General features: G+C 71.6%; 52 protein-coding genes and 1 pseudogene (1 of these 53 running past the window's edge). 47 read left to right on the top strand and 6 right to left on the bottom strand.

The genetic code is table 11. From position 1 onward, the window contains the following. The 5 genes from ABZ876_RS23445 to ABZ876_RS23425 all read left to right on the top strand — a co-directional run. On the top strand, nt 1-1,321 hold the 3' portion of the coding sequence (locus ABZ876_RS23445; protein ID WP_361784422.1) for an FAD-binding oxidoreductase. The gene continues 275 nt to the left of window position 1, outside the view; only the last 1,321 of its 1,596 coding nucleotides appear in the window; its start codon lies off the left edge, out of view; it ends in the stop codon at nt 1,319-1,321. Between the two features lie 100 nt (nt 1,322-1,421). Next, nucleotides 1,422-2,300 (top strand): YegS/Rv2252/BmrU family lipid kinase, encoded by an 879-nt coding sequence (locus ABZ876_RS23440; RefSeq protein ID WP_361784419.1) that lies wholly within the window; start codon nt 1,422-1,424, stop codon nt 2,298-2,300. 90 nt (nt 2,301-2,390) lie between these two features. Beyond that, nucleotides 2,391-3,218: a restriction endonuclease gene (locus ABZ876_RS23435; RefSeq protein WP_361784416.1), complete on the top strand. Its 828-nt coding sequence runs from the start codon at nt 2,391-2,393 to the stop codon at nt 3,216-3,218. Between the two features lie 226 nt (nt 3,219-3,444). Further along, nucleotides 3,445-4,005 carry a hypothetical protein gene (locus tag ABZ876_RS23430; RefSeq protein ID WP_361784413.1) on the top strand — a complete coding sequence of 187 codons (561 nt, stop codon included), beginning with the start codon at nt 3,445-3,447 and terminating at the stop codon, nt 4,003-4,005. 82 nt (nt 4,006-4,087) lie between these two features. Then, nucleotides 4,088-4,582 carry a PaaI family thioesterase gene (locus tag ABZ876_RS23425; protein WP_361784410.1) on the top strand — a complete coding sequence of 165 codons (495 nt, stop codon included), beginning with the start codon at nt 4,088-4,090 and terminating at the stop codon, nt 4,580-4,582. Nucleotides 4,583-4,649: 67 nt separating this feature from the next. Here ABZ876_RS23425 and ABZ876_RS23420 read toward each other — a convergent pair whose 3' ends face one another. Then, entirely contained in the window at nt 4,650-4,952 is a 303-nt protein-coding gene (locus ABZ876_RS23420; protein WP_361784407.1) for a hypothetical protein, read from the bottom strand. A 319-nt stretch (nt 4,953-5,271) separates the two neighbouring features. Between ABZ876_RS23420 and ABZ876_RS23415 the strand changes: the two genes are divergently transcribed. From ABZ876_RS23415 to ABZ876_RS23405, 3 genes are all read left to right on the top strand, one after another. Then, nucleotides 5,272-6,066, top strand: a complete 795-nt coding sequence (locus ABZ876_RS23415; RefSeq protein WP_361784811.1) for an SDR family oxidoreductase — start codon at nt 5,272-5,274, stop codon at nt 6,064-6,066. A gap of 138 nt (nt 6,067-6,204) precedes the next feature. Beyond that, nucleotides 6,205-6,747 (top strand): hypothetical protein, encoded by a 543-nt coding sequence (locus tag ABZ876_RS23410; RefSeq protein WP_361784404.1) that lies wholly within the window; start codon nt 6,205-6,207, stop codon nt 6,745-6,747. An 89-nt stretch (nt 6,748-6,836) separates the two neighbouring features. Beyond that, nucleotides 6,837-7,565 carry a DUF3566 domain-containing protein gene (locus ABZ876_RS23405; protein WP_361784401.1) on the top strand — a complete coding sequence of 243 codons (729 nt, stop codon included), beginning with the start codon at nt 6,837-6,839 and terminating at the stop codon, nt 7,563-7,565. Nucleotides 7,566-7,668: 103 nt separating this feature from the next. Here ABZ876_RS23405 and ABZ876_RS23400 read toward each other — a convergent pair whose 3' ends face one another. Beyond that, entirely contained in the window at nt 7,669-9,462 is a 1,794-nt protein-coding gene (locus ABZ876_RS23400) for an AMP-dependent synthetase/ligase (protein WP_361784398.1), read from the bottom strand. Between the two features lie 679 nt (nt 9,463-10,141). On the opposite strand from ABZ876_RS23400, the gene ABZ876_RS23395 reads away from it, so the two are divergent. The 29 genes from ABZ876_RS23395 (at nt 10,142) to ABZ876_RS23255 (ending at nt 43,304) form a co-directional block, all read left to right on the top strand. Then, a complete protein-coding gene (locus tag ABZ876_RS23395) occupies nt 10,142-11,560 on the top strand; it encodes a transcriptional regulator (RefSeq protein ID WP_361784395.1) in 1,419 nt (472 codons plus the stop codon). 600 nt (nt 11,561-12,160) lie between these two features. Then, a complete protein-coding gene (gene fabG, locus ABZ876_RS23390; protein WP_361784392.1) occupies nt 12,161-12,865 on the top strand; it encodes a 3-oxoacyl-ACP reductase FabG in 705 nt (234 codons plus the stop codon). A gap of 192 nt (nt 12,866-13,057) precedes the next feature. Further along, the gene (locus ABZ876_RS23385) at nt 13,058-14,206 is read left to right on the top strand and encodes a beta-ketoacyl-[acyl-carrier-protein] synthase family protein (RefSeq protein ID WP_361784389.1); all 1,149 of its coding nucleotides are present in this window, start codon (nt 13,058-13,060) and stop codon (nt 14,204-14,206) included. Next, on the top strand, nt 14,203-14,748 hold the full coding sequence (locus ABZ876_RS23380; protein ID WP_361784386.1) for a beta-ketoacyl synthase chain length factor: 546 nt from the start codon (nt 14,203-14,205) through the stop codon (nt 14,746-14,748). The genes ABZ876_RS23385 and ABZ876_RS23380 overlap by 4 nt, the downstream gene beginning before the upstream one ends. Next, nucleotides 14,745-15,248 (top strand): hypothetical protein, encoded by a 504-nt coding sequence (locus ABZ876_RS23375; RefSeq protein WP_361784383.1) that lies wholly within the window; start codon nt 14,745-14,747, stop codon nt 15,246-15,248. Before ABZ876_RS23380 ends, ABZ876_RS23375 begins: the two co-directional genes overlap by 4 nt. Nucleotides 15,249-15,340: 92 nt before the next feature. After that, nucleotides 15,341-15,976 (top strand): non-oxidative hydroxyarylic acid decarboxylases subunit B, encoded by a 636-nt coding sequence (locus ABZ876_RS23370; protein WP_361784380.1) that lies wholly within the window; start codon nt 15,341-15,343, stop codon nt 15,974-15,976. Then, a complete protein-coding gene (locus ABZ876_RS23365; RefSeq protein WP_361784377.1) occupies nt 15,973-17,445 on the top strand; it encodes a UbiD family decarboxylase in 1,473 nt (490 codons plus the stop codon). The genes ABZ876_RS23370 and ABZ876_RS23365 overlap by 4 nt, the downstream gene beginning before the upstream one ends. 275 nt (nt 17,446-17,720) lie before the next feature. Beyond that, nucleotides 17,721-18,209 (top strand): MaoC family dehydratase N-terminal domain-containing protein, encoded by a 489-nt coding sequence (locus tag ABZ876_RS23360; protein WP_361784375.1) that lies wholly within the window; start codon nt 17,721-17,723, stop codon nt 18,207-18,209. Further along, nucleotides 18,181-18,621 (top strand): MaoC family dehydratase, encoded by a 441-nt coding sequence (locus ABZ876_RS23355; RefSeq protein WP_361784372.1) that lies wholly within the window; start codon nt 18,181-18,183, stop codon nt 18,619-18,621. The genes ABZ876_RS23360 and ABZ876_RS23355 overlap by 29 nt, the downstream gene beginning before the upstream one ends. A 151-nt stretch (nt 18,622-18,772) precedes the next feature. Next, complete coding sequence (locus ABZ876_RS23350) at nt 18,773-19,696, top strand: 3-oxoacyl-ACP synthase (RefSeq protein ID WP_361784369.1); 924 nt, start codon at nt 18,773-18,775, stop codon at nt 19,694-19,696. 112 nt (nt 19,697-19,808) lie between these two features. Beyond that, a complete protein-coding gene (locus ABZ876_RS23345; RefSeq protein ID WP_361784366.1) occupies nt 19,809-20,888 on the top strand; it encodes a C45 family peptidase in 1,080 nt (359 codons plus the stop codon). Beyond that, a complete protein-coding gene (locus tag ABZ876_RS23340) occupies nt 20,885-21,721 on the top strand; it encodes a 4'-phosphopantetheinyl transferase superfamily protein (protein WP_361784363.1) in 837 nt (278 codons plus the stop codon). The genes ABZ876_RS23345 and ABZ876_RS23340 overlap by 4 nt, the downstream gene beginning before the upstream one ends. A 1-nt stretch (nt 21,722) precedes the next feature. Next, complete coding sequence (locus ABZ876_RS23335; RefSeq protein ID WP_361784360.1) at nt 21,723-23,216, top strand: lyase family protein; 1,494 nt, start codon at nt 21,723-21,725, stop codon at nt 23,214-23,216. 11 nt (nt 23,217-23,227) lie between these two features. Beyond that, nucleotides 23,228-24,898, top strand: coding sequence for an AMP-binding protein (locus tag ABZ876_RS23330; RefSeq protein ID WP_361784357.1), 1,671 nt, complete (start codon nt 23,228-23,230; stop codon nt 24,896-24,898). A 90-nt stretch (nt 24,899-24,988) separates the two neighbouring features. Continuing rightward, on the top strand, nt 24,989-26,485 hold the full coding sequence (locus ABZ876_RS23325; protein WP_361784354.1) for an NAD(P)/FAD-dependent oxidoreductase: 1,497 nt from the start codon (nt 24,989-24,991) through the stop codon (nt 26,483-26,485). A gap of 23 nt (nt 26,486-26,508) precedes the next feature. Continuing rightward, complete coding sequence (locus ABZ876_RS23320) at nt 26,509-27,669, top strand: FAD-binding oxidoreductase (RefSeq protein WP_361784351.1); 1,161 nt, start codon at nt 26,509-26,511, stop codon at nt 27,667-27,669. Between the two features lie 303 nt (nt 27,670-27,972). Continuing rightward, nucleotides 27,973-28,176: an acyl carrier protein gene (locus ABZ876_RS23315; protein WP_361784348.1), complete on the top strand. Its 204-nt coding sequence runs from the start codon at nt 27,973-27,975 to the stop codon at nt 28,174-28,176. 63 nt (nt 28,177-28,239) lie between these two features. Further along, on the top strand, nt 28,240-30,096 hold the full coding sequence (locus ABZ876_RS23310) for an FAD/NAD(P)-binding protein (protein WP_361784345.1): 1,857 nt from the start codon (nt 28,240-28,242) through the stop codon (nt 30,094-30,096). Nucleotides 30,097-30,227: 131 nt separating this feature from the next. Further along, nucleotides 30,228-31,427, top strand: coding sequence for an acyl-CoA dehydrogenase family protein (locus tag ABZ876_RS23305; RefSeq protein WP_361784342.1), 1,200 nt, complete (start codon nt 30,228-30,230; stop codon nt 31,425-31,427). 138 nt (nt 31,428-31,565) lie between these two features. Continuing rightward, nucleotides 31,566-32,693, top strand: a complete 1,128-nt coding sequence (locus ABZ876_RS23300; protein WP_361784339.1) for a saccharopine dehydrogenase — start codon at nt 31,566-31,568, stop codon at nt 32,691-32,693. After that, a complete protein-coding gene (locus ABZ876_RS23295) occupies nt 32,683-33,870 on the top strand; it encodes a saccharopine dehydrogenase family protein (protein WP_361784336.1) in 1,188 nt (395 codons plus the stop codon). Before ABZ876_RS23300 ends, ABZ876_RS23295 begins: the two co-directional genes overlap by 11 nt. Before the next feature lie 159 nt (nt 33,871-34,029). After that, nucleotides 34,030-35,349, top strand: a complete 1,320-nt coding sequence (locus tag ABZ876_RS23290) for a SidA/IucD/PvdA family monooxygenase (RefSeq protein WP_361784333.1) — start codon at nt 34,030-34,032, stop codon at nt 35,347-35,349. Continuing rightward, nucleotides 35,346-36,404, top strand: a complete 1,059-nt coding sequence (locus ABZ876_RS23285) for an FAD-dependent oxidoreductase (RefSeq protein WP_361784331.1) — start codon at nt 35,346-35,348, stop codon at nt 36,402-36,404. The genes ABZ876_RS23290 and ABZ876_RS23285 overlap by 4 nt, the downstream gene beginning before the upstream one ends. A 102-nt stretch (nt 36,405-36,506) precedes the next feature. Next, complete coding sequence (locus ABZ876_RS23280) at nt 36,507-38,540, top strand: class I tRNA ligase family protein (protein ID WP_361784328.1); 2,034 nt, start codon at nt 36,507-36,509, stop codon at nt 38,538-38,540. Beyond that, a complete protein-coding gene (locus tag ABZ876_RS23275) occupies nt 38,537-40,060 on the top strand; it encodes an AMP-binding protein (protein WP_361784325.1) in 1,524 nt (507 codons plus the stop codon). Before ABZ876_RS23280 ends, ABZ876_RS23275 begins: the two co-directional genes overlap by 4 nt. Then, nucleotides 40,050-40,328 (top strand): acyl carrier protein, encoded by a 279-nt coding sequence (locus ABZ876_RS23270; RefSeq protein ID WP_361784322.1) that lies wholly within the window; start codon nt 40,050-40,052, stop codon nt 40,326-40,328. Before ABZ876_RS23275 ends, ABZ876_RS23270 begins: the two co-directional genes overlap by 11 nt. Nucleotides 40,329-40,331: 3 nt before the next feature. Then, a complete protein-coding gene (locus tag ABZ876_RS23265) occupies nt 40,332-40,922 on the top strand; it encodes a GNAT family N-acetyltransferase (RefSeq protein WP_361784319.1) in 591 nt (196 codons plus the stop codon). An 18-nt stretch (nt 40,923-40,940) separates the two neighbouring features. Continuing rightward, complete coding sequence (locus tag ABZ876_RS23260; RefSeq protein WP_361784316.1) at nt 40,941-41,435, top strand: beta-carotene isomerase domain-containing protein; 495 nt, start codon at nt 40,941-40,943, stop codon at nt 41,433-41,435. 114 nt (nt 41,436-41,549) lie between these two features. Then, nucleotides 41,550-43,304 carry an NlpC/P60 family protein gene (locus ABZ876_RS23255; RefSeq protein WP_361784313.1) on the top strand — a complete coding sequence of 585 codons (1,755 nt, stop codon included), beginning with the start codon at nt 41,550-41,552 and terminating at the stop codon, nt 43,302-43,304. A gap of 61 nt (nt 43,305-43,365) precedes the next feature. Here the strand turns inward: ABZ876_RS23255 and ABZ876_RS23250 are convergent, their stop codons facing one another. Then, entirely contained in the window at nt 43,366-43,773 is a 408-nt protein-coding gene (locus tag ABZ876_RS23250) for a DUF4232 domain-containing protein (RefSeq protein WP_361784808.1), read from the bottom strand. Between ABZ876_RS23250 and ABZ876_RS23245 the strand changes: the two genes are divergently transcribed. The 6 genes from ABZ876_RS23245 (at nt 43,712) to ABZ876_RS23220 (ending at nt 51,045) form a co-directional block, all read left to right on the top strand. Further along, the gene (locus tag ABZ876_RS23245; RefSeq protein ID WP_361784839.1) at nt 43,712-44,230 is read left to right on the top strand and encodes a hypothetical protein; all 519 of its coding nucleotides are present in this window, start codon (nt 43,712-43,714) and stop codon (nt 44,228-44,230) included. The two genes, ABZ876_RS23250 and ABZ876_RS23245, sit on opposite strands and share 62 nt — an antisense overlap. A 165-nt stretch (nt 44,231-44,395) precedes the next feature. Continuing rightward, a complete protein-coding gene (locus tag ABZ876_RS23240; RefSeq protein ID WP_361784310.1) occupies nt 44,396-45,112 on the top strand; it encodes an FCD domain-containing protein in 717 nt (238 codons plus the stop codon). Beyond that, nucleotides 45,109-46,503, top strand: coding sequence for a hypothetical protein (locus ABZ876_RS23235; protein ID WP_361784307.1), 1,395 nt, complete (start codon nt 45,109-45,111; stop codon nt 46,501-46,503). Before ABZ876_RS23240 ends, ABZ876_RS23235 begins: the two co-directional genes overlap by 4 nt. Further along, on the top strand, nt 46,500-48,359 hold the full coding sequence (locus ABZ876_RS23230; RefSeq protein ID WP_361784304.1) for a GMC family oxidoreductase: 1,860 nt from the start codon (nt 46,500-46,502) through the stop codon (nt 48,357-48,359). The genes ABZ876_RS23235 and ABZ876_RS23230 overlap by 4 nt, the downstream gene beginning before the upstream one ends. Nucleotides 48,360-48,499: 140 nt before the next feature. After that, on the top strand, nt 48,500-50,569 hold the full coding sequence (locus ABZ876_RS23225) for a SpoIIE family protein phosphatase (protein ID WP_361784301.1): 2,070 nt from the start codon (nt 48,500-48,502) through the stop codon (nt 50,567-50,569). A gap of 47 nt (nt 50,570-50,616) precedes the next feature. Continuing rightward, the gene (locus tag ABZ876_RS23220; RefSeq protein ID WP_361784298.1) at nt 50,617-51,045 is read left to right on the top strand and encodes a hypothetical protein; all 429 of its coding nucleotides are present in this window, start codon (nt 50,617-50,619) and stop codon (nt 51,043-51,045) included. Nucleotides 51,046-51,448: 403 nt separating this feature from the next. On the opposite strand, the gene mgrA is transcribed toward ABZ876_RS23220, so the two are convergent. After that, entirely contained in the window at nt 51,449-52,492 is a 1,044-nt protein-coding gene (mgrA, locus tag ABZ876_RS23215; RefSeq protein ID WP_361784295.1) for an L-glyceraldehyde 3-phosphate reductase, read from the bottom strand. Between the two features lie 297 nt (nt 52,493-52,789). Here mgrA and ABZ876_RS23210 point away from each other — a divergent pair, with 297 nt between their 5' ends. Continuing rightward, nucleotides 52,790-53,194, top strand: coding sequence for an ATP-binding protein (locus tag ABZ876_RS23210; RefSeq protein WP_361784805.1), 405 nt, complete (start codon nt 52,790-52,792; stop codon nt 53,192-53,194). 129 nt (nt 53,195-53,323) lie between these two features. On the opposite strand, the gene ABZ876_RS23205 is transcribed toward ABZ876_RS23210, so the two are convergent. Next, entirely contained in the window at nt 53,324-53,734 is a 411-nt protein-coding gene (locus ABZ876_RS23205; RefSeq protein WP_361784292.1) for an MFS transporter, read from the bottom strand. A 41-nt stretch (nt 53,735-53,775) separates the two neighbouring features. On the opposite strand from ABZ876_RS23205, the pseudogene ABZ876_RS23200 reads away from it, so the two are divergent. From ABZ876_RS23200 to ABZ876_RS23190, 3 genes and pseudogenes are all read left to right on the top strand, one after another. Further along, a pseudogene (locus ABZ876_RS23200) lies at nt 53,776-54,264 on the top strand (LLM class flavin-dependent oxidoreductase); the annotation flags it as partial. Between the two features lie 346 nt (nt 54,265-54,610). Then, complete coding sequence (locus ABZ876_RS23195; protein WP_361784802.1) at nt 54,611-54,823, top strand: hypothetical protein; 213 nt, start codon at nt 54,611-54,613, stop codon at nt 54,821-54,823. Nucleotides 54,824-54,933: 110 nt separating this feature from the next. Beyond that, nucleotides 54,934-55,674 carry a hypothetical protein gene (locus ABZ876_RS23190; protein WP_361784289.1) on the top strand — a complete coding sequence of 247 codons (741 nt, stop codon included), beginning with the start codon at nt 54,934-54,936 and terminating at the stop codon, nt 55,672-55,674. 50 nt (nt 55,675-55,724) lie between these two features. Here the strand turns inward: ABZ876_RS23190 and ABZ876_RS23185 are convergent, their stop codons facing one another. Further along, nucleotides 55,725-56,717 carry a class F sortase gene (locus ABZ876_RS23185; RefSeq protein WP_361784286.1) on the bottom strand — a complete coding sequence of 331 codons (993 nt, stop codon included), beginning with the start codon at nt 56,715-56,717 and terminating at the stop codon, nt 55,725-55,727. Between the last annotated feature and the right edge of the window lie 150 nt (nt 56,718-56,867).

Here is a 56,867-nt window from a genome sequence, read left to right as displayed (position 1 = left end):
CAACGGCGACGTGGGCGACCTCCCCGCGGCCGTGGCGCTCCCGGCGGGCCACGACGAGGTCCTCGCGGTGCTGAAGGTCTGCGCCGACCACGAGCTGGCCGTCGTCCCGTTCGGCGGCGGCACCTCCGTCGTGGGCGGCCTCGCCCCCGAACGGCGGCGCCCCTTCGTAGCCCTGGACCTGCGCCGCATGGACGGCCTGCTCGACATCGATCCGGTCTCCCGCACCGCCACCTTGCAACCCGGCCTGCGGGCCCCGCAGGCCGAGGCGCTCCTGGCCGGACACGGCTTCACCCTCGGCCACTTCCCCCAGTCCTACGAGTGGGCCACCATCGGCGGATTCGCCGCCGCGCGTTCCAGCGGACAGGCGTCCGCCGGCTACGGCCGCTTCGACGAGATGGTGCTCGGCCTCACCCTCGCCACCCCCGCCGGGACCCTCGAAGTGGGCCGCGCCCCGCGCTCGGCCGCCGGACCCGACCTGCGCCAGCTCGTCCTCGGCTCCGAGGGTGCGTTCGGCGTCATCACCTCGGTGACGGTACGGATCCGGCCCGTCCCGCACACCTGCGTCTACGAAGGGTGGCGTTTCGACTCCTTCGAGGAGGGCGCCGCCGCACTGCGGCGCCTGGCCCAGGACGGGCCGCGCCCGACCGTACTGCGCCTGTCGGACGAGACCGAGACGCTCATCGGCCTGGCCCAGCCCGACGCCATCGGGGCCTCCGGCCTGCCGCAGGCCGCCGGATGCCTGGCGATCGTCGGATACGAGGGCACCGAGGAGGACACCACACACCGACGGGAACGGGCCGCGGCCGTGCTGCGCGACTGCGGTGGCACGCAACTGGGCCAGGAGCCGGGGGAGCGGTGGGCCCACGGCCGCTACTCGGCTCCCTACCTCCGGGACGCGCTGCTGGACGCCGGAGCGTTCGCCGAGACGCTGGAGACCGCCGCCTTCTGGTCGCGACTGCCGGGACTGCACGCCTCCGTCCGCGAAGCGCTCACCACGACGCTCACCGACGCGGGCACACCGCCCCTGGTGATGTGCCACATCTCGCACGTCTACGAGAACGGCGCCTCGCTGTACTTCACCGTGGTCTCCGCGCAGGGTGACGATCCCGTGGCGCACTGGGCGCCGGCCAAACAGGCCGCCAACGAGGCGATCATGGCGGCGGGCGGCACGATCAGCCATCACCACGGCGTGGGCACCGACCACCGCGACTGGTACGTCCGTGAGGCCGGGCCTCTCGGCATCGGCGCCCTCCAGGCCGTCAAGCGCCGACTGGACCCCACCGGTCTGCTCAACCCCGGCGTCCTTCTGCCCACCGACTGATCCCCGCCCGCACCCCGCGTACTCTCCTCCCACACACCCCTCCCTCCCGCACACCACCCGCATGGTCCACGACCGTCAGGCGCCCCCCGGAGGCACACCGATGCGACAGTTCACCGCGATCGTCAACCCCGCCGCCGGCGGATCCGCCGGGGTCGCGGCACTGCTCCGGGTGGCGCGAGCGCTGCGGGAGGCCGGCGTGGAACTGGAGACCGAGTACAGCCGCAGCCTGCCGCATGCCCAGGAGCTCGCCCGGGAGGCCGGACGACGGCAGCGGGTCGTCCTGGCCGTCGGCGGCGACGGCATCGTCGGCGGCATCGGTGGCGCCCTCAGCGGCACGGACACGCTCTTCGGCCTGATCCCGGCCGGCCGCGGCAACGACTTCGCCCGCGCGCTCGGCCTGCCCACCGAGCCGGACGCACTGGCCCGGGTACTGCTCCACCACGCTCCCCGTTCCGTCGACACCATCGAAGTGGAGTCCGCCCACGGCCGCAGCGTCGCCCTCGGCAGCGTGTACGCGGGCGTCGACGCGCTCGCCAACCGCCATGCCAACCGCTCCACCCTTCTGAAGGGCGCCGCGTCCTACTACGCGGGCGGACTGCGAGCCGTCGCCGCCTGGCGGCCGGCCGGCTACCGGGTCACCGTCGACGGCGAGGAACTGACGCACCGCGGCTACACCGTCGTCGCCGCGAACTCCGCCTACTACGGCTCCGGCCGCATCATCGCCCCCGACGCCCGTGTCGACGACGGGCTGCTCGACGTGGTGATGATCCGTGAGGCGCCGCGCCGGCTCTTCTTCGCCCTGATGAACGAGCTCAAGTCCGGGGCCCACGTCCACCGGCCTCAGGTGCGGATCGTGCGCGGCACGGAGGTCCGCATCGAGGCCGACCGGGATGTCCCCTTCGGCACCGACGGGGAGGTCGACGCCGTCCTCCCCGTCACCGCCAGAGTGCTGCCCGGAGCGCTCTCCGTACTGTGCTGACGGCGCACGGCGCACGGTGGTGAAGTGCGCGATCCCGGGAAGACGGCCGAAGTGATCTTCGAGTCGTACCCGTGAGGGGGAGTGCACCACGTGGCAACGCCCGTCCGCCGTACCCGACCGATGAACCGGCGCTCCTTCGACCTCCGCTCCACCGCCGTGTTCTTCGGCCTTCTCGGCGCCGTGATCGCCCTGCTGGGCCTGGCGGCCCGTACGGCGATCAGCGTCGTCGAGGCCCGGCCCGTCTGGGCCGTCGTCCTGGGAGTCCTCACCGTCGCGGCCGCTCCGGCTCTTCGACGGCGCCCACGGAACCGGATCTCCGCGGCCCGGACGGTTCGCGAAGCGACCGCCGCGCTCGACGAGGCGACCCGAACGGCGATCGACGCGCTGGACGACCCGCTCCTTCCCGGCCCGGAGCCGGCCGTTTCGCCCACGGCGGTGGCTCCGCCCCTTGCGCCGGACGAGCGGACCGGGGCCGACGAGCCGGCTGCCGATCACCCGCGCGCCGGGGCCGTCGACTACGACGCCTTGGACCCCGACGAGTTCGAGCAGGCGATAGCCGCTCTGTGCGAGCGCGACGGATGTGCGCGGGTGGAGGTCGTCGGCGGAGCCGGGGACCTCGGTGCCGATGTCGTGGCCACGGCCCCGGACGGAAGCCGTCTCGTCATCCAGTGCAAGCGCTACGGAGAGGGCAACCGGGTCGGCTCCCAGGATCTTCAGCGCTTCGGTGGCACCTGCTTCACCGTCCACGAGGCGGACATCGCCGTCGTCGTCACCACCAGCGGCTTCACCGCCCCGGCAAGGGACTACGCCGAGCAGTGCGGGATCGTGTGCTGGGACCGGGAGGACCTGGAGGCCTGGGGCGGCCGAACGGGGCCGGAGCCGTGGCGGGCTCCTACGGGCGACGGGGAGACGGGGTGACCCCGCGCAGGCGACGCGAGCGGATGCACACGAGCCTCCACCGGCCATTCGCTCGGCTCGTGCACCCCATAAGGCACGCCCATCACCGCCGTGGCCCGACGTTCTTCCCGTGGTGCGATGGGCGCATGGAGTTGCGGGAGCTGCACGCCTTTGCCGCGGTGGTGGAAGAGGGTGCTTTCTCGGCGGCGGCCCGCCTGCTGCACGTCAGCTCAGGCAGAAGCCGCTGGTGCGCAGCAACACCGGCGTGCGCCCCACCGACGCGGGTGCGGCGCTGCTCGGGGAGGCGCGTGTCCTGGCGCGGCACGATCAGGCGCTGCGCACGATGACCCGGTACACCGGAGGGGGAGGCGGCATCGTGCGGATCGGCATTCCCCTGGAGCTCCCGTCGCGTCTGCTGAGCCCCGCGCTCGCGGGGCCGGCCGGGGCCGAGGGCATCGCGCTGGATGCGTCGGCCGGTCTCCAGTGGGCGGCCTTCCCCCGCTCGGACAGCCCCGCCTGGTACGACGAGCTGACCGCGATCCTGCGCAGCCACGGTCTCGATCCGGGGGCGGTGGCTCCCGAGGGGCAGCGGCTGATCGGTGAGACGAGACTGGCGGCCGTCAGCGCCGGCCGGGCCTTCGCGCCGGCGCCAGCGGACTGGTCGCAGCCCATTCCCGAGGGTGTGGCCTGGTCGCCGCTGATCGGCCACCCGCTCATCCGCCGCACATGGGCCGTGTGGCCGGCCGGCTCACGGCGGCAGGACCTGGGACGCCTCATCGCCGCCTTCGAACAGCCGGCCGACGACTGATCACCGCTGACTTTCGTCATTGACAGTCAGCCTGGGGGCAGTTAGCGTCGCCTGGCGAAGTCGGAAGAGGAGGCCCCGGAACATGGGGAGATCACGTACATACGTGTGGGACGACCCCGCGGTCACGGCGGAGGCCGCGGGCCGCACGTCCGGTCTCGAGGTCCTGCGCGAGATACTCGCCGGGCGTCTGCCGGCCGCGCCCCTCGCCGCGACCCTGGGCATGGCGCTGCTGGAGGTGGAGCGGGGTCGTGCGGTGTTCTCGCTGGTCCCGGGTGAGGAGCACTACAACCCGATCGGCAGCGTGCACGGCGGCGTCTACGCGACCCTCCTCGATTCCGCGGCCGGATGCGCCGTCCACTCCACCTTGCCCGAGGGCATGGGCTACACCTCGCTGGATCTGACGGTGAAGTTCCTGCGCCCGGTCACCGTCGACACGGGTGAGGTACGGGCCGTGGGCACCGTGCTCAGCAGCGGCCGTCGCACCGCCCTTGCCCAGGCCCAGCTGTTCGACGGAGCGGACCGTCTGCTCGCCCACGCCACCAGCACCTGCGTCCTGTTCCCGACGTCCGGGTCCTGAGCGGCCGCCGCGGTTCGCTCGCCCACCCATCCGTCCCCTCACCGGCGAGGCGCGGCGGATGCCCCGCTCAGTACCCGGGGAAGAGCGAGCGCAGATCCGGCAGCCTGGCTGCGCCGGTCAGGTGACGTCGTCCGCCTCGGGCCGGTTGCGGCCGTAGACCAGGCGCAGCACCGCCTCCGCGGGGACCCGAGAGGGTGCCGGTCGGCTCGGCGGGCTCGCACGGGTAGATGTGCGGTTCGGCCCCCAGGAGCAGGCACAGTTCCTGGCAGGACAGGTCCTCGACCGCAGCGGCCAGGCGCCCGGAACCGGCGCGCAGCGCCGACAGCCAGGAGTCGGGGCAGGCCGTGGCGGGGGTGACGGCTTGTGTCATGGCTCCCCCTTCGCCCCGGTCGGCCGGGTTCGTGCTGCCCCGTCCGACGCCCTGGAAGCCGGACCGGTCGCATTCGCCGCCCGGCGCTACCTGACCATGTATCAGATTCATGGCTGCCGCGTCCCTCCCTGGGTTCCACGGGCTCGGGGCCGTTCCGGCCGCGGGGGAGGCGTCCGGCCCCGCGGGCGGGGTCACCCCGTCCCCCGGGGGCCGCGAGGACGGAGCGGCCATCCGGGGGCCATGGTCGCGTAAGTCCCATGTCGACACGACCGCGCGGGTACTCAAGACCAGGGCACGCACACGAAAGGGCTGGGACGAGATGCAGATCGATCTGAAGGGCCGTACCGCACTGGTCACCGGCTCCACTCAGGGCATCGGTGCGGCGATCGCCACCGGACTGGCCCGCGCCGGGGCCAGAGTGGGTGTCAACGGCCGTTCCGCCGAGCGCGTGGCGGACAGCATCGCCCGGCTGATGCGCGAGGTGCCCGGAGCCGATGCGGTGCCCGTCGCCGCGGACGTCACCTCCGAGGAGGGCGCGCGCCAGGCGGTGGAAGCACTGCCGCACGTCGACATCCTTGTCAACAACCTCGGTATCTTCGGCGCCAAGGACCCCCTGGAGATCACCGATGAGGAATGGCGACGCTACTTCGAGGTGAACGTACTGGCCGCGGTGCGGCTGACCCGTCTGTATCTGCCGGGCATGAGCGAACGCGGCTGGGGACGCGTCCAGTACATCGCCAGTGACTCGGCCGTCGTCATCCCGGCCGAGATGATCCACTACGGCATGTCCAAGACGGCGCTGCTCGCGGTCAGCCGGGGGTTCGCCAAACAGGCCGCGGGCACCGGTGTCACGGTGAACTGCGTCATCGCGGGGCCCACGCACACGGGAGGCGTCGAGGACTTCGTCTACGAACTCGTCGACCGGGAACTGCCCTGGGACGAGGCGCAGCGTGCCTTCATGCGCGAGCACCGGCCGCAGTCGCTGTTGCAGCGACTGATCGAACCGGAGGAGATCGCCCACATGGTCGTCTACCTCAGCTCCGAACAGGCCTCGGCCACCACCGGGGGCGCACTGCGTGCCGACGGCGGATACGTCGACTCCATCCTGCCGTGAACCGGTACCGCTCCGCAGTGCGCTGAGATGCGGAACCACGGGTGTGCACATAGCGTCTGAACCGCACCTCAGTGGGGGACGGCACCGGGCGCCGCGTCGTCGTGCGCGGTGCCCGTTCGGCGCGGGAGGCCGTAGACCATGCGCACCACAACAACCCCCCGCCGTGGACCGGCCCGGACGCCGCTCGTACGGCGGTGGCGGCAGGCAGCGGACCGGCATCTCAATCCGGTGCAGCGATCCCTGCTGGTGACATGGGTGTCCTTCGGGCTCACCTTCGGCGCCGTGCGGGTCATCACACACGGCATCCGCGGGGGATGGCTGCCCTTGGGAAACGTCTCCGCGGGCGGAGAGCACCTGCACCACTACAACTTCGGGATCGCCACGCTCGCCGGTCTCGGCCTGATCGCGGTGCGTGGGGACGAGCGGGCCGTCGGACACCCCGCGGTGGCGGCCGCCTACGGCTGCGGGACCGCGCTGATCTGCGACGAATTCGCGCTGCTCCTCGACCTTCAGGACGTCTACTGGGCCAAGCAGGGCCGGATCAGCGTCGATCTCTCCCTCGGAGTGCTGTCGGTGCTGGGTGCCTACCTGACGGCCAGGCCCTTCTGGCACGAGATCGGCCGCATCACCGGCCGCCATCTCGCCTCGGCGGCCACGGGGGGAGTACGGGCTGCGGCCTGAGGTTCCGACCGCACCGTCGGCGGCGCTCGCCCGACCGGACACATCCGACGATGCCGCGAGCGGCGTTGCGTGAGGCAGGAGGAGGATGGATGAGTCAGGGTGAGCGCCCCGCGGGTTCCGCACGGTGGCAAGCCGCCGGAAGCGGCGCCTTCGGCACGGACGACGGTGCACGGGGCGAACGGCTCCGCCACCCCCACACCGCGCCGGGGACCGGGGAGACGGCCGGGGCCGGCCCCCCGACGGCCAAGGGCAGCGGGGAGGGCCGGCCCGACGACACCACCGTCACACCGCACCCTCCGGAACGGGCGCGCGGGCAGGTTGCCGGCACCGCCGCGGCGAACGGGCCGCCGGAACGCCGGGACGGGCAGCCGCCCGCGGCCCCATGGCGTGACGGCGGCACAGTGTCCGAGGCATTTGCCGACGCCCCTCGACGGCGGCCGGGCACCGGCCGCGTACCACGGTGGCGCAAGGCACGGATGCGGATATCCAAGGCCGACCCCTGGTCGGTGATGATGACGAGCTTCCTGGTGTCGACCGGGCTGGGCCTGTGCGTGATCGTGGCAGTGTCGGCGGTCACGATGATGATGAGCGTGCTGGGCCAGGAACCGGTGCTGTCGCTGGGCTGGGAACTCACCCTCGCCCTCACCGTCGCCGTCGTGGCGGTGGAGGTCGCACTGGCCACCGCCCTCGCGACGCTGGCCGCCTTCCTGTTCAACTGGTCGTCGGGCTTCGCCGGCGGGGTCGAGGTCACGCTGGCCGAGGACCTCCCGCCCCGGCAGGAAACCGGCCCCGACAGCGCACCGGACCAACAGCGGTGAGGCGGCCGTGTCAGTGCTGTGCGGGTGGGCAACACGAAGAAGCCTTCGGCGTGTTGGCCGAAGGCTTCTTCGTATCGGCTGCCGGCGACGGCTGTCGCCTCACTCAGCGGCTGTAGAGGGATTCGACCTCGTCCGCGAAGTCCCGTAGCACCACGTTCCGCTTCAGCTTCAGGGACGGGGTCAGATGGCCCGAGGCCATGGTGAACTGGGCATCCAGGATGCGGAACTTGCGCACTGATTCGGCTTTGGAGACAGCTGCGTTTCCGTCGTCCACCGCGCGCTGTATCTCGGCGAGGAGCTCGGGGTCGTCGCGCAGCTCCGCCGGGGACGCCCCCTTGGGCTTGTTGTTCTGCTCGGCCCAGCGCGGCAGGAACTCCTCGTCGATGGTCACCAGGGCACCGACGAAGGGCTTGCCCTCGCCGACCACCATGCACTCGGCGATCAGCGCATGAGCCCGGATACGGTCCTCGATCACGGCCGGGGCGACGTTCTTGCCTCCCGCGGTGACGATGATCTCCTTCTTCCGGCCGGTGATGCGGAGGTAGCCCTCCTCGTCCAGGGAGCCGATGTCGCCGGTGTGGAACCAGCCGTCGACGAGGGATGCCGCGGTCGCCTCCTGGTTGTTCCAGTAACCCGTGAAGAGGTGCTCGCCGCGCAGCAGAACCTCGCCGTCCTCGGCGATGCGCACCGTGCTGCACGGCAGCGGCAGGCCCACCGTGCCGATCTTCTGCCGGTCCCACGGATTGAGGGTGGTCGCGGCGCAGGATTCCGCAAGACCGTAGCCTTCGAGCACGGTGAAGCCGAGTCCGCGGTAGAAGTGCCCGAGGCGCTCGCCGAGCGGGGCGCCCCCGGAAATGGCGTGCCGGGCGCGCCCGCCGAGAACCGCGCGCAGCCTGCCGTAGACCAGCCGGTCGAAGAGCTTGTGCCGCAGCCGCAGCGGGAAGCCGGGCCCGGACGAGGTCTCCAGGGCCTTGCTGTACTCGATCGCCGTGTCCACGGCCTGGTCGAAGACCTTGCCCTTGCCGCTCGCCCGTGCCTGGGCCCGTGCCGAGTTGTACACCTTCTCGAAGACGCGGGGCACGCCCAGCAGGAAGGTGGGCCTGAAGGAGGCGAGTTCCTCGGTGACGTCCTTGATGTCACTGACGTGCCCGAGTTTCACCGGTGCCATCATGGCTCCGACCTCGACCACCCGGCCCAGGACGTGCGCGAGCGGCAGGAAGAGCAGGACGGAGGAGTCCTCTGCGAAGATCGGCTTCATCCGCGCGATCGTGTTGCCGCACTCCGCCAGGAAGTTGCGATGGGTGAGCAGACAGCCCTTCGGACGACCGGTGGTGCCGGAGGTGTACACGATGGTGGCGAGCGAGTCCGCACCGGCCGTTCCGATACGTTCGTCCACCTGAGCATCCGTCACATCACCGCCCAGCGCGACCAGTTCGTCGACGCCGCCCGCCTCGATCTGCCAGAGGTTCTTCAGCAGGGGGATCCGCTCCCGCACCTGCTCCACGATCGCCTGGTGTGTCCCGGTCTCCACCACGCAGGCAACCGCGCCCGAGTCACCGATGACCCACTCCACCTGCTCGGCGGAGGAGGTCTCGTAGACGGGGACGGAGACCGCCCCGGCACTCCAGATGGCGTAGTCCAGCAGCGTCCACTCGTAGCGGGTCCGGGACATGAGCGCCACCCGCTCCCCGGGCTGGACACCGGAAGCGATGAGCCCCTTGGCGACGGCGCGTACTTCGGAGAGGAAGGCGGCGGCGGTGACATCCCGCCACTGTCCGGACACCTTGCGGGCGAGCACCGCTCGATCGGGGAACTCGACCGCGTTACGGACGACGACCTGCGCGAGGTTGCCGTCGGGGAGAACGTCGTATAAGGCCGGAACGCTGAACTCACGCAAGGCGGTTGCTCCTTGTCGGCGTCGACATCGGTGTCGGCTGCGGCGTGGGGGGCCGCGTCAAGGGCTTGCGTTCGACGGCCCGAACGGTACCAGCCGTGATCGGACCTTACCAGCCGGTAGGTGAAGCCGAAAAGATGTCGGGCGTGCGTACTTCATGAAGGCGTTCCCCGCGTCTTCATCCTCACATGTTCGAGGGCTTGATCAGGAAGGCCCGATTCCTCTGTCATGGAGGGCATGCCCGATCCTAGTCTGTTCGCATGGCCCCACTACCGACCGGTAATGACGAACACAGCTATCTCGTGGGCCAGTTGAGGGGGAGGTATGTGTGCGTGCCGAGAGAGCGAGCGGAGACCCGTTCCGCGGTGTCCGGCTGCCGGGGCCCGCCCGGCGGCGCCGCGTCCCAGCGCCTCGTCCGGTTCCGGTTCAGGCCGGCGTCGGACCGGGGCTCTCTCAGCGGCACGCGGCTGAAACGTGACGGTTCCAAGAAGGCCTCGGTGTGATCCATGCGAGGGAGCGGGTCCCTCGTGACCTCCTCGCGCGCCTCGCGTACGACACCGATTCGCCCTGCGTGATGTCCAGTTCCGCGTCTCGTACCACAGCCGACGACCTTCGATGCGACCGCCCGACCTTCGGGGGCGCCGGCAGAACGAAGAACGTTTCAACCGAGAGGTACCACGCAATGCACAGCCAAACAAGAACTGTAGCTTCGACGAACCGCCACCGCCATCCTCTGGCCGTTCTGCGCTCCAAGGCCGGTTTCACCCACGGCGAGTACGCCCGCCTGATCGCCAGGACACACGCGGAGCTCGGATTCGGCCAGATGGCCGCACGGCGCGAGAAGGTCTCCCGCTGGGAGTCCGGCCGTGCCGTTCCGGAGCGGACCGCCCAGCTCGCCATCGCGCACATCCACGCGGTTCCCTCCGAGGAGGTGCTGAGACTGGACTGGCCGGACTGGCTGCATCTGGCCAACGGGGACGCACGCCAACTGGAATTACCGTGGACCACATCAGCCGTCCCCGAAGCGATACTCGACGCGATCGCCGGGCGCGAGGAGACCCCGCAGGACTACCTCATGGCGACCGGCTGGGCAGCCAGGTCGCTGATGGAGAACTGGCTGGACGCCATGGCCGAGAAGATGGCGACGACGCATCCGGATTCCACCCCTCCTGCCTCAGCTCGGGTGCGGGGGCCCGGTCTGACCGGCGAGACCGAATCCGTGCTGGAGGCCTGCACCCGGCTCCGCACACTCCACCGGTTCGCGGCCAGCTTCACCGCGGGCTGGCTGGTGCCCGCCAGCGAATCCGAACTGCGCCACCTGGCCGACCACTTCCTCGCCGCGCCGGAGGCCCTGCACCACGGCAGGGAGCTGCTGGTCCTGGCGGCCGAGGGGCTGGCGGTGTGCGGCTTCATCGCCCGGCTCCAGGGCCAGCACGTCGCCGCGCAGCGGTACTACGTCGCCGCGCTGCGCTGCGCGACCGCGGCCAACGATCCCGAGACAGCGGCGGCGATCGTCACCCTGCACGCCGGCCAGTATCTGGATCTGCACCTGCACGAGGAGGCCGCCGAACTGCTCGAGGCGGTCAAGAAGCTGTTGCGCCGCAACCAGGTGCAGGTGAAGGACCCGACCCTGCTGGCGCTCTTCCAGACGCAGTCGGCCCGCGTCCATGCACAGCGCGGGGACGACCTGGGCCGCAGAAGGGCGCTGGCCGTGGGGCGTCAAGTGCTGATCACGGGGACCTCGTCGGCCGGCAGCCCGATCCTGCCGCAGCGGCTGCGGTCGGAGGACTGGCTCAGTTGCATGGACGCGGTCTCGCTGCTGGACCTCAGTCAGCCGGACCGTGCCATCAAGCACTTCGAGCCGGTGCTGTCCGAGCATCACCCGAACCTGGATCTGCCGCCGTGCGTCCACGCCATGTACCTGCTGCGCGCGGCCGAGACACAGGTCGCACTGGGAGACGCCACGGGCGGAGCGGAGTCCGCGAGCAGGGCGGCGACCCTGCTCGGCGGTGTGCGGGCTGCCGCCTCCGAGCGCGTACGGCTGGCCCTGCGTGCGTACGCGCATCTGCCGAAGGTCACCAGGTTCCTGGCCTCCGCCTAGGGTCTTTCGTTTGCACCAGACCCCGCGAGCCCGGCGTGATCCAAACGAGAGGCCCTAGCGCTGTCGCTCCCGGGCCGGCGGTCACCGCAGCGCGATGACGCGCGGGCCCAAGACACACAGCACCACTGACCACGAGAAGACGGAGGGACGAGGAGCCGGCTCCCGCGGCGGCACGGAACCCGGCCGCCCGGCACGTACCGGATCGTGCCGGGCGGCCGAGTGCTGTTCGGGACGGGAAGGGTGAGGGGGCGCGGGAGAGGGCTCGGACGAGCGGGGGAGAGCAGGGGAGGGGAGCGGTGGGGGCGCGTGGCCGGTCGCCCGTGAGGCCATCGCGCTCTGTAGCAACGCTTCCGGTGCCGAGTCAATGTGCCTCGGGGGTGCCCCGTGGAGCCGCCCGACCGCGAGGCACGTCCGAAGCACACGGGGGGATGTGGAAAATCCCCGGATGTTGCGATGAGATTTCGGTGCCCGTCCCGCGAAGCCACGCAGACCCCGATGACCGCGTACGCCAAGGACACGAGTATCGCCGTACGGCAGGGATCGGGCAGTGCTCCGGATGCTTTTCGCGACCATCACGACCATCAGGCTGGAGATTTGCCCATGAGCCGTTCTGTCCTGGTTACCGGCGGAAATCGTGGAATCGGTCTGGCCGTGGCACGGCGGCTCAGCGCCGGCGGTGACCGGGTGGCGGTGACCAGCCGTTCGGGCGAGGCGCCCGAGGGACTGTTCGCGGTTCCCTGCGATGTGCTGGATCCCGCCGCCGTGGACGAGGCGTTCGAGAAGGTCGAGGCGGCCCACGGCCCGGTCGAGGTCCTGGTGGCGAATGCGGGCATCACGCGGGACCGCCTGCTGATGCGCATGACCGAGGAGGACTTCACGTCGGTCATCGACACCAACCTCACCGGCACCTACCGGGTGCTCAAGCGCGCCGTGGGACGCCTGGTGCGGGCTCGGGGCGGACGGATCGTCGTCGTCTCCTCGACCGCCGCGCTGAGCGGAGTCGCGGGGCAGGCCAACTATGCGGCGTCGAAAGCCGGCCTGATCGGCATGGCCCGGTCACTCGCCCGTGAACTCGCCCCGCGCGGCGTCACGGTCAACGTGGTCGCGCCCGGCCTCACCGACACCGCGATGAGTGCCGCGCTCAGTGCGGAGCAGCGCAAGGGGATCGTGGGCCAGGTCCCGCTCGGCCGCATGGCGGACCCGGACGAGGTGGCCGCGGCGGTCGAGTTCCTCACCTCACCCGAGGCCGCCTACATCACGGGCGCGGTAATCCCCGTGGACGGCGGCATGGGAATGGGGCACTGATGTGCCCTCGGTCACGTTTGAATCGTGGGGCCGTCGCAGGGGAAGCGGTAAATCCCCAGTGACCGGACGCATTTATTTCCCAAAGGGTCGACAACAAATTCGGCTTCGCCCGGCCGAAAACCGACGAGGCCTTTTCCTCGGACCGACCGACATGACTCACGGGCGAATCGCACCGACGCTGGGAGGCTACAGGTGAACCCGCAGACTGGACCCGGCCGAACCGGCAGGAGGGTCGCCGTCACCGGGATGGCGGTCACCACGGGTTACGGGCATGGTGTCGACGTGCTGCGCGACGGGATCTACTCCGGTGTTCCCGCCTTCGTGCCCGTGACCCGATTCGACACGAGCAGGTACCGGGTCGGCGTCGCCGCGCAGGGCGCGGCCGAACTGGACCTCGACACAGAGCTGAAGACGCTCACCGAGGAGGCCTGCAAACAGGCCGGCCTCTCCCAGGAGGAGCGCCGGGACACGCTCCTGGTCGCGGCACGGCACGCGGATCCCGCCGTCTCCCGCCTGCCCAGGCAGGAACAGGAGTCCCGGCCCATCAGCGAGACCGCGCAGTGGCTGGCGCGCGAGTGCGGCTTCGGCGCCGCCGGACGCACCTACATCAACGCCTGCGTCGCCGCCAGCACCGCCATCGCGGAGGCGGGCGCCCTCATCTCCTCGGGCCGCCATGACCGCGTGGTCGTCGTCGCCGGTCATCTGGTGGATGCCGAGTCCTTCACCACCTTCAACGCCGGCAAGGCGCTGGCCGTCGACGGGCGGCTGAGGCCGTTCAGCTCCGGGCGCAAGGGGCTCCTGCTCGGCGACGGTGCCGGCGCGGTTGTACTGGAAGCGGCGGACGGCCGCGAGGAGATGCGCCCGCTGGCCTACCTGGACGGCTGGGGCATGGCGGGTGACGCGCACCATGTCTGCCAGCCGCACCCGCAAGGCCTCGGAATGGCCCGCTCGATAGAACTCGCCCTCGCCCGGGCCGGATTGGCGCCGCAGGACCTGGACTACGTCAACGCCCACGGCACCGGCACGCCGTACAACGACTCCGCGGAGACGGCGGGACTGCACCGCGCCTTCGGGGAGCACACGGAGCACATCCCCGTCAGCTCCACCAAGTCGATGCACGGACACGCCCTCCAGGCCGCGGGCATGGTCGAGTTCGTCATCTGCGTCCTGGCCCTTCAGTCCGGACTCCTTCCCGTCAACTCCGGCTATCTCGGTCCCGACCCGGACTGCCGGCTCGACCTCGTCCTCGACAGCCCGAGGGAGCGTGCGGCAGAGCATGTCATCAGCCTCAACTCCGCCTTCGGTGGCGCCAACACCGCACTGGTGGTGAGCGCCGCATGACCACGGCATCGAAGACCGCCACCCTGGAGCACGCCGTCTGGCCCACCGAGGGGGACCGCGAACAGCCGCCGAACCTGCCCGGGTTCACCGCCTCGCCGTTCGGCCCGATCATCGCCCACGTCGCGGACCGCTGTCTGAGCCGTCACTGGGGCGAGCCGCCCGCGCCGCCCGAGCGGGCCGGCCGTACCGCGATGGTCATGGTCTCCCGGCTCGGTGACATGGCCACGGAGGCCGCCGTCACCTCGTCGGTGGACTCCGGTACGAAGGCATCGCCGCTGCTCTTCTACCAGTCGGTGCCCAGCGCCGTCCTTGGCGTCGTCTCGGCGCGCTGGGGGCTCGGCGGTCCCGTCATCTGCATCAGCCCGGCCGGCGACCCGCTCGCCGAGGGCCTGGAACTCGCGGAGCTGCTGATCGAGGACGGCAGCGCGGCGGACGTTCTGTTGGTGCTGGTCGAACTGGCCACCCATGAAGGGGAGTCGGACCGGGCGGAGGCGCTCCTCGTGGGAGCCTCCGCACCGCACGGCGAGGAGGAAGGGGCATGACGGACACCAGCCTGGAGTTCCCGCTTTCCACCGAGATCGCGATGCTGCGGCAGTCCTGGTGGCTGCATGACGCCCGCTGGTACCAGGCGGTGAAGAGCCGGTTCGGCCAGGACGTGGCCAACGAACTCAACTCCGAGGTGATGAGGTTCGTCGCCCGGCGCGTCGCCACCCTCTACAGCCGGCGTCACCCCGTGCCCTCGGAGCCCACACCGAAGGAGGTGGCCGAGAGCCTCGAGGCGCTGGCCCGGCTGATGTTCTCCTCGATGGTGCGTCTCGACTCCGCGGAGTTCGACGACGACGGTACGTGGGAGAGCGTCGTCAGTGAGCACTTCGCGCTGAAGATGCTCGCGGCCAGCCGCTCGCTCGAGGGCTATCAGTGTCCGTGTCTGGAACTGCGCGCCGGCTGGTTCGAGGGCCTGAAGGTCAAGGCCGACGACGAGGTCGTCGAGTGCATGCGCGACGGGGCGGCGGCCTGCCGCTTCCGTGCCTGCCTGAAGTAGCCCTGCTACCGGCCGACGGGACGCGCCTGTCCGGGCCCGGACCCGGCCCCGGACAGGTTCGACAGCCACAACGAAGGAGCGAGGTAAAGGCGATGCGACTGGTCGTGGCCATCACCGGTGCCACCGGGGCGGTCCTGGGCGTCCGGCTGCTCGAGGAGCTGCGGCTCCACGAGGAGGTGGAGACGCACCTGGTGATGAGCCGGTGGGCGCGCTCGACCCTGAAGGTCGAGAGCGACTTGACGGCACGTCAGATGAGCGCGCTCGCCGATGTGTCGTACGCCCCCGACGACCAGGGGGCCGCGATCTCGTCGGGCTCCTTCCCGATGGACGGCATGGTCGTCATGCCGTGCAGCATGAAGACCCTGGCCGCCATCAGGACCGGGTACGCCGACGGCCTCGTCGCCCGGGCCGCCGACGTAACCCTCAAGGAACGGCGCAAGCTCGTCCTCGTGCCCCGTGAGACCCCGCTCGGCGACATCCACCTGGACAACCTGCTGGCGCTGTCCCGGATGGGCGCGGTGGTCCTGCCGCCGATGCTGACCTTCTACAACCGTCCGTCCACCGTCGACGACATGGTCGACCACATCGTCGCCCGGGTCCTCGACCAGTTCGGTATCGCCTCGCACCGTGCCCGCCGGTGGCGGGGGCTGCCGGACGCCACCTTGCCCGCGGCCGGCCTCGACCGTCAGCCCGTCATCGCGAACTCCCCCGGAGGGCCGACCCCATGAGCCATATCGTCGATCTGCGTGAGTACACCGACGCACTCGCCGCCCTCGGCGATCTGAAGACCATCAGCCGGCCGGTGAGCGCGGATCTGGAAGCGGCGGCCCACACCCGGCGCTCGTACGAACTACGAGCTCCCGCCCCCCTGTTCACCCACGTCGCCGAGGACCGGATCGGGATGCGGCTGTTCGGCGCGCCCGCCGGTGTGAGCGCCCGGCCGGACATGCCGCTGGCCCGGCTCGCCCTCTCGGTGGGCCTGCCGCCCGAGACCGACGCCGAGGCGCTGGTGGAGCATCTGGTGCGCACCCGCGACGCGGCGCCCGTGCCACCGCGGACAGTGCCGCGCGAGGACGCTCCGTGCAAGCAGAACGTGCTGCTCGGGGACGCGGCGACCCTGGACCACTTCGCCGTGCCCCGCATCCACGAGGAGGACGGCGGACGCTACCTCAACACCTGGGGCGTCATCATCGCCAAGACGCCCGACGGGAAGTGGACCAACTGGTCCATCTCACGGATCATGATGCTCGACGGCAAGCGCATGACCGGGCTGGTGGTGCCCCCGCAGCACCTCGGCCTGGTCTGGCAGGCCTGGGCCGAGCGGGGCGAGCCGATGCCGTACGCCCTGGTGCAGGGCGGCGCCCCGGCCATTCCCTTCGTGGGCGGCATTCCCCTGCCCCGGGGCGTGGACGAGGCCGGCTACATCGGCGCGCTGCACGGCGAGCCGCTCGACGTCGTCCGCTGCGAGACCGTGGACCTGGAAGTCCCGGCGCACGCCGAGGTGGTGATAGAGGGCCACCTCTCGCTCGGCCGGGACAGCCTGGAGGGGCCGTTCGGCGAGTACGCCGGATACGCCTCGACCCAGACCTCGTTGCAGCCGGTGTACTCGGTGGAGGCGATCACCTACCGCGACCGGCCGATCTGGCCGATCGTCGCCGAGGGCCGGCCGGCCGACGAGTACCACACCGTGACCGGTACCGGACGTGCCGCCAACGTGCTGCACGCCCTGCGGCGCGCGGGCCTGCCGGTCACCACGGTGTGGATGCCGTTCCTCGCGGCCATGCACTGGACCGTGGTCACCGTGCCCGAGGACTGGCGTGCCGCCCTCCCGGGCGTCGATTCCGCCGAGTTCGTACGGCGGATCGGCGAGGTCATGCACAACAGCGGAGGGCCCAGCGCGATGATGCCCGTCACCTTCGTGCTCGACGACGACATCGACCCCTCGAACGAGCCCGACCTGTTGTGGGCGCTCGCGACCCGGCTGCATCCGAAGGACCGGCGCGCGGCCTGGGACGGCGTGGTCCTGCCGTTCATGGCCTGCTACTCGGAGGAGGAACGCAAGGCGATGCGCGGCCCGAGCGTGGTCCACGACGGTCTGCTCCCCGCCTGGGGCGAGGGGCGGCTGCACCACAGTTCCTTCGCGCAGGCGTACCCGCCCGACATCCGCCGCAAGGTCATCGACCACTGGGACGACTGACCCTGCCCACCGACCGACTCCGCCCACCGACCGACTCCGCCGACCCACCGGTCACCCGGACCGACCGACCGTGACGGCCGCCCGGCCGCCCCACCCGACTCCCACGCCGGCGGAACCGACCGCGTGCGCAGACCGCGTGGAGCTGCCGGCCCGGTGCGCCGGGAACCGGACGCACTCTCCGGCCACCGCACCTCGCGACGGCCGACGACCGGGCACACAGGCCGCCCGCCGTATTCCGCTCGACACCCTGTTCGACTTCCCACCGATGGAGCGACATGGCGCTGAACCCGAAGTGCGTCGGGACGACGTACCCGCCCGCACAGCCCTACCCCGTGGAGCCGCAGACGATCCGGCGCTTCGCCGAGGCGGTGGGCGACCCCGCTCCCGTGTACACGGACCCGGCGGCGGCCCACAGCCTGGGGCACCCGGATGTGCTGGCGCCGCCCACCTTCCCGTTCGTCGTGGTCGCCCGGGCGATGGAGGAGGTGTTCCGCTACGAGGACATCGGCTTCGACCCGACCTATCTCATCCACGGCAACCAGCGGTTCGACTACACACGGCCGGTCCGGGCGGGCGACCGTCTGGTCACCACCCTGGAGATCACGGGGGCCCAGACGCTGCGCGGCCGGGACGTTCTCGGTCTGCGCGCCGATCTCGCGGACGCCGACGGCTCACACGTCGTCACCACACACATGACCTTCGTATCCCTGAGTGCCGTGGAGGGCGGTGAGCGCGATGACGACCAGCGTGACGATCAGCGCTGAGGACGTGGAGACCGGGACGGAACTCCCCGCCAGGACGGTCACGGTCACCCGCACCGACCTGGTGCGGTACGCGGGCGCCTCCGAGGACTTCAACCCCGTGCACTGGAACCCGAGGGTGGCGCGCGAGGCCGGGCTGCCCGATGTCATCGCCCACGGCATGCTCACCATGGCCGTGGCCGCCCGCACGGTCACCGACTGGGTGGGCGACCCGGGCGCGATCCTCGAGTACCGCACCCGCTTCAGCAAGCCGGTCGTGGTGCCGGACGACGAGGACGGCGCGACGGTCGAGGTCCGCGGCCGGGTCGCCGCGAAACTCGACGACGCCCGTGTCCGCATCGATCTCGTGGTGACCAGCGGCGGCACCAAGGTGCTAAGCGAGGCACGAGCGGTCGTACGGCTTCCCTCGCCGTGAGCACCGCCGCCCGGCCATCGGCGGACACCCGGCCCGTCAGCGGACGACCCCGCCAACGACCCCACGAACGACCCCATGACGAACGGGGACGCGTGCCGAGTGCGGCCGACGATCCCTCCTTCGACCGCCGATCGAACGGAATACAGGACGGATGAGCAGTTCACCGGCTTTCCTCGTCGCGCCCCGCTACGTCCTGGGCGAGAACGAGGAACCCCACACCGCCCTCGAGAACCTCGCAGCCCGTGCGGCCCACTACGGCATCCCCAATGCCCCCCGCACCTGGGGCTGGGGCAGCTACTTCCGCACCGGACGCAGCACGGTCGAGCTCGCCGTCGCCGGCGGCGACGCCACACTGCAGGCGTCCGGCACGGCACGTGCGTCGGTCGACGGGCTGATCGTGTGCACCAGTTCCTTCCCCGGCTCCGTCGACGACCACGCCGGGTTCCTCGGCGCCGTACTGAACGGACTCGCGCTGCCGGGAGTGTCGTTCGCCTGCGGAATGACGCTCAACCGGTGCAACAACCTGCTCGCGGCCCTTCACGTCGCCACGTCGCTCGTACGGGCCGGCAGCCAGCGCCGGATCCTCGTGGTCACCGCGGACCGGATCACCGACGAGGCCGCACGACTGGAGAAGTTCGCGCTGTTCAGCGACGGCGCGGCGAGCTGCCTGGTGAGCGCCGACGAGGGCCCCGACGGCTTCGCGGTCCTGGCGTCGGCCTCGGCGCAGGACGCCGATGTGCTCGGGCTGCGAGACCAGATCGACTCCCGGCTCGCCGTCGCCGTCAACGAGGAACTGGAGCGCGCGACCGGAATACCGCCGGAGAAGATCACCGCGTTGCTTCCCGCCAACCTGGTCCGGCCGCTGGTGACCATGAAGGAACGACAGGCGGGCTTCACCACCGCGCAGTTGCGCACCGGCAACATCGAGCGCCTCGGCCACTGTTTCGCCGCCGACCCCCTGATCAACCTCGTCGACCTCGTCGCCTCGGGCGAGGGGGAGCCCGACGGTCTGTATCTGCTGGCCTCCAGCGTTCCGGGCGCCCGCCACGGCGTCCTGCTCCGCAAGCTCACCTGACGTCGAAAAGAGGTGTCCGAATCATGGTTTGGGTCGGGATGAGGGCCGCCGCGGCCGCCGGGCCGACGCGCCGTACGCCGGCCGCCGGCCGCGCCGTCCGGGGGGTGGCACGGTGACCGCGACCGGTCCGGCCCCCTTCCTCCGGCTGACCGGTGACCCCTTCGAGCTCGGGCGGCAGCACGGCGCGGCCCGCGCCACGGCGCTGCGCGCCTTCCTCGACGACGGTCTCGCCCGGATGAACCACCTTCTGGACACCCCCGTCTCCCTGTCCTCGCTGAGCCCGACCCTCACGGCCTTCCGGAAGGAGATCGAAGCCGCCACGCCGGATCTGGCCGAGGAGATCCGGGGCCTCGCCGCCGGCGCGGGCATCAGCCACCAGGAGGCACTGCTGCTCCAACTGCGCCGGGAGATCACGGGCTACCGCAGCACCCGCCGTCCGAACGGCGACTGCACCACCTACGCCCGGGTGGACGGCGGCGGCCCCCACACCGTCCTGGCCCAGACGGTCGACCTGAACGGGAACCTCGACGACCAGACCTGTGTCCTGTCCCTCAGCAGGTCCGGGGCCCGGCGGGGTGTGCTGATGCTGAGCTTCGGCGGCCTGCTCGGCTACCTCGGGATGAACAGCGACGGCCTGGCGGTCGGCATCAACCTCGTCCTGGGCGGGCAGTGGCGGCCGGGCCTGCCGCCCTACCTCGCCGTCCGCCACGTCCTGGACAGCGCCGGGTCGGTGGAAGAGGCGCTGGACGTGCTCGCGCGGCTGCGGCTCGCCAGCTCCCGTTCGCTGACGCTGTGCGACTCCGGCGGCGCCGCCTGCGCGGAATTCCTGGACGGGCGGATGCATGTGGTGCGGGCCAAGCAGACCGTCCACACGAACCATTTCCTCCACCCCGAGTTCATTCCCTTCGACGAGCTGAACGTCTTCGCCAAGAACTCCTCGCTGCGCCGACTGGACGCCGCCACCGTCCGGTTGAGCGCTCTGCCGGAGTCGGCAGCCCCACGGGACCACCTCGCCCTGCTGACGACACCGCCGATCTTCGTGCCGGACAACGGCGACATCCGCCGCGAGCGCACCGTCGCGGTGGTGGCGATGCGGCCGGTCATCGGCGATCTGCACCTGCTGGGCTCCCGGCCGTCGGCATTGCCCCAGGTCTTCACGGCCGGAGAGATGAGCGGGGCGGCGGGCTCATGACGAACGGACGCACCACGTACGACGACACCGCCACCGGACACCGGACGACGGCGCCCTGTGTCGAAGGCTGGCTCGTCGACCTGCGCGCGGCGGAGCACACCTGGGACGACGAGGCCCGCCGCGGTGAACTGTCGGCGGAGGAGGCGCGGCGGGCGGAGCGGTTCCGCAGCCCCACCGCCGCGGTCACCTACATACGCGCGCGCTCCACCGTGCGCCGGGTGCTCGCCCGTACGCTCGGCGAGCATCCCGCGACGGTACGGCTCTCGGCCGCGCCGGGTGGCAGGCCCGCCCTGCCGGACCACCCGCAGTGGCACGTCAGCTGGTCGACGTCGGCGGGTGTGCTGCTGGTCGCGGTGCGCCGGGGCGAGCCGGTCGGCGTCGACGTCGAGGTGATGCGCACCGTTCCGTCGCCGGCCAGGGTGCTGCGGACCGTCTATCCGCACACGCCCGCGCTGGCGGAACTGGGCGAGCCCGAGGCGTTCTTCTCGGCCTGGACGTTGCTGGAGGCGGCGGTCAAGGCGACCGGGCGCGGCCTTGCGCGAGGCGGGCGGGACGTACGGCTGTACCGACCGCCCGGGGCGCGCCGCTGTGCCCTCGCCGGAATCCGCAACGCCGGAGGTGCGCCGTGGTGCGGCCGCACCGATCAGTACGAGGTGCCGTCGCCCCGTCCCGCCGTCCCCGCCACGCGGGTGATGACGGCAGTGGTGACCCGGGGCCACACCGCCCCGGCCGTCCGCCTGAACGCCTGGCGGCTCCCGCACGCCCGGCGCACGGAGTGCCCGGCGGGGCACTTGGCCGATCCCGTACGCAACGAGCAGAACAGCAGGAGGTGACATGTCCGCCGAGGAACAGACCCTGGCGCCCGGAACCGACTCCGGACTGCTCTCGCCCGTCTGGGCCGGCACACCGGTCGAAGCGGTCACCTCGGACGAGGCCTGGCTGTCGGCGATGGTCGAGTTCGAGGCCGCGCTCGCGACCGCCCAGGCCCGTCTCGGCGCGGTGCCGCAGGGCACGGCGGCGGCCATACGCGAGGCGGGGGCGAGCGGACGGCTCGCTCTGGTGGACCTGGCACGCCGGGGGCGGGAGGCCGCCAACCCGGTCGTGTACTTCGTCAAGAGGCTCACCGAGCTGGTCGCGGACATCTCCCCGGAGGCCGCCGGGCACGTCCACGCCGGCTCCACCAGCCAGGACGTCCTGGACTCGGCGGCCATGCTGGTCGCCACCCGGGCGCTCACACTGCTGCGGGACGACCTGGGCCGGATCCGCGCGGCCCTGGCCGCCCTGGCGCGCGACCACCGCACCACGCCCGCCGCCGCGCGGACGCTGACCCAGCATGCCGTGCCGACCACGTTCGGGCTCAGGGCCGCCACCTGGCTCACCCTGGTCGCCGACGCCCACGACCGGGTCGGCGCGCTGCTCGACCGCCGCCTGCCCGTCTCGCTCGGCGGCGCGGCCGGCACGCTGTCCGCCTACCACGACCACCTGCGAGCCGCCGGTGTTCCGGGGTTCCACCCCGAACTGCGGCTCGTGGAGCTGGTCGCGGACGAGCTGGGGCTGGCGGGGACCGCGCTGCCCTGGCAGGCCGTCCGCACCCCGATCGCCGATCTGGCCGGCGTCCTGGCCTTCGTGGGCGGAGCGCTCGGCAAGTTCGCCGCGGACGTCCTGGTGCTGTCCCGCACGGAGATCGCCGAGGTGGCGGAGCCGGCAGCGGCGGGCCGCGGCCAGTCCTCCGCGATGCCGCAGAAGCGCAACCCGGTTCTCAGCACGCTGGTCGCTGCGGCGGCGCGCCAACTGCCGGTGTACGCGCTGGTCCTCCAGCAGGCGGTGGTCACCGAGGACGAGCGGCCCGCCGGGGCGTGGCACGCCGAGTGGCAGCCGCTGCGTGAGTGCCTGCGGCTGGCCGGCGGCGCGGCGCACACGGCGGCCGAACTCGCCGAGGGCCTGGTCGTCTCCGAGGAGCGGGTCCGCGCCAACCTGGGGCTGACCGGGACCGGTCTGGTCGCCGAGCGGCTGTCCGTCGCGCTCTCCCCGGACCTCGGGCGACGTCAGGCGAAGGAGACCGTCACCCGTGCGGTGCGCTCCACGGAGGCCGGTGTTCCGCTGGCCGAGGCGCTGCGGCTGGCCCTGAAGGACACCGGACACGCGGACGGTCTGTCCACCCCCCTCGAGCAGTTGCTCGCCCCGGAGGACTACCTGGGAGCGGCCCTCCCCCTCACCGACCGCGCCGTGGACCGGGCCACCACCGTGGCCACCGAGGGCCCCGTGCCGGCCACCACGCCCCCGCACCCGTACACCCATCCCACCCCGTCGCACGATCGGGAAGACTAGGAGACTGCCAGATGATGATCAGTGAGGAACTCCGTCAGAAGATTCTCGCGGACAGGGCTCTGGGTGCGGGCAACGTGCTGCACCGGCTCACCGGGTACGGACGGTCCCTGGACGAGCAGGTGCTGTGGACGGACGGCTCCTGGCGCGCGCCCTGTGGCGACCACCCGGAGGTGCTGACGATCGGCGAGCTTCAGGAGGCCGTCGCCACCTACGCAGGCTTCTACCACCAGGCGGGAGTGCGGGCGAAGGACGCGGTCGCCATCGTCTCCACCTCCATCACCGACTTCGCCCTCAATCTGATGGCGCTCACCAGTCTCGGCGCGATCGCGTCCCTGGTGAACGCGAACATGCCGCCCGAGGTACGCCATGAGTACATCCGCCGCCAGCAGGTGGTCGGCGTGATGACCCGGGAGCCGTGGCACAAGGACCTGCTCCAGCACCTCGACGACGACCCCGCGCCGAAGTTCGTGGCGCTCCAGTCGGAGATCACCCCCGAGCACCGGGCGCACCGGCCGGAGAACTACCCGTTCCGCCACACCCCGACCGACCCGATCCTGATCTCCCACTCCTCGGGCACCACGGGCATCCCCAAGTCCGCCTTCCACACCCACGAGACGCTCTTCCACGGCGCGCTCAGCAGGCTGGAGGACGGCCAGGACTGCAGCACCCGCAAGCGGCTGCTCGCGCTGCCCGGCCACCATGTGTCGGCGATGTCGAACACCCTGCTCGGCCTGGTGCTCGGCGCGCCGCTGGTGCACTACACCGACCCCAGCGGCCCCGCCGTTCTGGACGGCATCGAGAAGCACCGCCCCACCATCGTGTTCGGCTTCACCCACACCTTCGCGGAGATGGCGGCCGAGGACCTGGCGGGCCGTGACCTGTCGAGCGTCGAGGCGTACTACGTCTCCGGGGACGCCGCGCACCTGGTGCACATCAAGCGCCTGCTGGAGAAGGGCTCGCACACCGTGACGGGCCGCGACCTGAAGCCCCACACGGCCCCCGGCGCGATCTTCATCGATATGTTCGGCTCCACCGAGATGGGCTATGTGCTGTTCGACTTCGCCCACCGCGCCGGCGGGCAGAACATCGGCCGCTGCATCGGCCGCCCGATGCGCTTCGCGCAGGCGGCAGCGCTCTCCGAGGACGGCACGGTGCTGCCGCCCGGACAGGTCGGACGGCTCGGTGTGCGGTCCCGGTCGCTGACCCCGGGCTTCTGGAACGACAACGTCCGCTGGCACAAGCAGTGGCTCGGCGGCTACTTCCTCACCGGCGACCTCGTCTACCGCGACGGCGCGAACAACTTCTACCACCTGGACCGCACCACCGACGCGATCCGCACCAAGGCGGGCATCGTGTACAGCGCCTACACCGAGGAGGTCCTGCTCGGGGAGTACCCCGAGATCCGCGACTGCACGGTGGTCGGCATGGCCGACGAGGGCGTGAAATTCGGCTGGGAGGACGACGGGGTGGCCGAGACCCATGTGTTCCTCACCCTCGTCGAGGGGACGAAGGCGCCGGAGGATCCGACCTCCTGGGTCAACGCGGCGCTGTCCAAGCTCGGTTTGCCCGAGATGGCGAAGGCGGTCGTCGTCGACGAGGACACCATCCCGGTCGGCATCACCGGCAAGGTCCTCAAGCGCATCGTGCGGGACAAGGCCAAGTCGATGGTCGGCGGGTGCTGACAGGCACCGCGTCCTGACCGGGGAGGCGGCCGGCCCGCCTCCCCGGTCACCGGAGGGTAGACCACCGCGGTCACCGGAGGGAGACATGGAATGAGCGTCGACTACGACGTGATCGTCATCGGCGCGGGCAACGCCGGGCTGAGCGCCGCGGCCACGCTGCAGCGCGGAGGAAAGCGGACGCTGCTGGTGGAGCGCCACAACGTCCCGGGCGGCGCGGCCACCTCGTTCGTCCGGGGCCGCTTCGAGTTCGAGGTGTCCCTGCACCAGCTCGGCGGCATGGGCGGCCCCGGCCCCCTGCGCGAGATACTGGACGAGATGGATGTGACGCGCAGGCTGCGGCTCATCCAGGACGACGAGCTGTACCGGACGGTCGTGCCCGGTGTGCTCGATGTGACACTGCCCGCCGACTGGCAGGGTGCGGTGGACGTGCTCGACAGCCACTACCCCGGCAACCGCGCCGCGCTCACCCGCTTTCTGGAGATCGTGCGTGACGTCGGCCTGTGGCAGCTGACCGCCCGCGCCAACCTGCACCGGCTCAAGGAGCAGGTCGAGTGGCTGTCCGGGCTGTCCGACGTGCGCCGCTACGGCCTGCGGACCTACCGGGAGGTGCTGGACGAGTTCTTCACCGACGAACGCCTGAAGTTCGTGCTGTCGTCGTACTGGAGCTACAACGGCCAGCTGCCGTCCCGTATGTCGTTCATGGACATGGCGCGGCTGCTCGCGCTTTTCATCGAGACCAAGCCGTACCAGATCGTGGGCGGCAGCCAGGCCCTGTCCTCGGCGATGCTGGAGTCCTTCCTGGAAGCCGGCGGCGAGGTCCGGTTCAACACGAGCGTCGAGAAGATCGTCACCCGGGGAGGCAGGGCCGTAGGGGTCCGCCTGGACGACGGAGCGACCGTCTCCTCCCGGCTGGTGGTGTCCAACGCGCCGTCGAGCACCACGTACACCCGGCTGCTCGACCCTGCGGACGTCCCGGCCGGTGTCCTGCGGGATCTGGGCTCCCGGCGCATGGGCCCGTCGGCCACCGCGCTGTATCTGGGCCTGGACGCGCCCGCGGCGGAACTCGGCTTCACCACGGCGACCAACTTCCTCACGACCGGCCTGGACGAGCGCACCGTGGCCCGGGGCATGCGTTCGCTGGAGCCCGCCCCCTTCCTGCTCGCCAGCTGCTACGACGTCCGGCCGACCGGGTTCGCGCCGCCCGGCGCCTCGCAGGTCAACCTGGTCACCATCCAGTACGCCGACCCATGGGAAGCGGTCCCGGTGCGGGACTACCAGCAGGCGAAGTCCGCGTACGCGGCCTCGCTGCTCGATCTGCTCAAGGCCATCGCACCCGGGGTGCGGGATGTGATCGAGGAGGCCGAGATCGCCACCCCGCTCACCTTCAAGCGCTACCTCAGCCAGCCCGGCGGCGCCATCTACGGCTTCGACCAGGACGCCATGGACAGCTGGCTGTTCCACGAGGACGACCTCAAGCCAAACGTTCCGGGACTGGTCCTGGTCAGCAACTGGGTCACGGCCGGCGGTTACAACTCGACCATCGTGACGGCGGCCCGGCTGTGCCGGCGGCTGCTGGCCGTCCTGTGACGCACCATCGAGCGGAGTCAGACATGTCAACGTCCACCAATCCGTTGGCCCACCTGTTCGAGGGGGCGGACGACGTCGTCGCGGAGATCGAGCGGCGCGGCACGGCCGGCGCGGACCATCCGGCCGACGCCCGGGAGGAGATCACGCCGTATCACCCGAAGGTCCTGGATCTGACGGTGGCGGAGGTCGTCGAGGAGACCGTGACGACGAAGACCTTCCGGGTGCGGCGCACCGACGGACGCCCGCTGCCGCCGTTCCTGGCCGGCCAGTACATCAGCCTCCAGGTACGGGTCGGCGACGTCCTGACGAGCCGTGCGTTCTCCATCTCCTCCAGTCCCGCGGTGCTCGACCACTACGACCTGACCGTGCGCCGGCTGCGGGGAGGACGGGTGAGCAACCATCTGATCGACACCGTCAAGGCCGGCGACCGGCTCACCAGTGGCGGGCCGATCGGCACCTTCTACCACGACCCGCTGTTCCACGGCGACGACGTCGTCTTCCTCGCCGGCGGCTCCGGGGTCGCGCCGGCCATGAGCATGATCCGGGACATCGTCGACCACGGCCTGTCCCGTCGTATGACACTCGTCTACGGCTCCCGGCGCGCGGACGACATCATCTTCCACGACGAACTGGACGCCGCCGCACGGGAACACCCTGACATCACCGTCCACCACGTCATCTCCGACCCCGGTCCCGACTGGACGGGGGAGGTCGGGCCGCTCGACGCCGCATTGATCTCCCGGCTGGCCGGCCCGCTGGCCGGGCGGATGACGTATCTGTGCGGGCCACCCGGCAAGTACGCGTATCTCGTACGGCAGTTGGAGTCGCTCGGGCACCCACGCCGCCGGATCCGCCTGGAGGCCAACAGCGTCGCCCTGCCACCACCGGCCGACCCCCGCTGGCCGGCGGAGCTCGACCCGGCGGAGCAGGTCACCGTCACCGTGCGGGGCCGGGGAAGCGTCAGGGTGCCGCGCGGACGGCCGCTGCTCGACGCGCTGGAGGACAACGGCCTGCGCCCGGAGGCCTCGTGCCGCTCGGGGGAGTGTGCCCTGTGCCGCGTACGGGTGTGCTCCGGAAAGGTGTTCCACGCCGAGGAGGCGCGACTGCGCGCCTCCGACCGCCAGTTCGGCTTCGCCCACTGCTGCGTCGCCTATCCGCTCACCGACCTGGAAATCGACTTCTAGCACCCCGCCGTCCTTTTCCGGGCGGCCGCAGACTGTCCGAAAAAATGCTCCACGGCTCTTCATGTTCCGGCTGGAATGTGGTTTGCTGGCATTGCACACCGACCGGCCGGTCTGGCTGGAGGGGTGGAAATTCTTCCCCCTCGTCCTGTGTGCTTCACGAGCTCTTACGGAGCTTCCCGGAGTACATCTCCCTTTGCGCCCGGCGAAATACCGAGGCGTTCCCCGTGGTGTCCACATCCTCGACAGGAGGTTTGCAGAATGTCCTCTGACCTGCGGAAAGTAATGATCGACACGCTCCGGGACATGCACTTCGACACGGAGTCGGTGACCGACGAAACCCCACTGGGTGACGGCGGTCTCGAATTGGAGTCGCTGTCGATAGCGGAACTCGTCATGCAGCTCGACAATCACGGCGTCGAATTCTCCGACGAGGAGATGGAAAAGCTGCCGGCGATGACCTTCGGCGAATTCGCCGAAGAAGCCGCGCGGCGCGCCGCGGCGAAGTAGGAAAAGTCCTCACCGTACCGTGCCCGGCGCTCGTTTCGCTCGGGCGGACCGAAGGAAGGAGATGTGACCTTGCCGCAGCCGACCAGGGCGATCTGCGTCGTGGGCGCCGGTCCGCGAGGCCTCGCGGTCCTTGAGCGGTTATGTGCCAACCACACCGGCGAGCGCCGGCTGTCGGTCCATGTGGTCGACCCCTGCCCGCCCGGGCCGGGGCACACGTGGCGCACTCGGCAGTCCCATCACCTGCTGATGAACACGGTGACCTCGCAGGTCAGCCAGTTCACCGACGACAGCGTGCACTGCGCCGGGCCCGTACGGCCCGGCCCCAGCCTGTACGACTGGCTTCAGCGGGCCGAGTCCGGAACCGGCAAGGGCTGGGCGGGGGCGGAGCAGCTCGGGCCCGACGACTACCCCTCCCGCGCACAGTACGGCCGCTATCTGGAATGGGTGTTCTCCCACCTCGTGGAGACCGCACCCGACACCCTCCGCATCGTCGTCCACCCGGCCACGGCCGTCGCCCTGGACGAGGATGCGACCGGCCAGTGCCTCACCCTGGACGACGGCACCCGCATCACGGGCCTGGACGCCGTCGTGCTGTCCCTCGGGCACGGCCCCAACGAGCCGGCGGCCGAGGAGCGGCGGCTCGCGGCCTTCGCCGCACGCCAGGGGCTGCGCTACCTGCCCGCGGCCAACCCCGCTGACCTCGACCTGGACGGCATCGCCTCCGGCGAGCCGGTCGGCCTGCGCGGCCTCGGACTGGCGTTCTTCGACGTCCTCTCCCTGCTCACCGAGGGCCGGGGCGGGAAGTTCGTCCAGACCCCCGACGGGCTGCAATACCTCCCCTCCGGCCAGGAACCCGCGCTCTACGCGGGATCCCGCCGCGGAGTGCCCTACCAGGCGCGCGGGGAGAACCAGAAAGGGCCGACAGGCAGACACGAACCGCTGTTCCTCACCCTGGACGCGGTCCGCCGGATCCGCGCCACCCCCGAAGCGACCTTCCGCCAGGACGTATGGCCGCTGCTGGACGCGGAGGTGCGCACGGTCTACCACCGGGCGCTCGTGGCCCAGCGCACCGACCGGAGCACAGCCGACCGGTTCCTGGCCGAGTACCTGGCGTCCCCCGCGCCCGGGCGGACCGCCGTGCTGCGCCGTCACGGGGTGACCGCGGCCGACGAGTGGGACTGGGCGCGCGTCGAACGCCCTTACGGCCGACGCGAGTTCGCGGACCGGGCCGACTTCAACCGGTGGCTGCTCGACTACCTGCGCGAGGACGCCGGGCACGCCCGCGGCGGCAACGTGGACAACCCGCTCAAGGCGGCCCTGGACGTCCTGCGCGACCTGCGCAACGAGGTCCGCCTGGCCATCGACCACGCCGGGATCACCGGCTCCTCCTACCGGGACGACGTGGTGGGCTGGTTCACGCCGCTCAACGCCTATCTGTCCATCGGCCCGCCCCTGTCCCGTGTCGAGGAGATGATCGCGCTCGTCGACTGCGGCGTCCTCCAGGCCGTCGGCCCTCGCACCCGGGTGCGGCCGGACCCCCGCGGAGAAGGCTTCCTCATCGGATCCGACGCCATACCCGGCTCGGAGGTGCGCGCCACCACGCTGATCGAGGCGCGCATCCCCGACGTGGACCTGCACCGCAGCGGCAACCCGCTGCTGCGGCACCTGCTGAAGACCGGACAGTGCCGCCCGTATCGCATTCCGGATTCCGGCGGCGCCTACGAGACCGGCGGACTCGACGTCACCCCGCGCCCCTACCGGGTGGTGGGCGCCTCGGGCGTGCCTCATCCGCGCCGGTTCGCCTATGGAGTGCCCACCGAGTTCGTGCACTGGGCGACGGCCGCGGGGATCCGCCCCGGGGTCGGCTCGGTGATCCTCGAGGACGCCGACGCCATAGCCCGGGCGGCGCTGGCTTCCTGACGGACGACACCGGCCCGGCCGGCCCGCGCCACCCCGGCCCGGACCCGTCGCCCGGCCCGACGCCCGATCCGGTCATCCGAACCGGCCGGGCCGCCCCGCGGCCCTGGTCCTCACCCGCACGGAGTTCCCCAGTGGACATCACCACGAGCTTCGACCCCGAAGCTCTCGCGCTTCCCTTCTACGACGACGAACACCGCCGCTTCGCCGAGGAGATCGGTGTCTGGTGCGACGGCCACGGCCCGCTCTGGGAGGCCGTGCGCCGGATGGATCCGGACGAGGCCGGGCGGCGCCTGGTGGGCCTCCTCGGGGAGGACGGCTGGCTCGCCGCGCTCGACCCCCAGACCGCGCCCCACCGGCTGCCCGGTGACCTGCGCGCCCTGTGCCTGGGCCGGGAAGCACTCGCCTACGCCGAGGACCTCGCCGACTTCGCGTACTCCATCCAGTCCCTGTCCGCCACCCCGATCATCCGGTTCGGCGACGCCGAGCAGCACAAGCGCTACCTGCCCGGTATGGCCGACGGCTCGATCGTCGGCGCCTTCGCCGTCTCCGAGAAGCAGGCCGGTTCGGACCTCGCGGCGGTGCGGCTCAGCGCCCGGCGCACCGAGGACGGCGGCTACGTCCTCAACGGCAGCAAGGCGTGGATCGCCCAGGCCACCATCGCCGACCTGTTCGTCGTCATCGCCCGCACCGGGGAGGGACCGGGACCCCTCGGCCTCACGGCCTTCGTGGTGCCCGCCGAGACCCCCGGCGTGCGGGTGAGCGAACGGCTCGAGGCCATCGCGCCCCGCTCCTTCGGGCATCTGTCCTTCGAGGACTGCCAGGTGCCCGCCGAGGCCGTGCTCGGCCGGCCCGGCCGGGGCTTCGTCGTCGCCGTCGACATGCTGGAGCGGTTCCGCATGACCGTCGGCGCCGCAGCCGTGGGCTTCGCCCGCCGGGCCGCCGACGCCGCGCTGGCCCACACCAGGAACCGGGACGCCTACGGCGGCACGCTCTTCGACCTCCAGACGGTGAAGGGCTCACTCGCGGACATGGAGGTCCGGATCAACGCCGCCGCACTGCTGGTCGCGCGCGCCGCATGGGACTGCGACCGGGGCGGCCGCGGCTTCGCCCGCCACTCCCATATCGCCAAGGTCCATGCCACGGAGGCGGCGCAGCACGTCGTCGACGCGGCCGTGCAGCTCTTCGGCGCGGCCGGAGTGGTCAAGGGCGGCGTGCCCGAACGCCTTTACCGGCAGATCCGTTCGCTGCGCATCTACGAGGGCGCCACCGACGTGCTGCGCCAGGCCATCGCCGACGCCCTGGACGTACGGCGTGCCGCCCTCGCCGGATGACGGCCCGCCACCCCGGCCGCCCGCCGGGCCCCGCCCACCCGCAAGGAGCACGAGCTTGACCACCCCGACCCGTACAGCGGTCCACCCGGCCCGCGTCCGCCGGGCCGGGGCACGTTACCCCTTCGAGGAGCAGCACTGATGTCGGACCTGCCCCGCCTGTGGCTGCGGCACGAGAGCCGCCCCACCGAACGCCGAGCGCCGCTCGTGCCGCGCGACGCCGCGCGCCTGGTGAGCCAGGGCGTCCAGATCACCGTCGAGGAGTCGCCTCAGCGCGTCTTCCCGCTCGCCGACTACGTCCGCGCGGGCTGCGCCACCGCACCGGCCGGCAGCTGGACCGGGGCCCCCGGGGACCATCACGTCCTGGGCCTGAAGGAGTTGCCCGCGCTGCCGGGCCCGCTGCGCCACCGGCACGTGTACTTCGGTCACGCCTACAAGGGCCAGCAGGGCGCCCGGGAGCTGCTCGGCCGGTTCACGGCGGGCGGCGGCGCGCTGCTCGACCTGGAGTACCTCACGGACGACCACGGGCGGCGCCTCGCGGCCTTCGGCTACTGGGCCGGCTACCTGGGCGCGGCGCTGGCGGTCCTGCACCGACGCGGCACCCTTCAGGCGCCGCTGCGCTCCCTGGGCCGGGCGGAACTGGACGCCCTGCTGCGGGCCGGCCGTGGCGGCGGGACGGCCCTGGTCATCGGGGCCCTGGGCCGCAGCGGCCGGGGAGCGTGCGACGCGCTGACGACCGCCGGGATCACGCCGGTCCGCTGGGACCTGGCGGAGACCCGCACCCTGGACCGGGACGCCCTGCTCGGTCACGACATCCTGGTCAACACCGTGCTGGTGACCCGCCCGGTGCGGCCGTTCCTCACGCCGGCCGATCTCGACGCGTCCGGGCGGCGCCTCTCCGTGGTCGTCGACGTCACCTGCGACGTGGGCTCCGAGTGCAACGTCCTGCCCGTCTACGACACCGTGACCGACTGGGCGCAGCCGGTCCGGCGGCTGCGCGGCGGTGACCGTCCGCTGGACCTCATCGCCATCGACAACCTGCCCTCCCTGCTGCCGGCCGAGGCCAGTTCGTCGTTCTCCGCCGAACTGTGGCCCCATCTGCCGGGCCTGGGCGCGGACACCTCGCCCTGGTCCCGCTGCCTGGGCGCCTTCGGTGAGGCCGCGGCGCGGGAAGCGGCCGGTTCCGGTGCGCAGCGAGCCGAAGCCCTCCGCGCCGCGACCTCCGACACGGCCGGTGCCGGCCGAGGGGAGGGCGTCCGTGTCCGGTGACCCGATCGTGCCCGCAAGCGGTGTCGTCCACTGGATCGGGACGGGGCTGTCCACCGGCCGCAGCGGCCTGGAACTGCTGTGCGAACGTGCCCGGCGACTCAAGCTGTGGGACCGTACCGCCGAGCGCGCCGAACGCCGGCTCGCGGCCCTCGGACTCGCCGGACGGGCCGAGGCCCGCGCCCTGCGACCGGGTGACCTGGAGGCGGAGATACGCCCCGGTGACGTGGTCGTCTCCATGCTGCCCGCGACCGAACACCCGGCCCTGCTCCGGCTGGCCACCGCCCGGCGGGCCCACTTCGCCTGCACCAGCTACACCTCCGAGGCGCTCACCGAACAGGCGGCCGCCGCGGCCCGCGCCGGCCTCGTCGTCCTGACCGAGGCCGGGCTCGACCCGGGCATCGACCATGTGCTGAGTCACCTGCTGGTCGAGCGGGCCCGCGAGGAGGTCGGCGACCGTGCGGCGTCCGTGACCTTCACCTCGTACTGCGGTGGCATCCCCGCCGAACCCAACGACTTCCGCTACCGCTTCAGCTGGGCTCCCTACGGCGTCCTGGCCGCGCTCCGCACGCCCGCGCAGCACATCGACGGCGGCAGGCGGCGCACGGTCCGCCACCCCTGGCAGGCCACCCGCACTCTGGTCCTGGACGGGGAGCCGTTCGAGGTCTACCCGAACCGGGACAGCCTGCCGTTCGTCGCCCAGTACCGCATCCCGGACGGCTGGCATCTGCACACGTTCGTCCGGGGCACCCTGCGCAGCGCCGGCTGGCGCACGGCCTGGACCGAGGTGTTCGACACCGTCCTGACCGACGACGAGACCCGGATCCGGTCACTGGCCAAGGAGCTGGCCGACCGGTACCCGACCACGGAGGCCGACCGGGACCGGGTGGTCCTCTCCGTCGAGCTGACCGTCCAGGAAACGGACGGCGGCCTCCGGTGGCGCGGATCCCATCTGCTGGACCTCACAGGCGACGAGACCGAGAGCGCGATGGCCCGCTGTGTGTCGCTGCCGCTCGCCCACGGCGTGACCCGCATCCTCGACGAGGCCCTGCCGAGGGGCCTGAACCGCGCCGCCGAGGACCCCGAGGAGGCCGCCCGCTGGGTGCGCTTCCTCGACGCCCACGGAGTGCCCACGACATTCACCCAGACCCCGCCCGCCCGCCCGGGAGTCGCTCCATGACCCCCGCGCCCCGCCCGCACACACCCCTCGGCACCGCGTCGCCGAGCCGCCGCCGAGCGGTGGCGGCCGCTCGGCACGCGTCCGGCAGCCCGCCGGGCACCGCACGAGAACCGCTTCACACCATCGAGCGCGGCGACCCGCCCGAAGGAGAGATCCCACATGGCTCATGAGCCCACTCGCTCCGGCCCGACGCACTACCGATGCCTGGGAGTCGGCGTAGGCCCGGCCAACCTGAGTCTCGCGTCACTGCTGTACGGCCGGCCGGACGTCCCCAATCTGTTCCTGGAGCGAAAGGAGTCCTTCAGCTGGCACGACGGTCAGCAGATGCCCGGAAACACCTTGCAGGTCTCCCTGTTCAAGGACCTGGTGACGCTGGCCGACCCCCGCAACCGCTTCTCGTTCCTGGCCTACCTGCACGACAACGGCCGCCTGTACCACTTCCTCAACGCCCAGTTCGACGCCGTGCCACGGGCCGAGTTCCGCAACTACCTGGCCTGGGCCAGCCGTTGCAACAAGAACATCGCCTTCGGCGAGACCGTGCGAGAGGTCACCTTCGACGAGGTGTTCACGGTCCGCACGGACCGCCGTACCGTCACCGCGGACAACGTGGTCGTCGGTGTGGGCAGCCAGCCCTGGGTCCCGGCGCAGTTCCAAGGTGCCCTCGGCCCCACGCAGTTCCACGTCAGCGAGTACCTCCACCACGCCAGGAACCTGAGCGGCAAGCGCGTAGTGGTCATCGGCGGCGGACAGTCCGGGGCCGAGGCATTCCTCGACATGATCTCCCAGCCGGGCAAGGCCCTGCCGCGCCGGGTCTCGTGGATCTCCAGGCGCGGCAACTACTTCCCGATCGATGACTCGCCCTTCACCAACGACTACTACATGCCGTCGCACGCCGAGTACTTCTTCAGTCTCGACCGCGACGCCCGGCAGGCGTTCAACGAGCGGCACATCCTCACCAGCGACGGCATCTCCGAGAGCACGCTGCGCGACATCTACCAGCGCGCCTACGTGCACCGGTTCGTCGAGGGCAACGTCGACCTGGTGGGCCTGTACCCCAACCGAGACGTGACCGACGTGTCCACCGGCCTGTACGGCGGATGGCAGGTGACCGCGCGGCACAACGACGACCGCGAGGCCGTGGAACTGTTCGAGGCGGACGTCGTGATCTGGGCGACCGGCTTCCGGCCCACCCGGATGGACTTCCTCGACCCGGTCGCCGACCGGCTGGAGCGGGACGGCGACGAACTGCGCATCGACGAGGACTACGCCGTTCTGTGGGACGGGCCGGACGACCGCCGGATCTTCGTGCAGAACGCGGCGCGCGGCCAGCGCGGCCTCGCCGACCCCAACCTCAGCCTGAACGCCTGGCGCAGCCAGCGGATCGCCGACCGGCTGGGCAAGGTGTCGAGCAACGAGCAACTGCCGTCGTTCATCGAGTGGTCGACCAAGATGGGGGCCCGGGCGGGGAGGGACACATGAGCCCGACGCACAACACCCGGATCGCCGTGATCGGCGCCGGCGTGATCGGATGCATGATCGCGCGCGAGATCCTGGCCGCGGACCCGGGCGCGGAGGTGACCGTGCTGGACCGCGACCTGGTGTCGTCCGGCGCGACCCGGCGCTCCGCGGGTCTGCACTTCCCCCGAGGAGCCACCCCGGCGGTCCGGGCCTTGGCGGCCGAGAGCCAGCGCTACTACGCCCAACTCGCCGCGGACCGGCCCGGACTGCCCATCCACCCGCTCGGGATGACCGTGGTCGCGCCCGAATCGGCCGGGCGGCGCCTCGAAGAGGTGTACCTGCCCGAGTCGAACCTGCGGCGCGTGGACGAGGTGCCGTCGGGCGGCGTCACCCTGCCGGAGGGCACGGCGGCCTGGGCCGGGGACGGCTGCCAGTTCGCGGACGTGCCCGCCCTCACCCAGGCCCTCGCCGCCGGGCTGCGCCCGCGCGTGGAGTTCCGTGAAGGGGTGACGGTGACCGGCGTCGAGCCGGACGCGGAGGGAGTCCGGCTCACGCTGGGCACCGGCGACGTGCTCACCGCACGACAGGCGGTGCTGGCCCCCGGGCCGTGGCTGGCGCAGCCCGCCTGGCGCGACCTGGTGGCACCGCTCGGGGCGCGCGTGAAGAAGATCGTGGCGCTGCACATCGAGGACGTCCCGTCCGACGGTGACGGCGCGATCCTCTTCCACGACGAGGACGCCTTCCTGCTGCCCTACCGGGCGCGCGGACACTGGCTGTTCAGCTACACCTGCACCGAGTGGGACGTCGACCCCGACACCGTCGATCCCGGTCTGACGCCCGCCAACCGGGCGGAGGCCGTGGAGATCCTGGCCCGCTACGCGCCCCGGCTGGCCGACCGTTGCCGCTCGGGACGGGTCTTCTGTGACGCCTACAACCCGGGCGACGGACCACTGGTGCGCACGCTCACCGACGACGGGCGCCTGCTCTTCGCGGGTGCCGCCGGCGGCTCGGGCTACCGCCTGGCACCGGCCATCGCCGCCGAGACCGTCCGCCTGCTGTCCAAGCACGCCGCCTGACCGACGCGACCCCGGCACCCTTCCCGGTTCCCGAACAGCCTTCCCGGGCGTCTTCCGAAGGCCTTGCCGAGCCGTCGGAACGCCCTCCCGAAAGGATCCGACATGATCTTCAGTCGCTACGACACGCGTGCCCTCCACGACGCGTTCGGCATCCGCATGAGCAGCATCGAGGGGCTGGGCGTGGGGGCCGGCTGGGGGCGGGTCGCCCCGGGGCAGGCCTCCACCGGCCATCAGCACGACGAGACCGAGTTCTTCGTCATCGTCGCGGGCCAAGGCGAGTTCGTCGTGGACGGCCGCAGGCACCCCGCCGAGCCGGGCACGCTGGCCCTCTTCGAGCCCTTCGAGACCCACGTCCTGGAGAACACGGGCGACACCGACCTGATCTTCGTCACCCAGTACTGGCGCGATGCGGGGCGCGCCCTGAAGTCCGCCGACAACGCGGAGCGCCGGGCCTTCGGCGACCGCCCGGTGTTCGTCTTCTCCACGCCGCCCACACCCAACGGCGACCTCCACCTCGGCCATCTGTCCGGTCCCTACCTCGGCGCCGACGCGTTCGTCCGCTTCCAGCGCATGAACGGCACCGAGGCCTGGCACCTCACCGGCAGCGACGACTACCAGAGCTATGTGGTGGGCGCCGCCCGCCAGGAGGGCCGCGAGCCCGCAGAGACCGCCGCGCACTACAGCGCCGAGATCGCCCGCACCCTCGACCTGATGGACATCAGGCCCGACCAGTACACCGTCACCGACGCGGAGCCCGGCTACCGCGACGGCCTGCGCGACTTCTTCTCCCGCGTGGTCGCCTCCGGCTGGGCCACCGTCACCGAGAAGGACGCGCTCTTCGACGCCGAGAGCGGGCAGTACCTCTACGAGGTGGACGTCAAGGGCGGCTGCCCCGGCTGTGGCTCGGGCACCAGCGGCAACATCTGCGAGGAGTGCGGCGAGCCCAACACCGTGGTGGACCTGGCCGAACCCCGCTCCGCGGGCTCCGCCGCCGAGCCGCGGCGCGCCCCGCTGGCCCGCTACTCGCTTCCGCTGCACCTGTTCCGCGACGAGGTCGCCGCCCACCACCGCCTCGGCCGCGTCCCGGCCCGGCTGCGCGAGCTCAGCGACCGGCTCTTCGCCCGTCCCGCCATGGACATCCCCCTCACGCACCCGTCCTCGTGGGGCGTCCCGCCCGCGGAGACGGACGTCGACGGTCAGGTGATCTGGGTCTGGCCCGAGATGTCCTACGGCTTCCTGCACGGCATCCAGTCCCTGGGCCTGAGGCTGGGGCGCGACTGGAAGGCCGCCGAACCCCGCCAGGACTGGAAGATCGTCCACTTCTTCGGCTACGACAACAGCTTCTACCACTCCGTGCTCTACCCGGTGCTCTACCGGCTGGCCCACCCCGACTGGGAGCCGGACATCGACTACCACGTCAACGAGTTCTACCTGCTGGAGGGCGGCAAGTTCTCGACGAGCCGGCGCCACGCCATCTGGGGCAAGGAGATCCTGACCCCCGACTCCGTCGACGCCGTGCGCTACTTCCTCTCCCGCTCCCGGCCCGAGGGAGAGCGCACCAACTTCCGCCGCGCGGACTACGCCAGCACGCTCGACCAGACCCTGATCGGCACCTGGCAGCGCTGGCTGCACGACCTGGGCGCGCGGGTCGCCAAGCACTACGACGGCAAGGTGCCCGACGCCGGCAACTGGACGCCGGAGCACTCCGCTTTCCTCGCCCGCCTCGGCACCCGCCTCGCGGCCGTCGGCGGAAGCCTGCGCGCGGACGGCTTCTCGCTGAACCAGGCAGCGGCCGAGCTCGACGGACTGGTCGAGGACACGGTCCGGTTCTCCCGCCACGAGGTGCTCACCGCGCAGAGCGCCGGCTGGCAGGACGAGGCCCGCACCGCCGTCGCGCTGGAACTGGCCGCGGCCCGGCTGCTCGCTCACGTCGCCGTGCCCGTGATGCCCCGCTTCGCCGGCCGGCTCGCCGCCGCGCTGGGCCTGCCGGAGCCCACCAACTGGCCCCGGACGGTGGAACTGGTCGCGCCGGGCAGTGAGATACGGCTCACCGAGACCGTCTTCTTCCAGCCGGCCGAAACATCCGGCACGGGCCCGCGACCGGCCGAGGTCGCCCCGGGGGAGGGGGACCGATGACCCAGGACACGCTCGGCCGCATCGTCGCCGCCGAGCCGGGGGACGGGCACATCCGTGTCGCGAGCCTGCTGGGCACCCAGACCCTCACACTGCGCGAGCTGTACCGGCGCTCCGGCCGGGTCGCCCGGTGGCTGATGGGGCAGGGGGTCGGCCCCGGCGACCGGATCGGCATCCTCGCGGCCAACGGTCTGGAATGGGTTCTGCTGGACCTGGCGGCGCTGCGCCTCAAGGCCGAGACCGCCGGTTTCGAGCCGGGCAAGTTCGCGCCGACCGGCGATCTGATCCGGCGTTACGGCATCCGGCTGCTGTTCACCGACCGGCCCGCCGAGGCGCCCGGCGCGATCCCCATCGGCGAGGTGGCCGAGGTGGCGCAGCGAGTGGACCTGGACGGGGCGCCGCTGCCGCCGGTGACCTGGGATCCGAAGGACGTCACCACCATCAAGTTCACCTCCGGCAGCACCGGCGAGCCCAAGGGCCTCGGCGCCACCGCGGGCAGCATCGACAGCTCGCTGCGGGCGGTGCAGCAGATCTTCGAACACGTCCCGGGTGACGACCTGTTCGTGTTCCTGCCGCTCTCCCTGCTCCAGCAGCGCTACTGGATCTACTCGGCGCTCCTGCACGGCCACGACGTCACGGTCAGCACCTACGAGGCCGCGTTCGCGGCGCTGCGCCGGGTGCGGCCCACCGTGGTGATGGGCGTCCCGGCCTTCTACGAGACCGCCAAGCGGCAGATCCAGGCCAGGATGCGCCGGGCGGGCAAGGGAGGAACCGTGGGGCAGGCGGCGCGGGCCGTCTTCGGCGACCGCATCCGCTATCTGTGGACCGGGTCGGCGCCCGCGGCCCCGAGCATGCTCCGTTTCTTCACCGAGGCGGGACTGCCCATCTACGAGGGCTACGGGCTCAACGAGACCTGCATCGTCACCAAGAACCACCCCAAGGCCCACCGCGACGGCAGTGTCGGCCGGGTACTTCCGGGCAAGGAGGTGCTGATCGGGGAGGACGGCGTCGTCAGCGTCCGCAGCGAGCACCCGGTCAACGACCACTACGCCTACTGCCGGCCGGGCGACTCCGAACGGGTGTTCGTCCCCGACGGCACCGTTCGCACCGGCGACCTGGGCTATGTCGACGAGGACGGATTCCTGTTCATCCGGGGCCGGGCCGACGACGTGATCGTCCTGGACAACGGCAAGAAGGTGATCGTCCGGCCGATCGAGGAGGACATGAAAGCCGATCCGGCCATCGCCGAGTGCGTACTGTTCTGTCCGGGACAGACCGAGCTGGTTGCCGTGGTGTCCCCGGCCACCGAACCCGCCGACGAGAAGGCGATCGCCGCCCGGCTCGCCGTCACCAACGCAGCGCGCGCCGCCGACGAGCGGATCGGCCGCGCCATCGTCGCGGATCCTGCGTTCTCCATCGACAACGGCCTGCTCACCTCGCAGTACAAGCCGAAGCGAGGACGCATCCTCGACGTCTACCACGACGCCGTCCACGACCCCGAGGAGGGAATCCATGCTGTCTGAATCCACCCTGTCCGAGCTGGAGACCGCGGCCCGCGAGCAGCTGGCCGCCGTGCTGACCCACGACATCGCGCCGACGGCGCTCGATCTGGACGCCGACATGGCCGGTTCCTATGCCCTGACGTCCTTGAACAAGGTCCTTTTCCTGACGGAGCTGTGCGAGGCTACGAGGGTCGACCTCGCCCATTTCACCGAGGACGACCTCGACCGGATGCGAACCCTGCGTGACGTCGTAGATGCACTGGCCCGACACTCGACCGAGGGATCCTGACACATGACCTGGGCACAGAAGGCGGCAGCCGTCCTGGAGAACGAGCAGGTACGACTCCACCCGGTGACGGAAGCCGACCGCGAGGGTGTCCGGGCGGTCGCCATGGACCCCGACATCTGGCGCTACTTCGTCTCGGCCGTGGAGAACGAGGCCGACTTCAAGGTCTTCTTCGACACCTGCCTGGCAGACCAGGCGGCCGGGCGCAGGGTCGTGTTCGTCGTCACGGACAAGTCCTCCGGCCGGATCGCCGGCAGCATGTGCTACGGCAATCTCGCCGAGGCGGACGCCCGGCTGGAGATCGGCTGGTCCTGGCTGGGCCGCGACTTCCGCGGCAAGGGCGTCAACCGCCCGGTGAAGTACCTGCTCCTGGAGCACGCCTTCGAGCGACTGGGGGCGGAGCGGGTCGAGTTCAAGACGGACGTCCTCAACGAGCAGGCGCGACGAGGGCTGCGCAACATCGGCGCCACGGAGGAGGGTGTCCTGAGGAGCTTCAACTACATGCCCGGCGGACGCCGCCGTGACGCCGTCTTCTACAGCGTTCTGCGCGCCGAATGGCCTCGGGTGAAGGAACAGCTGTCGACCGGCGGGGCATGAGGAAGGGGGTGCCGGCACATGTTCGACGGCCTGTTGCTCCGTAGGTTCCTTCGTGCCCACGCGCACCGGATCGGCTACCGCTCGCCCGCCACGGGCTACGCCGCGCTCGTGGACGAGACCGAGTACGAGTACGCCCACCTGTCGGGTGCGGAGCTGGTCAGGGCGGTGCACGGCTCGTACACCGACTGGATGGGCGGACGCCGGGTGGTCGGGGTGATGGGCCGTCTCGGGCGCCTGGCACCCCGTGCGGCGGCCCGGACACTCACCCTGGCGACGCCCCATCTGTTCCGGTGGCTCGTCGGCCCGATAAAGCGCACGGGCCGAACCGAGCTGGTGGTGGAGCGGTGCAGGTTCCTCACCAGCACCTCGCCGGAGATCTGTCTGCGCATCTGCAAGGGCCCCACGGAGACCTTCTTCACCGACTCCCTGGGTATCCCCACGACGCTCACCCCCGACTTCCAACGGTCCACGTGTGACGTCTCCTTCACCCCGCCACCGCGTCGGCCCCGTTGATCCGCACCCCGCCGCCCCCATCGGCGAGGTGGGGGCCGCGGCGCGGCACCGCGGCGACGGGCGCCGGGCAGGGGCGGTGTCACCGGTGCCCGGGACGGAAAGGATCATGGAGGTATGCCTGAAACCTCTAGACGCGCTCTTCTTGCCGCACTTGTCGTCTCGGCCGCATCCGTCCCACTCACCGGGCTGGCCGCGGGCCCCGCGCGTGCCGCGGGCTCGGCCGCGACCGTGCCGCCCTTCGCCGGTCCTGCCGGATCGGTCCCGGCCCGTTCCTCGGTGACCCTGCCACCCCTGGACGCCTCCTACTTCACCCAGATGACACTCACCACCCCGCTCACCGCCACGGTGCTGCCGGGAACCCCGGCCCGCACCGAGGTCACCTCCGGTGGCCGGCGCGTCGCCCTGCTGACCCACGGCGCCCGGACCGTCGTACTGCCCGGTCCGCAGCGCGTGTTCGCGGAGAACAAGCGGCCCTTCGTGGACGACTTCCAGCGGACCCTGCCCGACGTGTCCCTGCCGAACGCGGACCGGCAGTACTGGGGGAGCTCTCCCGGGGGCGGGAGCTGGTCCACTCTCGGTCCGGCGGACACCGATTACTCGGTCGTCCCGGGCGCCGGCGTGATCAGCCTGACGACCGACTTCGCCAGCCGTCACGCCACGCTCAGGGACGACGAGATCGCCGATGTCGATGTGCGGTGCGTGGCCCGCTTCGACAAGGTGCCCACCGGCCAGGCGTGTTCGTTCGCCCTGTCCTTCGGCTACCAGGACACCCACAACAACTACCGGGCCCGGCTGTCCTTCCTGACCACCGGCGCGGTCGAACTGCGGGTGGAGAAGGAGGTCGCCGACACCGTCACCCAGCTGGCCCCGCCCCTGACCCTGGCCACCGGAGTGCCCGCGGGCACCGACTGGACGATACGCGTACGCCGTGAGGGGCCCCGTATCCAGGCCAAGGCCTGGCGCGAGGGCTCGACCGAACCGTCCGCGTGGTCCGCCGACGTCACCGACACCACGTTCGCCAAGGGCCGGGTGGGAATCCGAGCCCTGGCCAACAACGGCTGCACCAACCTGCCCGTCAAGCTGTCCGTCGGCCGCTTCGAGGTGTCCGCCGCGAACTGGGAGGTTCCGCCGACCGTCACCCACGGCGACTGGGTGCGCGTCCTTGCCAAGCCCTTCGACGGCACCTTCAGCGGCCAACTGGAGCAGACCATCCGTGCCTGGGCGGGTTCCACGGTTCCGGATGTGCTCGCTCACGCCGCGATGTTCCTGGCCGGCGCGCCCGCCGTCACGGCCGGATCGGGGCCCGCGCAGGGCAGGCAGGTGCTGGGGGAGGCCGGTTACGGCTATCTGGACCCGCAGGGCTACCGTTACGAAGGCGCCGACTTCCACGAGTACATGAACGTGGGCTGGACCTTCGACGACGGCACCCACACCGGACCGTCGAGCAAGCAGGTGGGCAACCTGGACTGTTCCGGCTACACGCGCATGGTCTACGGCTACCACATGGGCGTGCCGATGGCCGCCGGGCAGGACACCTCCGGGGAGCGGCTGCCGCGCAAGTCCCGCGACATGGTCGACTACGCGCCCGGGGTACGCATCGACCGGACCGACGGCACCAACCCGCCCGCCGCCGCCCTGCTCCAGCCCGGGGACCTGGTGCTGTTCAACGCCGACTCCAGCGACGACAAGACCACCGTCACCGTCGACCACGTAGGCATCTACCTGGGCAAGGACGCGACCGGGAAGCGCCGCTTCCTCTCCAGCCGCAAGACGGTCGACGGGCCCACGATGGCCGACCTCGGCGGCGCCTCCGTGCTGGACGGCACGGGCACCTACGCCAAGACGCTGCACACCGTGCACCGCATCTGACACCGGCCCGGCCCGGGGGAGCCGCCGTCCTCGGCGGCTCCCCCGGGCCGGAGGGACCATGTCAGGAAGGCCTCACCGACGACACCGCGGTCACGGTCACCTTGTTGTCGCACTCGGCGAACTGGCCGTCCGACAGCGCCACTTGGTGCAGACCGGACTTCACCAGGCCCACCACCAGGGTCGGATACACGACGGGCGTGGAACCGGACACGCAGTAGCCGTCGGCCTCGCCCTGGACCTGGACGAAGGTCAGCTTCGTCCATGCCTTGCCGCCCGGTGCCAGCCGCACGGCTGACGCGGAGCCCGTGCGCGTCACCGACAGCGGAGCGTTGTGCTGCGGGGAACCGTTGCCCGCCCCCGCCACCGTCGGGTGGCCCTGCACGATGCAGGGCTTCTTGGAGATGTTGGTGAACTCGACGATCACCGCTCCGGTCCCGGTACCCGTCGGGCGGTGGGCAGCCTGGTACACGGCCGCGTTCAGGCCGGTCGGCGTACATGTCTTCGGCGCGCTCGCCGACGGTGCGGCCGGCCGGGAAGCGTCGGCCACGGGTGTCGCCGGCGCGCCGGCGCCGGAAGGCTTCGAGGCCGCGGAGGCCGGCGCGCCCGACGAGGCGGCCCCGGCACTCGGCGCTCCCGACGGCGCCACCGACGGCGCTCCCGACGGCGCCACCGACGGCGCTCCCGACGGCGCAGCCGAAGACGCCCCGGCGGCCCCTTGCCCACCGCCGGGCTGGCACGCGGTCAGCGCCAGCGCGGCCGAGACCGCGGCCGTCACCAGCGCGGCTGTGCGACGGGTCTTCGTGTACTGCATGGCATCCCCCGAATTCGGATTGTGCGGACAGCCGGTCGTGTACCGGCACTCGCCCGTTCAGACGAGGCCGGCGAACCGCGGGTTCGCCGGCCGATCATCTGTCACACGGCGGTGACGAGATCAGTGTCGGCCCGTGACCAGGCGATGTGCGTCCTCCGTCAGGTGATACGCGTTCCCGGCTGCGTTTCCTGGCCGCAGGCCCGCCTGCGCATTGACGTGGCGTCATCTCCAGTGGTTCAGTGGCTCAGCCACTGAACCACTCATCCGCCCGGGGGCCGAAGTGGAACCACTGCCACGCGAGACGATCGTCGACGTTCTGGAGAAGCGGCTGCGCGAAGACATCCTCGACGGACGCCATCCGGCCGGGAGCTATCTGCCGCCCGAACGTGAACTGGCCGACGTCTTCGGGGTCACGCGCACCACCCTCAAACACGCCTTCGGCCGGCTGGCGCACGCCGGGCTGCTGGAGACGCGACACGGAGTGGGAACCCGCGTACGCGACTTCCTGCGCCTCGGCGGGGCGGACATCCTGCCCATGCTCGTGCGCCACAGCCCGGACTGGATCGGCGAGATCTTCGAAGTCCGTCGCAGCATAGGCGTGTTGATCGCGGAACGCGCCGCCGCCCATGCCACGGCATCGCAGATCGCCGAACTGCGCTGCCTTCTGGCGGCTGTCGGGGACGCGACCGGCGGTGACCCCGTGCAACTGGCGGACGCCGAGGTGCACCGGGCACTCGCCCGCGCCACGGGCAACCGGGTGTACGTCCTTTTGACCAACACCCTGTTCAACGCGTATCTGCCGGTACGCGCGGCCCTGGCCGCTCCCTTTCGGGATCCCCGGTCCGCACACGACCGTCTGGCACCGGTGATCGAGGCGGTGGCCGCCGGCGACCGGGAGGCGGCACGCACGGCCGCGGGTGACTACCTGTCGGCGACGGAACGCATCATGCTCGAAGGGCTGGCGCATGCCCAGGGACACCGGGACGGTGCCCGGTGACCCCACGCGGCACGGTCTTCGAGGAGACGATGCTGGGTCGTGTGCGCCTCGTCCCGGAGGACCGGGACCGCCCGCTGCGTCTGGACCTCCAGGCCAGGGCGGACCGTGTGCTGCTGCCGCACCGCACGACGCGGGCGCGGCTGACCGGACGGGTGCGGATAGCGGGACGGGCAGACGACGCGGAAGCCGTGGGGGAGTTGGAGATCTCGCCGCTGGCCCGCCGCAGGATCCGCTACCTGATCACCTTCACCCTGGAGGGCCGGCGCCTGACCTTGGACGGCTGGAAGTCCGTGTCGCCCCGGCATCCGCTGACTTCGATGACCGTGTTGCCGTACACCCTGTACGAGGACGGCGAGCGCGTCGGAGAGGGCACCCTGCGCTTCCCGCTCGCCACCGGCCTGCTGCCCTTCCTCACCAGTTTCCGGTTCCCCCGTGCCACCGTGCCCGCCGCGGAGCGTGACATGGCGTCGCGCTGGGACGGAAAGCCGGGACGCACCGAGGTCTGGTACACCACCCTGACCGATCAGGCGACCGGCAGCGGGGTGTGGTTGCACCATGAAATGGTCGCGCCCACCGACGGCAGCAGCGCCTACGCACACGGCTGGGTCGCCGTCTTCCCGAAGGACGGCCCCGTCGAGCACACCCGCTTCGGCCCCGTCCCCTGGGAGGCGGCTCCCCAAGGCTTCGTCGCCGAGGGCATCCGCGCGCTCCCCGGCCGGCTCACCGGCTCCGCGGAGCCGTTCTCCTGGGCGCTCACCGAGGAACCCGAGGGCCCGTCCCTGCACACCTTCCCCGGCTGGTCCTGGCGGCGGCCCTGGCTGCCGGCCTCGCAGATGCTGCCCGCCGCCCGCGCGCGCTACAGCGGCACGGTGCGGTACGGCACCAACGAGCTGCGCCTGGACGGCGCCCCCGGCGCGACCGCCCGCATCTACGGTCACGGCAACGCCCGCCGCTGGGCCTGGCTCCACGCGGACCTGGGCGGCGGCGACATCCTGGAGGTCATCGCCGCGATCTCGATGCGCCGCGGACTCGACAGGCTGCCTCCTCTCGTCTTCCTGCGCCTGCACCGAAACGGCCGCACCTGGCCCCGGCGGGTGGAACGCTCCGCCGTGGGCTGGGCGGGATTCGGCCGGTTCCGCGCCGACATCCGGCTCCCCGAGTGGCGGGTGGAGGGCAGGGCGGGCCGGCGACGCGTACGGGTCACGGTGAACCAGCCGCCCCAGCGGACCCTCGCCCTCGGCTACACGGACCCGGACGGCTCCGCCGCGGTCTGCCGCAACAGCGAGACAGCTGACGCGGTCATCCGGCTGGAGCGCTGGTGGGGCAGGTGGCGGCCGGAGGCCGCATGGCGGCTGTCGGGCACCGCCCATGCCGAGGTCGGTGAACGATGAGCCACCGAACCCCCGCCGCCCTGACGGGACTTGTCGCCGCGTTCCTGGCGGACGACGGCACCGCCGACTGGGCACGAAACGTGCCGCGACGGCTCGAAACACTCCTCGGCACCATGCCCGCCCCGGCACGGACGGCGGTGCGCGGCGCGGCCGCGGTGATCGACGCCTACGCCACGGCCCGCACCGGAGGGCGGCTGTCCGGTCTCGGCCCCGCGGAACGCGAGGACGTCGTGGCGTCACTCGTCTCCCATCGGGCCCTGCTGCCCTTCCTGGACGCGGTGAAGGTACCGCTGCTGCTGGCGGCCGGAACCGAACGGATGGCGCACCAGGCCCCCGCGCCCGCGCGGCCCGCCCCCGACGATCCGCCGCTCGACTGCACGCCCTCCCACCAGTGGCCCACGCGGTCCACCGCGGACGCCGTCGTCATCGGATCCGGTGCCGGAGGGGCCATGGCCGCCAGGACCCTCGCCCGCGCGGGCCTGCGCGTCGTCGTTCTCGAGGAAGGAGAGCACCACAGCACCGCGTCGTTCGCCCGACGGGCTCCGCTCGACCGCTTCGGCGACCTCTACCGGGACGGCGGAGCGACGATCGCCGTCGGCAGCCCGCCGCTGGTGGTGCCCGTGGGCCGCGCGGTCGGCGGCACCACCGTCGTCAACTCCGGGACCTGCTACCGGACACCGGGCCACGTCCTCTCCCGCTGGCTGCGTCGCCACGGATTCACGGCCGCCGAAGGCTTCGACGCAGATCTCGACGAGGTCGAACGCACCCTGAGGGTGGCCCCCCAGCCGCTGGACGTCATCGGCGGCAACGGGCTGCTCGCACTGGCCGGCGCACAGCGGCTGGGCTGGGCCGCGGCACCCCTCAACCGAAACGCCCCCGGCTGCGCGGGATCCTGCCAGTGTGTCGTCGGCTGCCCCACCGGCGCCAAGCAGAGCGTCCAGCTGTCCGTGCTTCCCGAGGCCTGCGCGGCCGGCGCCCGCATCGTGACGAGCGCCCGCGTGCGGCGGATCCTCACCGACCCCGACCGTCCCGGCGGCCCCCGGGCCGCGGGGGTGCTGGTCCGCCGCCCCGACGGCAGCGAACTGGAAATCCTCAGTCCCCTGGTCGTGGTCGCCGCCGGCGCCCTGGAGACCCCGCCGCTGCTTCGCCGTTCGGGCCTCGGCGGGCACCCCCGGCTCGGCCGGAACCTCAGCGTGCACCCGGCCATCAGCGTCGCGGGCCGCTTCAGCCGGCCGGTCACCAGCTGGAAAGGCGTTCTGCAGAGTGTCGGAGTGGAACACCTGCGCGCCGACGGCATCCTGCTCGAAGCCACCGCGGCACCTCCGGGCATGAGTTCGTTCGTGCTGCCGGGCGCCGGACGCGAACTGCGTCGTGAACTCGAAGGAGCGGAGCGGCTGGCGACGATCGGCGCCATGATCGCCGACCGTCCGTCGGGCCGCGTTCTCGGCCGGGACCGCACACTGCTCCGCTACGACCTGGCACCGCGCGACGCCCGCCGTCTGCTGCGCGCGCAACGAGCCATGGGCACCCTGCTGTTCGCCGCGGGCGCCGAGGAGGTGCTGACCGGAGTTCCGCACGCGCCGCGCGCTCGCACCCCCGCCCGGCTCGAGGCGCTGCTCGACGAGGTGACCGCGAGCCGGCTCCATGTCTCCGCCTTTCACCCCACGGGTACGGCCGCCGCGGGCGCCGACCCCGAGCTCTCGCCGGCCGGCCCGGACGGGTACCTGCGCGGCACGCACGGCGTGCTGATCGCCGACGGCTCCGTGCTGCCCAGTTGTCCGGAGGTGAATCCCCAGCTGAGCATCATGGCGGCCGCCCTGGCCATCACTCGGCGCTTCGTCGCGAAGGCTGCCTGACGTCCGTGAAAGGACGGCGGCCGGGGCCGACAGACCGCTCCAGGTGTGCCGCGATGGTTTCGGACGACTATGGAAGGAGGCAAAGCGGCCACCGAGACGCACAAACCAGGCCGCGACGTACTGCGAGAGGGGATCGGTGCATGGGGACGACGGACTCCTCCCGGCCCTGCCCAGGTCCGGCACCGGCCGGTGCCGCGGTGCCGCCCAGTGGCCTCCTCGACCTGCTGAGCGTGGCCGCGGTGGTGCTGGACTCGGAGGGCCGGGTGGTCTTCTGGAGCCCTCACGCTGAGGAATTGTTCGGTTACACGGCGGCCGAGGCCCTGGGCCGGTTCGCGGCGCGGCTGTTGGTCCGCGAGGAACACTGGGACGAGGTGATCCGGCTGTTCGCCGAGGTCACGGAGTCCGGCGCCGACTGGGCCGGGGCCTTCCCGATCCGGCACAAGGACGGCAGCACCCGCCTGGTGGAGTTCCGCAACATGCGGCTGCTGGACGAGCTCGGCGACACCTTCGCGCTGGGCCTGGCCGCCGACCAGGCAACCGTCGCGCGGGTCGAACGGGACGTCGCCCTGTCCACACGCCTGGTCTCCCAGTCCCCCATCGGGCTGGCCGTGCTGGACGTGAACCTGCGCTTCCTGACCGTGAACCCGGCACTGGAGCGCATCGTGGGCCTGCCCGCCGCCGAGTATCTCGGCAAGCCGGTCGGCGAGGCTCTGTCGTTCCTCGACGTCCCGGCCGCCGAGGAGCGTCTCCTTCGCGTCCTCGAAACCGGTGAGCCGGTCGTCGACCGCCAGGTCGTCTGCCGTCCCCCCGTCGACCCGGAGCACGAGCACGCCTGGTCCGTCTCGTACCACCGGCTGGAGGACTCGGGCGGACGGGTGCTCGGTCTGGCCTTCTCCGTCATCGACATCACCGAACGTTACCGTGCGGCTACCGAAGCGGCCCAGGCGCGGCAGCGCCTGGCCCTGATCGCGAGCGCGTCGGCGTCCGTCGGCACCACCCTCGACCTGGGGACTACGGCGCGCGAGCTCGCCGACGTCGTCGTGCCGGTCCTCGCCGATGTGGCCGCGGTGAACGTGCTCGACAGCGCTCTCGCCGGCCGGGCCGCGCCGTCCACGGGCCCGGCCGGCTTCCGCGTCCTCGCCGTCAGCGCGGCGCGCCCCGAAGAGGTCCTCCACGCGTACGGACCGCCCGGGACGGTCACCACCTACGACAGCGACCACCTGATAACACGATGCGCGCACACCCGCCGACCGGTCCTGTTGTCGCACACCACGCCTGCTGATCTGCCGCGCATCGCACACGAAAGGGCCGCCGCTCTGCTCGCGGCGGCCGGGGTGCACTCCTATCTCGCCGTACCCCTGGTGGCCCGGGGCGAAGTCCTGGGCGCCCTCGCCCTCAAACGCACGCACCACCCGGCCCCCTTCGACGAGGACGATGTGTTCCTCGCCTGCGAGCTGGCCTCCCGCGCCGCCGTCTGCATCGACAACGCCCGCGGATACCAGACCCAGCGCCATGCGGCCCTCACCCTGCAACGCAGCCTGCTTCCCGAACTCCCCTCCGTCCGGCCGGGCCTGGAGGTCGCCTGGCGTTACGAGCCGGCGGGCGCCACCAGTGAGATCGGCGGTGACTGGTTCGACGCCATACCGCTGCACGGGGACAAGACCGCCCTGGTCGTATGGGACGTGATGGGAAGCGGCATCAACGCCGCGGCCACCATGGGCCAACTCCGCAGTGCCACACGCGCCTTCGCCGAGCTCGACCTGCCCCCCGCCGAAGCCCTCTGCCATCTCGACCACCTGAGCGAGGGCACCGCACAGGCCATCACCACCTGCATCTACTGCGTCTACGATCCCCATCGAGGCCAGTGCGACATCTCCCTCGCCGGCCATCTGCCGCCGGCCCTGATGCGTTCGGGGCATCCGGCGCGGCTGCTCAACCTGCCCGCCGGGGTGCCACTGGGTGTGGGAGGCGTCCCCTTCTACACCACCACCATCGCCTTCCGTCCCGGCGACCAGCTCGCTCTCTACAGCGATGGTCTGGTCGAAACCCGTAGCGATCCCATCGACGTACGTCTGGACGCCCTCCTCGCCGCTCTTTCCGCCACCCAGCGGCATGACTTGGAGGAGAGCTGCGACCGCCTTCTGGCGATGCTCCGGCCTCCGTGCGGTGAGGACGATGTCGCCCTCCTCATCGCCCGGGCCCGGGACTGAGCCCGCGATGTGAGTTTGCCGTGGGTCCGAGCGGTAACGCGATGTCCATGACTGAACAGAACAGCCGAACGCACCAGAAGACCGAGACCGAGCGGACGCCCGCGGCCAAGGCCGGGCGGACCGCGAGCAAGGTCACCGCTCCGGCCTCGCGGGCCGCGAAAAGCGCCGCGGCCACCGCGGATGAGGCGGCGTCAGCGGCCGAGTCCGGCGTCGAGCGCTCGGCGGAGTCGGCGGCCGGAGTCGTGCACGCCGCGGCCAGGGGCGTGGAAGCGGGCCGCCAGGCGGTCATCGCCACCTCGGGCCAGGTCGCGGCCACCGCCAAGACCGCCTGGACGGTCGTCGCGCAACGGAAACTCGTCGCCGCGGGCGTCGGGGTCGGCCTGACGGCGCTGAGCGCCGCGTCGTATGCGGTGGGCCGCCGAGCGGGGAACCGCACCCAGGGCCCCCTCACCCGTCTCACCGGCGGGCGGATCTGACACGCGAGGGGACCTCTCCGACACCACCGGGGGCGTCTCCGCCCAGGTGAAGATCACCAACGCGTCGCCATGGAGACCACCGACGACCACTGACCCATCCCAGGCGCTTCGCTCGACGGTGGCAGGCCGGAAGGTAACCGAGTGACGACAGGCATGTCGTGACGCCGGCCACGGCCAGGCTCACCGGTATCCCGGCCACGCGGGTATCTGCCCGGGCTCGGCCCCGGGCTCGGACCCCGGCACGGCCGCCGCCACGAAGAACGGGGCGTGGCCGAGAACCGGTGCCGTGAGCGACCCGGGGTCCATGGGGTACCACCCTGAAGCGGCGGCCTGCCGGCCCGGCGACCGGTGGCAGGTCGTGGCCGCCCCGCCGACGGCCACGGCCGGTCCGTACCGAGGACGGTCAGCGGACATTGCCCAGACGGGCGTCCTGCCACAGGTCCACGCCGCTGTCGGCGGCGTACTTGTCGATCTCGGCCAGCTCCTCGCTGCTGAAGTCGAGGTTCTCCAGCGCGGCGACGTTCTGCTCCAGCTGTTCGGTCCTGGAGGCGCCGACGACGAGCGAGGTGACGCGTTCGTCGCGCAGGGCCCAGGCGAGGGCCATCTGAGCCAGGGTCTGCCCACGGCGCGCCGCGATGTCGTTAAGGGCGCGCAGCCTGTGCAGCATGTCGTCCGACAGCCATGCGGCGTCGAAGGACGTGCCCTGCGCGGCGCGCGAACCCTCGGGGATGCCGTCGAGATAGCGCCCGGTGAGCAGCCCCTGGGCGAGCGCCGTGAAACCGATGACGCCGAAACCGTCCTCCTGAGCCGCGTCGAGCAGGCCCTCGGTCTCGATCCAGCGGTTGAGCATGCTGTACGACGGCTGGTGGATGAGGAGCGGGGTGCCCAGCTCCCGGAGGATGGCGACCGCCTCACGGGTGCGCTGGGTGTCGTAGGAGGAGATACCGACGTAGAGGGCCTTGCCCTGGCGGACGGCGGTGTCGAGCGCGCCCATCGTCTCCTCGAGCGGGGTGGTGGCGTCGAGTCGGTGGGAGTAGAAGATGTCCACGTACTCCAGACCCATGCGGCTCAGTGACTGGTCGAGCGAGGCGAGGAGGTACTTCCGGGAGCCGCCGCCCTGGCCGTACGGACCGGGCCACATGTCCCAGCCGGCCTTGGTGGAGATCACCAGCTCGTCCCGGTACGGTGCCAGGTCCTGCTTCATCAGGCGCCCGAAGTTGATTTCCGCGGAGCCGTAGGGCGGACCGTAGTTGTTGGCGAGGTCGTGGTGGGTGATCCCGAGGTCGAAGGCGCGCAGGGCGATCTCGCGCTGCGTCTCGAACGGCCTGTCGTCCCCGAAGTTGTGCCAGTAACCGAGGGACAGGACGGGAAGGTCCAGCCCTGAGCGCCCGGTGCGGCGGTAGCGCATGGTGCCGTCGTAACGCTCAGGATCCGCGACGTGGTTCATCGGGTGATCTCCGGATGGTTCGGTGAAAGGTGGCCCCGTCGGAAGAGAGGGGACATGCCCACACTGCCTCTACATGATCCTGAAGTCCAACAGCTCCCTTTCATGGGATTCAGAGGTGAGGCTTCTGAATCGGGACGGTACCGCCAGGATTCCCGAGGATCGTCAGGACCTGTGGGGCGTGGGTGGCCCGTCCGGGGGTAGGCGCGGGGTGTGAACGGGGTGGCAGAGGCGGTCCGGATGGATACATTTCCGCGCGGCAAGAGCCGCACGAGGCCGGACGACGGCCTGACACAGACCATGATCGCGTTGGACGGCGGCGGTTCGTGCATCGCCGACGCCCGGCACCTCACCGGAGCATTCCTGGCCCGGCTCCAGGCGGACCACGGCATTCCCGTGTCGGCCCGGGCGATGGACATCACCCAGCTCGTGGTCAGCGAGCTGGTCACCAACGCCCGCAAGTACGCTCCCGGGCCCGCTTGGCTGGAGCTGCGGGTCGTCGGCGCCGTGGTGGAGGTGACGGTGTGGGACAGCGACCCGGTGCTGCCGGTGGCCCGGGCGGCGGATCCGGGGAGAGTGGGCCAGCACGGTCTGGAGATCGTGATGGCCGTCGCCGAGGGGTTCGAGGCGCGGCGGGAATCGCCCGGCAAACGCGTCACCGCCCGTATGGCCCTGTGGGACGCCGGGGGCGGCGGGCACCGGTGACGGCCGGCGGCACTACCGGCAGCGGCACCGGCGCCGGCGCGTACCCGGCGATCGCAGGGCCCCGGAAGCGGCCGGTGCGGTCTGCCGGCGGGCCGGCCGCCGGCCGCGGCCCCTGTGCCGGTCCGGACGTCAGGGCGGAGTGATACGGGGGGCGAGTGCGGTGGCCTGGGCGCCGGAGAGTTCGTCGAGCGACTGGCCGCGTGTCTCGACGCGGAAGGCGAAGGCGACGAGGAATCCGCACGCACAGGCTGCGGCCACCGCGTAGAGCAGTGCGGCCTCGCCGATGTCCGCGAGCAGTACAGGGAAGAGACAGGTTCCCAGAGCCGCTCCCAGCTTTCCGCAGCCGGCGGCGAACCCGTGTCCTGCCGCGCGCATCTCGGAGGGAAACACCTCGGCGGGCAGGGTGAACGTGGTGGCGTTCGGCCCCGGATTCATGAAGGTGTTGAACGTCCCGAAGCCCACTGTCACCAGGGCGAGATGCGCGTTGGCTCCGCCGGGCGGCTCGGTGCTCACCGCGAGCACGCACAGCGCGAGCGCCATGACCGCGAAGCCGGTCAGCTGGAGCGGTGCCCTGCCGACCCGAGGGCCTGCACGGGGTCCCGTTCGCCCGGCCGTTGAGGCGGATGCGTGAGACGGTGGAGATCGTGCGACGGGTACTCGAGGGCGGCAAACTCTCGTACTCCGGATCGGAGTTCCAGATTCCACTGCCCGGCGGCGACGGCATCCCGATGCGGCTGTCGACGCGTGCGGAGCACGAGATCCCTGTCTATCTGGCCGCGCTGTCGCCGGCCATGCTGCGGCTGACCGGGGAGGTCGCCGACGGCTGGCTGGGGACCGGCTTCGTACCGGAAGGCTCGGCCGACGCCTACTTCGCCCACCTGGACAACGGCCTGGCCCGCAGCGGGCGTATCCGGGCGGACCTCGACGTCTGCCAGGGCGCCGAGGTCGCCTTCGCTCCCGACGAGGACGCGCTCGGCGAGATGACCGCCGCGCGGAAGAAAGAACTGGCCTTCAGCCTTGGCGGCATGGGAACGGCGTCCACCAACTTCTACAACAACGCCTACAGCCGCGATGTTCCCGATCTCCCACGACGACTGAGATCCCTCACGCTTTCGGGTCGACGGCGGCTGTCGGCGGGTTGAGGATCAGAGGGCCGGCACCGCGATCCGCCCGCCGCCATCGGAGGATGCCAGGCCCTCAATCTTGCCCGGAAGATCGTCTACGAGTCCGCGCGGGCCACCGGCCTGGCTGACAAGATGGGCCTCCAACTGTCGTGACCGCGCAGGAAGCATCCTCATGTGGCCGAGTGCCGTCGGTGGCGGGCAGCTGATGTGGCCGATGGCATCGGCAGCTGCCCGTACACTCGTCAGTCGCCCATACGGCTGCACAACCGCCGACAGGAAGGTGTCGTTGCACGTGTTCCAGGATGCCCCGATCTACCACCGGCTCGTCGCCGAGCGCGGTGACGTGCCCGCGCGAGTTCGCGACGCGGCCGAGAGCATACGTCGCGAGCTGGAAAGCATCATGCGGACGGGGCAGCCGCCCGGCGCTTCACGGCCGAACCTGTTCACTCCGGCTCCGCAAGTGCGGCAGGCCTCCGCGCTGCCCCCCGGTTCGCTGCCGCAGTGATGCCGCCGCACCGCAGTTCACCGCTGCCGCGCGGTATATGACGAGGGCGGCGTGTGCCGGGTCCGGGGACCCCCAGGCGCCGCCCCCACGCCTCACGGCACACTGGATGCGTGAACGAAGAGCTCAGGGCTCTGCACGAGCGACTCGCGCGGCTGGAAGAACTGCTCACCGCGGCCCAGGAGGAGCCGGCCGAACCGGCCTGGCGCCGACCCACGCGCGGTGAGACCCGCTGGGCCGTCACCGCGGCGGTGCTGGTCGCGGTGACGCTGCAACTGCTGCTTCCCGAGCGGCTGGCCTTCCAGCCGGAATGGCTGTTGCCCGGGCTGGAGTTGCTGCTGCTGATCGTGCTCTTCCCGGCCTCCCGGCCCCGTATGGAACGGACGACCTCGCTGCTGCGCGGCGGCGGGCTGACGCTGGCCGCCGTCGTCAGCCTGGCCAACGGCTGGTCCGCGGTGCTCCTCATCCGGGGTCTGGTGCGCGGCACCGAGGGAGGCGACGCCGGGACACTGCTGACGACGGCGGTGGCCATCTGGCTGACCAACGTCATCGTCTTCTCTCTCTGGTACTGGGAGTGGGACCGGGGCGGACCCGTGGCCCGCGCTGCCGGGAGCAGCGACCACCCGGACTTCCTCTTTCCCCAGATGCAGAGCGGGGAGTCGGCACAGACGGACTGGGAGCCCGCGTTCGCCGACTATCTGTATGTCTCCTTCACCAACGCGACGGCCTTCAGTCCCACCGACACCATGCCGCTGTCCCGCTGGGCGAAGCTGCTGATGACGGTGCAGGCGTCGATCTCCTTGCTCACCCTGGCCCTCGTGGTCGCCCGGTCGGTGAACGTCTTCCGCGGGTGAGCGGCCGCTCGGGGAGCCGCTCCTCCGACGTTCTCGCAGCGCGCTCGGGTCTAGTGCCGTGGGGCGGGAGGCGCCGCCCGGACCGACCCTGACGCGGGATGCCCCGAGTGGTGCGGCACCACCGCCGGCGGCGATGGCTGAGGGCGGGAGGTGGGTCGTGCGGTGGGCTTGGCGGGTGCGCCGAGCGCGGCGAGCACGCTGGGGGCGAGGGGCACGGTCGGTGCGGTCGGTGCGGTCGGAAGGGCCGGAGCGACGGGCGCGGTGGGCGTCTTGGGGGTCGCCGGCGGTGCCGGTGTGGCTGGTGCGGTGGTGTGGTGCGGGGGCGTGAGTGTGACCAGGTGGGCAAAGACCACGGTGTTGGCCACGTACTCGTGGGCGGCGTGGTCGTAGGCACCACCGCAGGTGATGAGGCGTAGCTGCGGGGTGGGGGCGTCGGCGTAGACACGCTTGTTGGGGAAGTGCGCCTTGCTGAAGGTTTCGACGGAGTCGACCTGGAAGCGGGCGGTGGAGCCGTCGGCGCGCGTGATGGTGACACTGTTGCCCGGTTTGAGAAGGCGCAGGAACACGAAGACGGCGGGGCCGGTTTTGGTGTCGACGTGGCCGACCACGACCGCCGTGCCCCGCTCGCCTGGTGCGGCGCCGTACTTGTACCAGCCCGCGAGATTTCTGTTGGTCACGGGCGGCGGTTTCAGGTGTCCCGATGCGTCGAGGGAAAGCTTGGTGAAGGGGGCGTCGACGCCGATCTGGGGAATGACGATCCGCTTCGGCGCCGACCGCCGCAACGTCTCCAGGACGGAGGGCGCGGTCGTACTCGGAGCGGGCTGGGCCGGGGGGAGGGCCACGGGCGGGGGACCGGCCGCCGGCTGGAGGGCGGCCGCGGACGGAGTGGGGGGCTTGGGATCGGCGGGGGGCGTGATCGAGTGGTGGATGAGCAGGCCGCCCAGCGCCACGGCTGCGGCCGGCAACAGCAGGGCGCCGCTGAGGGTACGGGTGGTGGCTGCGGTGGGGGGCTGGTCCGTCGGGGCCGGTGCTGAGGGGGTCATAAAGCATGCCTGTTCATCAACGGGAGCGGTGGTGAGGCATCGGCGGGTCGGCCGGCAGCCGGCACGGGCAGGGCGCTCGTGTCGGCACGACGGCCGCGGCCGCTGTCGCTCGTTGTCGGCGGCAGCGGCCGCGGCCGTGCGTCAGCCGGT

The sequence above is a fragment of the Streptomyces sp. NPDC046931 genome, from assembly GCF_040644655.1.
Classification (GTDB): Bacteria; Actinomycetota; Actinomycetes; order Streptomycetales; family Streptomycetaceae; genus Streptomyces.
This window is presented reverse-complemented; position numbering and strand designations above follow the sequence as displayed.

Excerpts from the sequence above, each read along its gene's own strand:
- ABZ876_RS23320 (WP_361784351.1), top strand. The coding sequence starts at position 26,509 with ATGTCAACGTCCACCAATCCGTTGGCCCACCTGTTCGAGGGGGCGGAC.
- ABZ876_RS23225 (WP_361784301.1), top strand. The coding sequence starts at position 48,500 with ATGGGGACGACGGACTCCTCCCGGCCCTGCCCAGGTCCGGCACCGGCC.
- ABZ876_RS23290 (WP_361784333.1), top strand. The coding sequence starts at position 34,030 with ATGGCTCATGAGCCCACTCGCTCCGGCCCGACGCACTACCGATGCCTG.
- ABZ876_RS23330 (WP_361784357.1), top strand. The coding sequence starts at position 23,228 with ATGATGATCAGTGAGGAACTCCGTCAGAAGATTCTCGCGGACAGGGCT.
- ABZ876_RS23300 (WP_361784339.1), top strand. The coding sequence starts at position 31,566 with ATGTCGGACCTGCCCCGCCTGTGGCTGCGGCACGAGAGCCGCCCCACC.
- ABZ876_RS23230 (WP_361784304.1), top strand. The coding sequence starts at position 46,500 with ATGAGCCACCGAACCCCCGCCGCCCTGACGGGACTTGTCGCCGCGTTC.
- ABZ876_RS23205 (WP_361784292.1), bottom strand. The coding sequence starts at position 53,734 with ATGGCGCTCGCGCTGTGCGTGCTCGCGGTGAGCACCGAGCCGCCCGGC.
- ABZ876_RS23285 (WP_361784331.1), top strand. The coding sequence starts at position 35,346 with ATGAGCCCGACGCACAACACCCGGATCGCCGTGATCGGCGCCGGCGTG.
- ABZ876_RS23415 (WP_361784811.1), top strand. The coding sequence starts at position 5,272 with ATGCAGATCGATCTGAAGGGCCGTACCGCACTGGTCACCGGCTCCACT.
- ABZ876_RS23410 (WP_361784404.1), top strand. The coding sequence starts at position 6,205 with ATGCGCACCACAACAACCCCCCGCCGTGGACCGGCCCGGACGCCGCTC.
- ABZ876_RS23405 (WP_361784401.1), top strand. The coding sequence starts at position 6,837 with ATGAGTCAGGGTGAGCGCCCCGCGGGTTCCGCACGGTGGCAAGCCGCC.
- ABZ876_RS23440 (WP_361784419.1), top strand. The coding sequence starts at position 1,422 with ATGCGACAGTTCACCGCGATCGTCAACCCCGCCGCCGGCGGATCCGCC.
- ABZ876_RS23360 (WP_361784375.1), top strand. The coding sequence starts at position 17,721 with ATGGCGCTGAACCCGAAGTGCGTCGGGACGACGTACCCGCCCGCACAG.
- ABZ876_RS23220 (WP_361784298.1), top strand. The coding sequence starts at position 50,617 with ATGACTGAACAGAACAGCCGAACGCACCAGAAGACCGAGACCGAGCGG.
- ABZ876_RS23210 (WP_361784805.1), top strand. The coding sequence starts at position 52,790 with ATGATCGCGTTGGACGGCGGCGGTTCGTGCATCGCCGACGCCCGGCAC.
- ABZ876_RS23185 (WP_361784286.1), bottom strand. The coding sequence starts at position 56,717 with ATGACCCCCTCAGCACCGGCCCCGACGGACCAGCCCCCCACCGCAGCC.
- ABZ876_RS23335 (WP_361784360.1), top strand. The coding sequence starts at position 21,723 with ATGTCCGCCGAGGAACAGACCCTGGCGCCCGGAACCGACTCCGGACTG.
- ABZ876_RS23395 (WP_361784395.1), top strand. The coding sequence starts at position 10,142 with ATGCACAGCCAAACAAGAACTGTAGCTTCGACGAACCGCCACCGCCAT.
- ABZ876_RS23355 (WP_361784372.1), top strand. The coding sequence starts at position 18,181 with ATGACGACCAGCGTGACGATCAGCGCTGAGGACGTGGAGACCGGGACG.
- ABZ876_RS23380 (WP_361784386.1), top strand. The coding sequence starts at position 14,203 with ATGACCACGGCATCGAAGACCGCCACCCTGGAGCACGCCGTCTGGCCC.
- ABZ876_RS23425 (WP_361784410.1), top strand. The coding sequence starts at position 4,088 with ATGGGGAGATCACGTACATACGTGTGGGACGACCCCGCGGTCACGGCG.
- ABZ876_RS23420 (WP_361784407.1), bottom strand. The coding sequence starts at position 4,952 with ATGACACAAGCCGTCACCCCCGCCACGGCCTGCCCCGACTCCTGGCTG.
- ABZ876_RS23280 (WP_361784328.1), top strand. The coding sequence starts at position 36,507 with ATGATCTTCAGTCGCTACGACACGCGTGCCCTCCACGACGCGTTCGGC.
- ABZ876_RS23375 (WP_361784383.1), top strand. The coding sequence starts at position 14,745 with ATGACGGACACCAGCCTGGAGTTCCCGCTTTCCACCGAGATCGCGATG.
- ABZ876_RS23315 (WP_361784348.1), top strand. The coding sequence starts at position 27,973 with ATGCACTTCGACACGGAGTCGGTGACCGACGAAACCCCACTGGGTGAC.
- ABZ876_RS23370 (WP_361784380.1), top strand. The coding sequence starts at position 15,341 with ATGCGACTGGTCGTGGCCATCACCGGTGCCACCGGGGCGGTCCTGGGC.
- ABZ876_RS23265 (WP_361784319.1), top strand. The coding sequence starts at position 40,332 with ATGACCTGGGCACAGAAGGCGGCAGCCGTCCTGGAGAACGAGCAGGTA.
- fabG (WP_361784392.1), top strand. The coding sequence starts at position 12,161 with ATGAGCCGTTCTGTCCTGGTTACCGGCGGAAATCGTGGAATCGGTCTG.
- ABZ876_RS23350 (WP_361784369.1), top strand. The coding sequence starts at position 18,773 with ATGAGCAGTTCACCGGCTTTCCTCGTCGCGCCCCGCTACGTCCTGGGC.
- ABZ876_RS23275 (WP_361784325.1), top strand. The coding sequence starts at position 38,537 with ATGACCCAGGACACGCTCGGCCGCATCGTCGCCGCCGAGCCGGGGGAC.
- ABZ876_RS23255 (WP_361784313.1), top strand. The coding sequence starts at position 41,550 with ATGCCTGAAACCTCTAGACGCGCTCTTCTTGCCGCACTTGTCGTCTCG.
- mgrA (WP_361784295.1), bottom strand. The coding sequence starts at position 52,492 with ATGAACCACGTCGCGGATCCTGAGCGTTACGACGGCACCATGCGCTAC.
- ABZ876_RS23340 (WP_361784363.1), top strand. The coding sequence starts at position 20,885 with ATGACGAACGGACGCACCACGTACGACGACACCGCCACCGGACACCGG.
- ABZ876_RS23365 (WP_361784377.1), top strand. The coding sequence starts at position 15,973 with ATGAGCCATATCGTCGATCTGCGTGAGTACACCGACGCACTCGCCGCC.
- ABZ876_RS23260 (WP_361784316.1), top strand. The coding sequence starts at position 40,941 with ATGTTCGACGGCCTGTTGCTCCGTAGGTTCCTTCGTGCCCACGCGCAC.
- ABZ876_RS23325 (WP_361784354.1), top strand. The coding sequence starts at position 24,989 with ATGAGCGTCGACTACGACGTGATCGTCATCGGCGCGGGCAACGCCGGG.
- ABZ876_RS23270 (WP_361784322.1), top strand. The coding sequence starts at position 40,050 with ATGCTGTCTGAATCCACCCTGTCCGAGCTGGAGACCGCGGCCCGCGAG.